Genomic DNA, 57,671 nt, shown 5'->3' on the forward strand with positions numbered 1-57,671 from the left:
GTCCGCTCTCAAGCGCTTGGTACTTCGCCGCGATGACTTCCTCCAGGTCCATGCCTACATTGATGGGCACGATCTCGGGCACCCGCAAACTGAAACTTTATTCCTGCGCGGCTCCTAACCTCCTCGGCGCGGCCAACTGTATCCGCAGCCTTGGAGCCATCGCCCTGGAGCGCTCCCTCCATGACGAGGCGCGCATCCTCTTCGAGAAGGCACTCCCCCTCTTCCAGCAGGTCGGTAGCCTCCTCGGCGAGGCCAACTGCATCCAAAGCCTCGGAGCCATCGCCCTGGAGCGCTCCCTCCATGACGAGGCGCGGCGCCCTCTTCGAGCAATCTCTGCTTCTGTACCAGCGCATTCCGGAGCCTTATTCAATTGGCATGACTAACAGGCGACTCGCCAGACTCTCGTCGGTCCCGGCAGAGCGCAACTCTCACCTCTCCGCTGCGCGTGATGCATGGCAGAGCATCGACCGACCCGACCTGCTCAAGGAACTACACGCGGAGTTTGGTGAAGACTTGTGAGCGTACTGCGTGAACCGGTACGGGGTGAGAGACGCGCTCCCGGAAGTGGGGTGGGGCGCCAGTGTGGCCTGGGCGAGCTGTGGTATCACCCGAGCCCTTGTTTCTACCGCTTGGGAGGCGTCTCCGAGGTGGAGCGACGGTTTCGTGGCATGGCGGGCACGTAGCACCTGCCCCGGAACACCTGCCCACTGGAGAACGAAGCCTCGCACTCGTCGAGATCGAAAGGGACCCAGCAGGCTCCATTGAGAGCGACCTGTCGCTTGTGAGGGCAGCGCCCCTTGGAATCCGGCCGTGTCTGCCCGGGGATGGGCTCGGGGATGGACTCTTCGGTCATGGCAGGGAGAGGCGGCTCGGGCGCATCCAAGGAGGAGGCGGCGGACACGGTGTCTCCGAGCCCTGCGGTGCCTGCGTCTGGCTGCGAGGTCCCGGGCGTGGACGAGAGGAGGGAGAGCTTCTGAGTGAGCTGCTCGACCACGCCCCAGCTTGCCCAGAGGGCCACGGCCAGAGTGGCAGCGGCGGTGACCAGCGCCGGCCACATCCACCGCGCCGTCCTCCGAGGAGGGACACTCTCCACGGGCCGTGTGTTGTCAGAGGGGACCTCGGGCAGCGGAGGCTTCACTTCGGGGCGTGGGACCGGAGGAGGCGGCTCAGAGGCTGGCACGGCCACGACAGGACGAGGGCGCGCCAGCCGCTCCATCTCTTCGGCGAATTGCAGCACGGAGCCGCGCTCTTCCGGGAGCACCGAGAGCAGGCGCTGCACGGGGGGGCGCAGCGACGGCTCCACCCGTGCCAGCGTCTGGGGCAGCTTCACCGCCTCCATGCGCCAGACTCCCTGTGCGTCCTGGAAGGGATCGGAGAACTGCGGATATTCGCCGGTGAGCCAGCGGCACGCGGTGACGCCCAGCGCGTAGAGTTCATCGGCTGGCCCCGCGCGATAGCGTGCCGAGCGAGAGCGAAGGTTCTGCAGTTCGAAGAGTCCGGACTCGGGCGAGCGGTAGGCGGGAGTGCCCGGGAAGGTATCCGGGGGCGTCAACGTCTCGGCCTCCGGGTACAAGCCAGTGCCGAAGTCGATCAGCATGGCGCGTCCGTCCATGCGGCGCACCAGGACATTGTCGCCCTTCACATCGCGGTGCACGGCTCCCTGCGCATGGATGCTCTGGAGGGCTCGCGCCAGGTGAGCCAGCATCTGGCTGGCTTGGGGCACGGAGAACGTCTGCTGGCGAGCCCAGGCATACAGCGGCAGGCCGTCCACCCACTCCATGATGAGGAAGGGGAAGAAATCGCCGCCGGGAGATTGCCACTCACCCGACTCCCAGAAGCGGGGGATGCTGCCGTTGCGCAGGCGGGAGAGCAGCTCGGCCTCGCGAGCGAAGCAGGGATTGCGAGGCACCAAGGCCAGCTTGAGCGCCACGGGAGCGGCGAGTTCGCTGTCAGCGGGGACGGCCCGGTAGACAGTGCCATGGGAGCCCCGGCCCGCCCAACCCACCACGCGCCAGCGGCCCACGAGTGTGCCCACCGGCAGCGCGGCGGGTTGAAGCGAGGACGGAGGAGCACCGGACATGCGCGACAGCCTGCCCCACGGCTCGCAGCAACGAAAGGGGAGGGAGGGTCAGTGCTTGCGCCTGCTCCAGCAGACGGGCCGCACTCGCAACGTGCTGAACCTGAACCAAGGGGCTGAGTTTCGCGAGGTTACGGCGTCGGGTTGCGCGGTGACTGATAGTGCTCGATCTCCGCGACGAAGACGTTGGCCTTGATGTACGCGTCGTCCGGGGGATTCTGCGTCAGCTTCGCCAGCGCGAATTCCAGCTCCTTGCGCGTGAAGACGTTCTTCTTCAAGTCCGCCATGAACCCGTGCGCGGCGAACTGGTCGTCGCCGAGCTTCAAGGTGTTCTCGTTGTGATAGGCGGAGGACAAGGGCGCCTGAAGGTTGGTCCACATGACCCGACTCCCCACCGGGGCTTCCCGCAGGAGCTCGTCAATGCTCTTCGTCTCGGGCTCCTTCTCGGGATGACGCACCATGGGAGCGTCGGGGCGGAAGCGCTCGTAGAACTTCACCCTCCGCACCCCGGTCGAGGCATGGGGCTTCAGCTCGAAGGCCACCTCGTTTTTGTTCAGCTGGTTGAAGCCCTGGGTGCCGAGCGCATGCCTCAGCGCGTAGAGGTTCGCCACCTGGACGAATTGACCGCAATCGACCTTCCATTCGCCGAGGTGGGAGAACATGTCGTCGATGGCTGCGGACGGCTGCTTGTCCGGCTTGAGCACCAGCTTGCGGAGGAACTTCGGGTGGTCCTCCGCCTTCCAGTAGTCTTTGTTGTAGGTCTCCCCTTCCCAGTCCAGAGGTCCGCCCGGTTCGAACTGCCTGGGACTGCCTTCGAGACGTCCGAATCCGGCGCTCTGCAAGAGTTCGACTCCTTTCTTCAAGCGCGCCTGATAGATGTCTCCTTCGATGGAATGACGAACCTGCTCGCGGACGCTTTCCGTGAAGCACTTGAGGGCCGCGGTGTCGTCCTGGTTGTCGGGACATTTGACGTTGGGTTCGGCGGTGAGCGGCGGTGGCCCCTCGGGGGCCGGCTCGGGTTTTGCCGGTGCGGCAGGGGCAGTCGTCTCCGCGGGGGGCTTTGCCTTGGCTTCCAGCAGGCTGGGATTCACCCACCCCCAATAGAATCGATCCGCGGGTTTGCCCTCCTGCTGTGCCCAGACCTGCCGGTATATCTGACCGGAGCGGATCAGGAAGGCGTCCCCTCCCTCCAGCAGACCTCGGAGGGGCACCTTGCCCGCCTCGGAGTGAGGGCTGAACAGGACGTACGGAACCCCCGCGACGGAAGGTTTCACCTTCAGGGCCGGGAGCCCCTGCTTCTCGAGTTCGGCCTTCGTCTTGATGAAGAGGGGACCCAGGGTGTCCGGGTCGACGGGCTCGGTGGCTCCGGATCCCGCGGCGCGCTGGAGTCGAGCAGGCCCTGGTTGGAGCGTATGCACCAGCTCGTGAGCCAACAGCCTCTGCCCGGTCTCCTTCGAAGGTGCGAACTGCCCGCTGCCGAAGACGATGTCCCGCCCCACCGTATAGGCCAACGCGTTCACCGCCCGCGCTGACGCTGCCGCCCGCGCGTCGCTATGCACGCGCACATGGCTGAAGTCCTGGTTGAAACGCTCTTCCATGAATGAGCGGGTGCCGGGATCGAGGGGCTGGCCCGGTGAATTCAGTGCGTCGTGAACGAGGGGGGAGCTCACGACCGGGGCCACACTGCCCTGTGCCTTCCTCTGAACCACTCCCTCTTCGCTCCCGCCTTGCCTCTGCATGACCTTGTCGGCCACGGCGTCTGCCTCACGCTCGGAGGCATCCCCTGGAGAGCTGATGGACGGCAGGTACGGCTCGAAGTAGCGCCGCCTCTCGCCGGCCACCTCGGGCGAGAGCGCCGCTCCAACGGTGCTCGATGTGGCCAGCCGCGACCAGGAAGGGTTCACGGCCGGCGCGGGCCCTGAATGGCGCGGAGCAGACTTCGGAGCTGCGGGATGCATCCTCGAAGGCGGCAGCTTCCGGGCGAAGGCGGACATGGACGAGCGCTCCCAGGAGAATCGCTCCAATTCTACCAGTTCCTCCTCCGAATAGACCCTGCCGCTGCGCATCAGGTCGACGGAGCTGTTACAAGGGCCCTGATGGACTTTGCCGCACTCCCTCTCTCTCCGCCGCTGCTCCAGGTTCTCCAGGAACTGGAGTTCCAGACCGTCACGCCCATCCAGGCCCAGAGCATCCCGGTGCTCTTGCAAGGGCGCGATCTCATCGGCCAGGCCCAGACGGGGAGTGGGAAGACGGCCGCCTTCGCGCTTCCCATCCTGGAGAAGCTCCAGCTCTCGCGGCGGCGCATCCAGGCGCTCGTGCTGTGCCCCACCCGGGAACTCTGCGCCCAGGTGGCCGGAGAGTTCCGCCGGCTGGGCCGCAGGCTGCCCGGACTCCAGGTGCTCGTGCTCGCGGGAGGCCAACCCATCCGGCCCCAGGTGAACGCGCTCGAGAAAGGCGCACACATCGCCGTCGGAACTCCGGGTCGTGTGATGGACTTGCTCGACAGGGAGGTCCTGGAGACGGGTCAGCTCGCCACCGTGGTGCTGGACGAAGCCGATCGGATGCTCGACATGGGCTTCCGGGAGGACATGGAGCGTATCCTCGGAGCCACCCCTCGCACGCGCCAGACGGTGCTCTTCTCGGCCACGTTTCCTCCGACCATCGAGGAGCTGAGCCGTGAGTTCCAGAAGAACCCCACGCGCGTGACAGTCGTCGAGGCGGAGGCGCCGCCCGACATCCAGCAGCTCCGCTACCCCTGCGCGCCCGAGCAGAAGACGGCGCTCCTGCTGCGCATCCTGCGGCAGCACTCGCCGACCTCCGCCATCGTGTTCTGCAACCACAAGGCGACGGTGGTCGAGCTGACTCGATCGCTGGGCGAGGCGGGCGTGAGCGCGGCGGGGCTCCAGGGAGACCTGGAGCAGAGCGAGCGCGATCGGGTCATGGCGAGGTTCCGCAATCAAAGCATCCGGATCCTCATCGCGACGGATGTCGCGGGGCGTGGCATCGACGTCGAGGCCCTGGATGCCGTCATCAACTTCGATATGCCATTTCAGCCCGAGCCCTACGTGCATCGCATCGGCCGCACGGGGCGCGCGGGGAGAACGGGCCTGGCCATCTCCCTCGTCACCCCACGAGATGAGCGCAAGGTCGAGGACATCGAGAAGGCCACTGGCGTGAAGCTGGAGCCCGGCGACGTGGAGGCGCTCCCCCCGGCGGATGCCGCAGGGCGGATGTCGCTCGAGTCGGCCTGGGAGACACTTCTCATCTCCGCTGGCCGCAAGGACAAGATGAGGCCGGGGGACATCCTCGGAGCCTTGACGGGCGAGGCCGGCGGGCTGAATGCCTCGGACGTCGGGAAGATCGAGATCCAGGACCGCCAGGCCTTCGTCGCCGTCTCCAAGCGCGTCGTGCGCGTGGCGCTCCGGGCGCTGCAAGAGGGCCGCATCAAGGGCCGCAGGCACTGGATTGAGTGGGTGAAGTAACTGCGTCCGCGGACCGTTCTTCAACCGCGGCCGAGCCACCGTGAGACCGCCGTGCGAATGTCTCCGTCTCCCGCCCATGCGACGAAACCATCCGGTCGGATGAGCAGCGGCTGCTCGCCGGGCCGCACCTCGAGACGCTCGCCCCACTCGTTCTCGAAGGCGAGGGAGGACGGCAGGAGCAGGACGAAGCGCCCACGTCGGAGATCGATCGGGGTTGGCATCCACTGGCCGACGAGCGGATTCGGATCGTCGCCGTAGTGATTGTCCAGGCCCTGCACCCGGCGGGAGACGAAGCGGCGCGCTTCGGGCACCCTGAGCAACTCGCCGAGGAGCCCCCGCAAGGCCGGCAGGTGCGGACCTGGCGTCATCAGCGCCGACTGCGCCTGTGTGTGTTGCAGCACGCGTGCGCCAGCGGGATGCCGCTCCTCGTGATAGCCGTCGAGCAGCGTGTCCGGGTGATGGCCGCCGAGCACCGCGCTGAGGCGCCACGCGAGGTTCCCCGCGTCACCGAGACCCGTACCGATACCCGGGCCCCCGGCGGGCAGGTGGATGTGAGCGGCGTCGCCCGCGAGCAGCACGCGTCCCTTGCGGTAGGTCGCGGCCTGCCGCGCCGCGTTCGTGAAGCGCGACAGCCAACGCGGCTCACTCACCGGAATGTCGAAGCCAAACGAGCGCCGCAGGGCCGCCTGGAGTTCTTCCAGATGGAACGGGGCTTTGCGATCGAAGCCGGGCGGGTAGGGCTCGCGCGCCACGACGCGGAAGTAGCCGTCGTCGATGGGCACACCGACACCGAAGGGAGCACGCGCTCCGTTCGGGAGCAGCAACCCCTCGCTCGTCAGGGTGGCGCCCGGCATGCGCACGTCGCCCAGGCGCAGCAGCATCGTGGGCTCGGTGCCGGGGAAGTCGATCCCCGCGAGCGTGCGCACCGTGCTCTGGGCCCCGTCGCAGCCCACGAGGTACCGCACCTCGGTCGTGCGGACGTCCCCCTTCGCCCGGAGCGTGACGCGCACGTGATCGTCCCGCTGTTCGAAGTCCTCGAGCGCGACGCCGCGCTGAACCCGCACCCCCAGCGAATCGAGATGGGCCTCGAGAACGGCTTCCACCCTCGCTTGCAGCACGAAGAGGAACGCCGTCGGCTCGTCCAGCGGTAGCCCCGCGAAGTGGAGCCCAACCGGGCCCTCTCGCATGACTTCAGCCTTGAACAACGGGAGCAGGCCGCGCGCTTCGAGCAGCGCCACTCCGCCGCCCTGGACTCCCAACGCCTTGCTCAGCCCCGTGGGGCGCTCGAGCCGATCGATGATGAGGGGCGTGTGGCCCTGGAGCTTCAGTTCCGCGGCGAGGAAGAGGCCCACCGGGCCCGCTCCGACGATCAGCGTGTCGTTCATCCGTGTCGCTCCTTTGTGGCAGTTCCTGTCAATATGGCAGTGACTGCCAATTTGCGCAATCTGCCCTTTGACAGGGGCTGCCGTCGCGAGTGAATCTCGACCCGCGATGACGGGACTGCGGGAGCGGAAGAAGGCGCGCACGCGCCAGGAGATCGTCGAGGCAGCGCTCGAGTTGTTCGAGAAGAAGGGCTTCGACGAGACGACGATCGACGACGTGGCCGCCGCCGCCGAGGTCTCACCGCGCACCATCTTTCGTTACTTCGCCACCAAGGAGGACCTCGTCTTCCTCGGGCAAGAGGAAGAGAACCGCCAGATCGCCCTGCTCTTGAAGGAGGTAGCGAAGAGCGCCGATCCCATCGAGGAGCTCATGCGCGCCACGCGCACCGTCCTGCTCGCGCCCTCCGCTACGCCCGAGCAGTTCGTGCGCTGCCAGCGGCTCATTGAGCGAACTCCGTCGCTGCGCGCCTACCAGGGAAGGCTGTTCCGGAAGATCGAAGAGCTGGTCTCGAGCGCGTTGCTTCCGGCGAGGGGCTCCAAGCACGACGTGCTGCACGCTCGCCTGCTCGCGGCCGTCTATCTGGCTGCGCTCAACGTGGTGATGTCGAGCTGGATCGAGTCGGGAGCGAAGGGTGTACCGACCGCTGAGCTCGATATGGCCGAGGCGCTCTTGCGCCGTGCATTTCCTCGCACTGCCAGCCAGGCCCCGGAGGGACGCCGCCGCTCCTGAATCCCATGGAACCTTCTGACCTCAGTCTGCTCGCGATGGACCGAGCGGTTCAAACCGGGCCATGCCTGTGGTAGCGCTCTCGATGTGGACACATCCGACGTCGTCGGCATCTTTCAGAGCCTCCGAGAGCACGGGATCCGCGCCTGGCTTGATGGCGGCTTCTGCGTCGAAGCGCTTGTCGATCGCCCACTCCGCCCTCATGCCGATGTCGACATTGCGATCTCACGGATGCACCTCCCTCTCTTCCATCGCTGGTGCAGGGACCGCGGCTTTCTCCCGATCGATCGAGCCGGCAGAAGTGAAGACTGCTTTCTGGTGGGCCGTGGTTCCCACCGTATCGACGTGCACGTGTTTGAGTACGACGCGGAGGGCCGGAATGTCTCCGGCATCGCATACCCATGGGGCTCACTGACGGGATCGGTTCAGCTCGGAGGCGAGCTCCTGGATTGCGTTGCTCCCGAGTGGATGCTGAAGTTCAAGACGAGCTATCCCCCCGCCGCCAAGGACCGCCTCGACGTCCAAGCGTTGTGCGCCCATTTCGGTTGGGACGTCCCGCCGACGCACGCTTGAGTGCGGCCGGGGCACTGACGGAGTGCCCTCCGCAATCGATCAAACCGGGAGAGGACTCTTCCCTGGATGCTCCGCTATCCGCCTTCTCCGCGAGCCTGCTGAAGTGCCTGAGCCGCGCGTTTGATGGCGGCCCGGATGCGGAAGTACGTGCCGCACCGGCAGACGTTGTCGCTCATCGCCGCGTCGATCTCCGCATCGGTCGGGTGGGGGTTCTTCCGGAGCAGATCCACCGCGGCCATGATCTGGCCGGGCTGGCAGTACCCGCATTGGGCCGTGTCCTCCGTGATCCACGCCTGCTGCACGGGATGGAGCCCCTGGGCTCCCAATCCCTCGATGGTCGTCACCTGGTGGCCCTCTACACCGCCCACGGGGTGGATACACGGACGGAAGGCCGCGCCATCGAGGTGGCTCGTGCAGGCCCCGCACACGCCGACCCCACAGCCGTATTTCGGGCCGGTGACGCCCAGCACCTCTCGCAGCACCCACAACAGGGGCATGTCTATCGGCGTGTCCACAGACACGGGGCCACCATTGAGCGTGAAGTGAATGACCGGCATCGTCAGGCTCCTGCGTCCAGAATCGGGAACCCGGTGGGCATGGTACCCGTGGCCCGGGCGATCGCATTGGCCAGCGCCGCCGCCGCGCTGGGGTAGCCGAGCTCTCCCACTCCCCCCACGTGATCACCCGAGCGGATGAGGTGGACCTGGATCTCGGCGGGTGTGTGTTTCATCCGCAGCCAGCCGTAGTCCGCGAAGCTGCCCTCGCGCACGGCTCCCGCGTCGATGTGGATACCCGCGCTCAGCGTGGTCGACATCGCGTCGACGGCCGCTCCCTGGAGCTGGGCCTCGATGCTCTTCGGATTGATGGGCAGCCCCACATCGGCGGCAATCACGACGCGTAGCACCCGGGGAGTCCCGCTCGTGACGTCGACCTCGACGAGGTGGGCGATGGCACTGTCCCACTCCTCGAGCACCGCCACCCCCTGAGCCACCCCGGCTGGCAACGGCCGGCCCCATTGCCCCTTGAGCACCACTTCGTTCAACACCGCCTTGAGGCGGCTCGAGGTGAGCCGGGATCGTCTCAGCTCGACCGGGTCTCGCCCCAACGTTCTGGCGAGCTGATCCACGAAGATTTCATTGGCCACGCCCACCTGGCTGGTGAACACGGAGCGGAACGAGCCCGTGGGGATGGGGAGCGAGACCTCGCGCATCTCCTGCGTCACCAGTCCCCAGGCGTAGGGCACGTGCTGTGTGATCGCGAAGAACACCTGGCTGGTCACCTCCGGCAGAGTCCCTCCGACCAGGGCGGTGAGGAGATCTCCGAAGCCGTGAGGGAACTCCACCGTGGGAATGGCGGCGCGGTGGTGCCACCCGAGGATCGATCCGCCCAGACCGAGGTAGGCGAGGATCCGGTGGTGGCTGGCGGGCCGGAAATGGCCGTGGCGCATGTCATCGTTGCGCGTCCACATCAACTTCACGGGTCTCCCGAGCGCCCGCGAGACGAGCGCGGCCTCCACGGCAGCCTCGGAGAAGAACCTCCGGCCGAAGCCGCCTCCCGCTCGCATCGGGTGGACTGTGACGCGCTGGGGATTGAGCGCCCAGCCGAGCGCCTCGGCGACCTGGCGTTGTGCGTACTTGGGATCCTGCGCTCCGGTCCAGAGTTCGGCGCTGTCCGCGTTCACTCGAGCCACGCAGCTCTGTGGCTCCATGGGTGCGTGGGCGAGATAGGGAAAGTCGAAGCGGCCCTCCAGGGTCTGGGTGGTGAACAGCGGCGGGAGCGGCCGAGGGCCGATCGCATCGCGCAGGCTGGCCCGGACCGTGGCGTCGGAGAGCTGGCTTGCGGGCCCCGGATTCCAGGTGACATGCAGGGCATCACGCGCCGCGAACGCCTGAGCGAAGTTCTGGGCCGCGACAGCGACCCCCGAGGGCAGGCCCACCGCTCCCACCACCCCCGGCACCGCGGAGGCGGTTGAAGCATCGAAGGTCTGGACCGTACCGCGCAGCGTGGGCGGCCGGGCCACCAGCACGGACACGGTCCCGGGGATATCCACGTCGAGGGTGTAGCGCGCAGCCCCCGTCACGATGTCGTGGGCGTCGATGCGCCCCGTGGGCTTTCCCACCACCGTGTATGCGCTCGTTGCCTTCGGCAGCGAGGGGACTTCCGGTATCCACACGCTGGCCGCTTCCTGAGCCAGCTCGCCGTACGCGATTCGGCGCCCGTCGGGAGCAATCACCTCTCCGTTGGCGGTGGAGAGCGTGAGCGCGAGCACATGCCAGCGGTGCGCGGCGGCGGTCACCAGCCGAGCCCGGGCATCGGCGGCCGCGGCGCGGAGGGGACCGGCCAGGTAGCGCATCGTCGATGACAATCCGGTGAGCTGGATGAGCCAGCGCGGATCGGCGTCAGCGCTGCGCACTTCCACCGAGCTCAGCGGGGCATCGAGCTCCTCCGCGACGAGCATGGCCACGCCCGTGGTGATGCCTTGCCCCATCTCGGTGCGAGGCAACGTCACGAGGATGCGCCCATCGGTGCGTATGGTGATGTAGAGATCCAGCGGAGTCTCGGCGGGCGTTTCCGCCGCGCTGGCGGGCGGCACATCGAGCCCCAACCTCGCCGCGACCATCAATGTTGGCGAGGCGACCAGCCATGTCAGGAACCGGCGGCGGTCAACTCCCACGGGAACGTCCGCCTCCGGTTTCGGCGTGTCAGCCATCACGCGACTATGGCAACCGCTCCTCGGTGGCTCAATGACTTGGCAGGTGAGGCCGGCTCAACGGCGTCAAGCCGGACTCGCGGGGGGGGGTTGCGCCAGCCATGCGGTGGTCGGCGGGGAACGTCGCTGCTAGAATTCTTGGGGCCACGCAGCCAGGAGCGTCGCATGACCTTGATCGCCCAGTTCAACAACAACGGCACGCGGTTGAACCTGCTGCAGAAGAAGCCGCTGTTCCTCAGCCTGGCCGATCGGCCTGCTCCCAATTGGTACAACCGCACGAAGCCGCTGGTTGGGAACGCCGCGTTCCAGGGCCTCACCCAGCACGACATCGGGGCCATGGTCGCGGGCAACGCCGTCGCGGTTCCCAACAACGCCGTGATCGAGCAGAACAACATCAACATCTATCTGACGATCACCGCCGAGACCATGAACGCCTTTGGCGGTGCTCCGGTCAACGAGCTTCATGCCTACCAGGCCAACCCGGGTGCCGCGATCGGCTGCCAGTACCTGAGCTGGGAGGACTCCTGCATCGTCTCGATGGACCTCAACAACGCGGGGCCCGCCCTCGTCATGTCAGGCCCATTCAACGGCTGCCACTTCTATGTGACTCGGGACACCGTCACCAATCAGGTCCGGGTCCACCATGCGAACGCCAACAAGATTGGCATGGCCACCGACCACAACCGTCCGGATCTGGCGGAAGCGTATCTGGACGCCTTGATGCAGGCGGTTCAAGGACCCAACGAGATCATCACCCACCGGATGCGCAAGGGGGACTACCTGGCCAAGATCTGGAACGTGGGGGTGGGCGCCAAGATCGAGTCAGCGGTCGCGTTGAACTATCGCAACCGCAAGACGGGCCAGGATCGCGGCAACGTGGTGCTCCACGAGACCATGTGCCTGGTCTTCGGGATCCGCACGGCTCCGAACACCTGGGACTTCTTCTTCCACGTCGCGGGCGTTGCCGACTACACCCGCCCCGGGTTGCGCTCGAACCGCGTCGGTTACCTGAAGACGGTCATTCCGTGGCAGCAGCTCTGATGGACGGCTCAAGAGGCCGCAGGGACCTGGACGAGCTCGCCACTGACCGAAGGCGGTGTTTGACAATCCAGAAGCTCCGCCATATCCCTTGCGCGTCTTCGGTGCGCTCCATGACACCATGGGCGCTCAAGGGAACCCGGTGTGAGTCCGGGACTGCCCCGCAGCGGTGAACAGGAACGACCGCCGTCATCGTGAGCACTGGCCCTTGGGCTGGGAAGCGACGGCCAGTAGGTGAGTGAACTCCCCGAGGGCACTCGAGCCTGTGAGTCCGAAAACCTGCCGAGGACCCGCGCGGTGCGCGGACATCACCGGAGCCTCCGAGGGGAGGGGACGGAGACGCCCTTCTCTTGCCCAAAGAAAGGTCGTTTCCGCTCTCATCCCTCGGAAGTGAAGGCCACCCGCCCGGAGTGGGCGCCGGAGCAGAGGACGCGAATGAGAAGCCGGATGTGGAGCGGAAACAACCGAATGAAGTGCATGCCCCTGCTCGCGGCCATGGGGCTCGCGTGGCTGGGTGCAGGGTGCGACGGCGAGGAGTGCACCAACTCCTTCGACTGCCAGACGACCCCCGAGCGGAAAGATCCCGCCAACCCCTACGTTTGCGTGGACAACCAGTGCAAGCCGTTTCTGTCGGTCTATCCTCCTCCTCGCGGGGATGGAGGGACTTCCGATGGAGGGACCGAGGTGCCCACGGATGGTGGGACCGATGGTGGGACCGATGGGGGGACGGATGGGGGCCTGAACACCTGCGACACCGCCTCGTATGATGCGAAGCTCGGCACGCTCCATCTCGAGGCAGGTTTCCAGGCGGCGGAGAGCGCGTCCCTGCCTGCCAACATCCTCGCGGTGACAGCCATCGGCCCTGGCCCTGTCTACACGCTCTACGGTCTGCGCTCGAATGACAGCAGCTTCGTGTCTCTGGGCTCCTGGCCGTCCCTTCAGGTGGGGGGAGAGGCGCTGTTCCCGGTCCTCGCCCCAGACGATCGCTCCAAGAGTGTCTTCCTCGGCAGCTATCTGGTGAATGACGGGACGCGGCTGCTCACCGGCTACACCAGGTCCGGAGCGGGCTTCCCCGGTAACGTCGCGCTCTATGACACCACGGCTCCAGAGAAGTCCGGTTACTACGCGGCGCCCGGCAATTACAGCGCCGCAGCGCTGCCGGGGATCTTCTTCATCAACGGCCTGGGGCTGGGGAGTAGCTCGGGCTCCGCGGGCATCTACGTCCTGGACCTCGAGAGCGATCCGCCCACGGCCAGGCTGTTGGCCACCTTTGATTCGTCCTGGAGTGCCTCCAGCGGTCTGAGCGCCATGACGCACGAGGGCATCGCGGCGCTCGGCTACTTCGATGGAAACACCTTCATCAACCGCCTGCGGGCGGCTCCTCCCGCGCTCTACAAGCCGGCGCTGACGAACGGGGCTACCTTCGAGCTTGCGCAGGCCGCTGAGGTCGACGTGGGCAGTGACCTCTTCGGCGCAAGCGGCTTCGGCGACGGAGTGGCGCTGCTGCGAGGGAACTATGACGCGACCTTCACTCCCGTCTACATCGACATCACCCGGGTGGCGCTGACGATCTCGAGCCAGGACGATCAGGAGGTTGAGGTGGGGACTCCGACACCCGTGCTGAGATTCTCCGACAGTTGCACCGCCGTGGACGTGCTGGCTCCCCTGGGGGGTGATCTGCTGGTGGGCGTGACGGACAAGAACGGTCGGCGGCTCGTCCGGCTCCAGCAGCCATGAGCTCGCGCCGTTCTACCGGTTGGCGGGTCTGCCTGGGACTGGGCTCCCTCCTGGTCGCCATGGCCTGTGGCGAGTCCTCGGCTCCGGGAGTGCCCGAGCCTCCCGGGGACGGTGGCTTCACCCCCTCGGATGCAGGGACCCCTCCCTCGGACGCGGGACCTGACGCCGGGCCGAGGCAGGTGGACCCCTTCGCGGATCGCGTCGTCTCGTTCCAGCCGGGGGAGGCTGCGGGCTTCGGCCAGGATCTCTTCCCAGGGGTGGTGCTCGGGCCTCCTCGGGGAGAGGGCAGCAGCCAGGGTTCGCTGGATGTGCTCTCCCTGGGGCGACAGGGCGTCATTGTCCTGGAATTCACCGATTGGGTGCCAGTGGACGGCCCTGGCGTGGATCTGCTCGTCTTCGAGAACCCCTTCGGGCGTTTCGCGGAGACGGGCGTTGTCGCGGTGAGCGACGACGGGCTCACGTGGCACGAGTTCCCATGCGACGCCACGAACCCGGATGCGGGCTATCCGGGGTGTGCTGGCGTCCACCCCGTGTTCTCCCACCCCGACAACGGCATCAGCCCCACGGATCCCTCGGTGGCGGGAGGAGACGGGTTCGATCTGAGCGAGGTGGGGGTGTCACGAGCCCGCTTCGTGCGCATTCGGGACAGCGGCGCCAACGGCTATGGTGGGATCGCGGGCGGGTTCGACCTGGACGCGGTGAGCGTCGTCCACGGCGAGGAGGTGTCGGGAGGCTCGCCTTGAGCCCGCGTGCGGAGGTCAGACCTCTGCCAACACCGCAGCCAGCTTTCCGAGGAAGCCAGCCCAGCCCTGCTGGTAATCGCTGCGGTCCACGGCGTGCTCGAAGCCTTCGTGCACCACCGTCACGCGCGTGCGTGTGCCGCCGTCGAGCGCCTCGAGGAGCCAGGTCACGCGGGTGGGGGGCTTGCCGGGCTCTCCTCGCCAATCGGGCCAGTCGGTCACCAGGCGCTCGTTCTCGACCAGCTCGATGATCCGCGTCGGGCCCCCCGAAACCTGTCTCCCCTCGACCTCGTATTGCCAGCCGTACGAGTACGTGCCCTTCGCGACGTCGACCTTCGCTGAGGCGTACAGCCAGCGGTTCATCAGCTCCGGCTCGAGCAGCGCGCGAAACACCTTCGCCGGCGCCGCTGCGATCTCGATGGAGCTGCGAACCGTGGGCTCTCGGCTCGAGAAGTCGGGCAGGACCACACCGCCTTGGCGGCCACGCACATGCTCGGACAGGTTGCCGAGCTGCATTCGCCACAGATCATCCAGCGTATGCGCGGTCGAGCGAAAGGGCAGGGCGCCGCTCACCTCGTGGGTCAGCGTGAGCTTCGTTCGCGAGGCGTCGCTGTCCGGCTCGAGCTGATACCGCACCACCGATGGCTGGCCGAGCACGCGCCACCCGTGCTCGAGCACCCGGTTCGGCTCGAAGGCCGTGATTTTCTGGCTGGGGTCGGGCTCGGGGGGAGCACCGAGCGTGGCCTTGCCCCAGAACTGGAACGCTCCCCCGAGCCGGGCCTCGACCTTCGCATGCTCGGCGAACCACACCTCGAGCTGAGCTGAATCGGCGAGCGCCTCGAAGACACGCTGGGGCGTCGCGTTCAGGGTTTTCTCTGTCTGGTGGCGGTGATTCACTTTTTTCTCCGGGGTGGGGGTTCATCGGGAAGCGACTCAACGAAGTCTTTGAGGTCGTGCAGCCGCGCCGGCCAGAAGACGCGATATGCGTCGAGCCAGGCACCGATGATCTGCAAGCGCTGCGGCAACAGGGTGTACACGCGCTCGCGGCCGCGGCGCTCCTCGCGTACCAGTGCTGCTTCACGAAGCACGCGCAAGTGCCGCGACACAGCCGGCCGGCTCATCTCGAAGCCTTCGGCCAGCGCACCCGCGGTGCAGTCGTCTTCCAGCAGGCGCGCCAGCAGGCTGCGCCGGGTCGCGTCGGAGAGGGCGAAGAAGACGGCGTCGAGGTGCGATGCAGAGTCCATACGTAAGCGATGCGTTACATATTCGAGCAGGCAAGACAGTGTCAATAACGCGTAGCCGAGGGGTTACATATTCTTCGAGCCGAGGCGCATCAGAGGGAGAGGGGGCCTGGCTTGAAGCCTCCTCTCGCGGCGGAAAGAGGACAGTCCCGCTTGGCGGTGTCTCGTAGTGAGCGGGGAGGTTCGAGGTAGGCCAGAGGGTGAGCCCTCGGCGGAGCTATAGCGAGCCTGGAGCACGGGACTCGCGGCGAGCCGAGTGGCGACACCGGTGTCCAGAAACCGCGCCGGAAGCGGGGACACTGCATGACGGGTTGGCCAGAGGCATTCTCGCGACGGCTCGTCGGATGGCTCGTGCTCCACCGGCGCGCCGTGCTGGCGACGGCGGCGGTGCTCGCCCTGGTGGGCACCTTCTTCACCGTCCGCCTCTACCAGGATCTGCGCAGCGAGGTGGAGGAGTTGCTGCCCTCGAGCGCCCCGAGCGTGGTGGCGGCTCGGGAGCTCTCGCCCCGCCTGTATGACGTGAATCTCCTCTCCATCGTCCTGGAGGGCCAAGATCCGCGGGCGCTCCAGCGCTTCGCGGATGCGCTCGCGCTCCGCCTGAGTGCGCTCCCTCCCTCGCAGGTCCAATCCGTTCAGTACCGGGTGGATGTAGAGCGCGCGTACCTGCAGCGCTTCGGCCTGTTCTACCTGTCGCTCGCGGATCTGCGCACCCTCGTCGAGCGCGTGAGGGACCGCATCCGCTGGGAGCGGCAGCACGCCAACCCCTTGATGGTCGACCTCCTCGGAGAGCCGGCGCCGCCCCTGGACTTCCGGGACATCGCGTCCCACTACGGCGGAGGGTTCGCCTCCACGGAGCGTTTCCGCGGCGGCTACTTCCAGTCGCCCGACGGCAAGTTGCTCGTGCTGCTCGTCCGACCGCCCGAGTCCAACACCGGCTATGCCTTCAACCACACATTCCTGGAGCGCGTGCGAGCCGAGGTGGCCGCGCTCAATCCGCACGCCTATGACCCTTCCCTGCGGGTGGGTTACAGCGGCGAAGTCACCACCCTGACGGAGGAGCAGGAGGCGCTCCAGCAGGATCTCCTCTCCTCCGGCGCGCTGGTGATCGCGGGTGTCCTGCTGGTGCTGTGGCTGTACTTCCGGCGTTGGCGTGCGCTGGCGGCCATCTGCGGCTCGCTCGCGGTGGGGTGCGCCGTGAGCTTCGGGCTGTCGGAATGGCTCATCGGCCACCTCAACGCCAACACCGCCTTCCTCGGCTCCATCGTGGTGGGCAACGGCATCAACGCGGCCATCATCTTCATGGGACGGTACCTGGAGGAGCGCCGTCACGGCGCACCGGTGGAGCAGGCCCTGCCCACGGCGTGGAGCGGGACCGTCGCCCCCACCTTCGTGGCCTCGTTCGCGGCGGGCCTGTCCTATCTGTCGCTGGCGGCGACGCGCTTCCGAGGCTTCAGCCAGTTCGGCATCATCGGCGGCCTGGGCATGGCGCTCTGCTGGCTTGGGGCCTACCTCCTGCTGCCGCCGCTGCTCGCGACGCTCGAGGCCGGGCGTCCGATGGACTTCTCGCGCGTGACGGGAGCCGTGCCCCTCACCTCCGCGGTGGCTCGATTGCTGGAGCGTCGGCGTCGGCTCATCCAGACGGTGGCGTTGCTGCTGCTAGCGGCCTCGGCGGTGGCCGTGGCGACCTATCGCGGCCAGCTGGTGGAGACCAACTTCAACAAGCTGCGCGCCCGGTACAGCCAGCAGCGTGGCTCGATCTATTGGGGCGACCGGGTGGATGAGGTGTTCCAGACGTACCTCACCCCCATCGTCATCGTGGCGGACACGCCCGAGGAGCTCCAACGGGTCGTGGGCGTGCTGGAGGCCCAGCAGCGCGCGCTGGGAGCCCAGGCCCCTCTGTCCGAGATACGCACCGCGCGCACGGTGCTTCCGGGGGACGCGGAGGCCAAGGTCCCCCTGCTGCGTGAGCTGCGAGGAATGCTGTCGGACTCACTCCTGGAGCGGCTCCCACAGGATGTGCGCCAGCAGGCCGAACAATACCGGCCTCCCAAGGATCTTCGTCCCCCGCGTTGGGAGGATCTCCCGCTCACCCTCCGGCAGCCGCTTACCGAGCGTGACGGCACGGTGGGACGCATCGCCGTCGTCTACCCCCGACGCGTGGGCACCTTCGATGCGAAATACGCGCGTGAGCTCACGGACACCATCCGTGGTTCCATCCAACAAGCGGGCGACCACGCGATGGCGATAGGCCGGCCGTTGCTCATCACGGACATCACCGTCGCCATCCTGGAGGACGGCCCGCGCGCCACGCTGCTGGCGCTGATTGGCGTGTCGGTGCTCGTGCTGGCGGTGCTGCGGCAGTGGCGCCCCGCGGTGACGGTGCTGGCCGGGTTGCTGCTGGGCGCGGCATGGCTAGTGGGTATCGCCGCCGCGCAGCGGCTGCGGCTGAACTTCCTCAACTTCGTCGTGCTGCCCATCACCTTCGGTATCGGCGTGGACTATGCGGCGAACCTCGTGCTGCGCTACCGCGCGGCGGGCCCCGGCTCACTCGCGCGGGTGATTGGCGACACAGGAGGAGCTGTGGCCCTGTGCTCCTCCACCACCATCATCGGCTACGCCTCGCTCATGCTCTCCGACAACCAGGCGCTGGCGGGCTTCGGCATGCTGGCGGCGGTGGGGGAGGTGGCCTGCCTGACGGCGGCTCTGATCGCGCTCCCAGCGCTGCTGCTTCCGGCTCAGGTGCCACGAGGAACTCCCGGCCGCGTGGAGGGGCAGGAGCCCCCACGGTTGAAGGCGGGGCGGCCCCGCCCGACGTCGGGGCCTGACGAACTGGTATGACAAGTGGACCGGAATGAAAGAGCCCCTGCGCGATGCGGCGCAGGGGCTCCGGTGAAACAGAAACTGTCTTATGGCTCTAGCGGAAATCCCACTTCTGGTTCGCGCCGCCCGTGCACGTCCAGAGGACCAGCTTGGCTCCGCTGGCCGAGTTCCAACCGCTGATGTCCACGCACTTGTTGGCCATGTAGCTCACCAGGTCGCCCGCCTCGCTCAGCACGAAGTCCTGCGCGGTGTTGGTGCTGCAGTTGGCAATCTGGATCGCCGTGCCGTCAGCCGACGAGGCCCAGGCCACATCCACGCACTTGTCGCCGACGCGCAGCTTGCGGCCGTCGAAGGTGAACTTCTGGGCGTTGGTGCCATTGCAGTCCCACGTCTGGAGCTGCACGCCGTCCGAGAAGTTGGAGTTCGGCACGTCGATGCACTTGCCATTCATCCGAGAGACGAACGACTTGGCGCCGCTGGTGCCGCCGTTCGTCTTCAACGTGAGGCCATACCGGCTCAGGATGGGGTTGATCGGCTGGAAGAAGGTCTGCGGAGCGCTGGTCTCGCAGCCCCCAGCGATGCCGGACGTCACACCTTGGGCCTGGTTGCCCGAGATGACCGAGCCACCTGAGTCACCGGGGTTCGCGCACGCGTTGGTCCGGTTGAGACCGTAGACCGGGCCATCGGAGTAGTTGACCGTGATGTTCTTGGCCTCGAGGGTTCCACAGCGCCAGCCCGTCGTCGAGCCGGACCGACAGATGGAGGCACCCACGCCCGCCTCGGCGGAGCCCGAGACGATGACGTTGCCGTTGTTGTAGTTGTAGACCCACGGCTGCGGGACCCAATCGCCGTTGGTGGCGACCCAGGCGTAGTCGTTGGTGGGGAAGACGGACGCCTGGACGGTGCCCATCGTTACGTTGTTGCTCCCACGGGTGACGGAGCCCGCGCCGCCGCAGTGGCCCGCGGTGACGAAGCCGCCGTTGACCGAGAAGCCGATCGAGCAGCGCACGTTGTTGAGGTAATAGGCGTCACCTCCGCGCACGTCGTACACCAGGCGGGGGGCCTCGGTGGAGGGGACGACGCGGATGGTGCCGTCCGTGGCTCCCTTGCTACGGGAGACGAACGAGAGGGCCCGAGCCTTGGCCGCGCCCAGCTCCTCGGCATGGACGACGACGGTGTTGGTGGGCTCGTCCACGTACCAGTAATGGACGGACGCGGGGGCGCTCTTGACGTTGGCATTCAGCTCGTCCATCACGCGGTCCAGTTGGGCCTTGCTCCGCGCGACGAGCTTCGGTACTGCGCCAGCGCGGCGGACGCGCTCGGCGTTGGCCTCGTCCGTGACACCGACGAAGAGCTGTGTGCCGTCCGCGCTCAGCCAGGAGCCACCGAAGGTGTCGCCCAGCTCCGTGCGGAGCGTCTTCTCGATCTCGGGAGCCTTGGCCTCGAAGGCCAGACGGTTGCGCAGCTGATCCTCGCTGAGTCCCAGGTCCCGCCGCATCGCGGACAGGAGCTCTGGGGAGACTTCCGGAGCGGGGCGGGCCTCCACGGAAGGTGCGGCCTGAGCGGTGGCCGGCAGGCCGTGAACGGTGGCCAGTCCTGCGAACAGCGCTGTCACAGTAGAGAGTGCGTTGTGCTTTCGAGTCATGGGCTTCTTTGTGTGTGGGTGAAGAGGTCTGAAGAGACCTTGCCCGAAGCCAATGCATCCCGCTTGCCAACAAACCCCAAAGAGTCCGTTTGCCGGAAACCCGTGTAATTCCAGCGAATCCTACTTGTCCCGACAAGGCGCCGAGGGCCGCTGCGCCCTCCGGGCCTGGTGACAGCAGTCACCATCGGTGGTGACTGCTGTTCGTGCCCTGCTGGCCTACCTGCCACGGTCGCGCGGCTCGCGAATCACGCCAAGTAAAGCCTGACACGGTTCTGCTCGCGAAGCTCTTGTGGAACAGCGGCTTGGCTGGGTGTGCCCTCTCCAAAGCCAACCTCGCGAGGGATGAAACCAAACAGGTAATACATGAAAATAATATTGTCTGGTTTTGAAACTTCACTTACTGTCCTTGAAGCCTCGCCACGGAGCGTGGGCCCGGCAAAGCCAGGCCCCTCACGTTCATCCCTGACCTTCGCATCTTGCCCCGGCGAGACGTGGCCGTTCTGTCTTCAAATCACCCACCCGCGCTCCCGCCTGGGCATCCCCGGGAGCGAGAAAGCCATATGCCTCAATCGCTATTCATCGGGCAGCGCATCTCTTTCACCTCCCACCATGGCACGCTCCTCGGCGCCAGGCCGGATGGAAGCCTCTATGCCATCAACGAGTCCGTGGGGACGGCCACCACGTGGTCCGTGCAGGATGCGGGGAACGGTCTCGTCTACCTCGTGAGCGCCAACAACACGCAGCTGGGCTCACGGCAGGACGGGTCGGTCTACACCCATTCCAACAGAGCGGAATGGGAGCGGTGGAGGCTCGAGCCGCAGGCCAATGGGCGGGTGCTGATTACCTCGGCTCAGTTCGGACTGCACCTGGGGGTCGCGCCCGAGGGACGGTTCTATACGCACTCCAACACCGCGGAGTGGGAGCAGTGGATCGCGCGGGACGCGCTCGTGGGCTCGTCCATCGTGCTCTTCAACACCACGCATCAGAGGAGACTGGTCGCCGCGCCGGATGGCAACGTCTCGAGCAATACCGCTCACGAGTACTCGGAGCGCTGGGCCGTGGAGGATGCCGGGAACGGCCGGGTCTACCTCGTGGACGTCAACCGGAAGCAGTTGGGCTCGAGGGCTGATGGCACGGTCTATACCCATACCAACAGACTGGAATGGGAGCGTTGGAAGATCGAGCCCCGGGCCAACGGCGTGTTCCTGATCACCTCGGCGGAGTTCGGCCTGCACCTGGGCGTCAATGGCAATGGAGGGCTCTATACGCACGCCAACTCCGCGGAGTGGGAGCAGTGGGTCCTCGAGGGCGGCCCGCGCACTCCCGGCATCTCCAGCATCACGGCCGACAACATCACGGCGCTTCTCCAGCGGTACGCGCCGATCGTCTACTTCCACCCCGACGAGCAATTCTTCATGTGCTCCGTCGACTGGTTCCTCCGCCAGGCCAGCCTGTACGATCGTACGACCCGAAGCACGACACCCGCGGGCAGCCTGCCGGCGGTGCTCCCCACCGTGAATGGAGGAGAGGATCGGTACTACCTCACCACGCCTTCATCGGCCCGCGCCGGGAACCTGGAGAGCGCCGAGGCGCTGGTGAACGCCAAGTATCACCGTGATGCGGGGTTTCTGGATCTGCAGTTCTGGTTCTTCTACGCCTACAACGGCGCCGGGACTGCCAAGGTCGAACTCCTCGTCGGAGCCGTGAACAGCGATGTCTCCCTGACTCCCATGGGAGAGCACGAGGGAGACTGGGAGCACATCACCTTGCGCTTCCGAGCGGACTCCCTGGCGCTCGACAGCGTCTACATGTCACAGCACTCTGGAGGCGAGTGGTTCAGGAACCCGTCACAGGAACTCGAGTGGCAGAACGGGCGGCCGGTGGTCTATTCATCCCGCAACGGCCACGCCAGCTATGCGCACGCGGGGACGAATCTGTCCAATGGCTTCTCCTGGAAGCCGGAGGGCGTGACGGTCGCGGAGGTCGGCCTTCGCAACGACACGGCGAGGGGCCGCTCCGTCGACCTGCTCGGGCGCTGCCGCGTCGTGTCCGCGGACTTCCTCGCAAGCAACCCCTTCAGCAAGCCGCAGTGGCTGAATTACACGGGGCGGTGGGGCAAGGTCGTGGACTATGTCGACGCGGCGCTCTCGGGCGTGGGCGGGCTGGTCAAAGAAGCGGTCAAGGCGATGATCTCCAAGCTTCCGGAGGAAGTCTCCGGGGAGAGCGGCCCCACGGGCCCGTCGCGCAAGGGCAACTGGAACCCGAGCTGGTCAGGTGACGACGAGTCGATCAGCCCACCCTGGCTGCCTGGCAATGGGATCGTGGCGTTCCACCAGGGCTACCACAACAACGGGGAGCTCTGGAGGACCTTCACGGACGGCCGCCAGTGGTCGACGGATGGGCATGTTCCCCTCGGAATGTCCTCCAGCCCCTCCGCGGTGATGTACCGGGGCAAGCTGTATGTCTTCCACCAGGGCTACGATGACTGCGGCCAGCTCTGGTACAGGACCTTCGATGGCCAGTCCTGGTCGGGTGACACCCAGCTACCGTACGGCCTGTCCGAGAGCCCGTCGGCGGTGGTGTACAACGACAAGATCTACCTCTTCTACCAGGGCATGAATGACTGCGGAGTGCTCTGGTACGCCATCTTCGATGGCAACTCGTGGTCGAAGGACTCCGGGCTTCCGGTGGGGCTGTCCGCCAGCCCTGCGGCGGTGGTGTTCAACGGCAAGCTGTATGTCTTCCACCAGGGCGGAGGTGACTCAGGCGAGTTCTGGTGCATCACCTTCAATGGCAGCACGTGGTCGGCTGACACGCGGCTGCCGTACGGCCTGTCGGACAGCCCTGCGGCGGTGGTTTACAACGGCAAGCTCTATCTCTTCTACGAGGGGCGCGGGGATTGTGGCGTCCTCTGGCACGCCGTCTCCTCCGATGGCAGCTCGTGGCCGCAGGACGCGGGGCTTCCGATTGGAGTGACAGGCGGCCCGTCGGCGGTGGTGTTCGAAAACAAGCTCCACCTCTTCCACCAGGGCAAGGGTGACAACGGCCAGCTCTGGCGGGCCGTCTTCGATGGCCAGACGTGGGCGCCGGACGTGCAGATTTCAGGCGTGGGGATGTCGTCGAGCCCCAGTGCGGTCGTCTGGAGCAAGTAGCAGCACTACGCCCTGTCGGCGAGAAGGACCACCCACTCGCCCTTGGAGCGGCCTACCGCATTCGCCATGATTTCGCGGCGAAGGATGTTCCGCGTTGCATGGGGGCGTGGCCGATGGCCACGCCCATTGGCCTCCGCGATGCGATAGGACTCCTCGAGGATTCCCAGGCCCGCTCCTCCTCCCGCCGAGGAGAAGCTCCTGACGCGATCGAAGCCGGCGCGCTGGCCCAGGTGCACCAGCGCGGGGCCCGTGAACACATAGAGGTGCCGCGGAATCTCGAGTCCCCGCCAGTCCGGGCCCATGACATCGTGGCCGTAGGCCTCCAGGTTCGGTGTCACGGCCACGAGGCGGCCGCCTGGAGCCAGGATGCGCCGGCACTCGGCGATGATCTCGACCGGATTGTGAACGTGCTCGAGGACGTTGTTCATCACGACCGCATCGAACGCGCCCGTCGGAAACGCCTGCTCCGTGAGCTCGCCGAGCCGAACCTCGATCCCGGGAGTCCTGCGGGCCGCGGTGATGGCACCGGGGTCGATGTCGATGCCCACGGCTTCCCATCCATGCCTGGCCGCTGCACGCAGGAAGGTTCCACTTCCGCAGCCCACCTCGAGCAGCCGTCCAGGCTTGCGCCCCTGCAGGAAGAGAAGGTTGGACTTGAAGGTGTCCGCCTTCCAGAAGAAGACCCGTGCGAGCACGGATTTGGCCACGGCCTTCCAGCCGCGGGTGGAATACGGATCATTCCCGTCGTCGGGCTGGGAGTCGTGGGTGTAGTAGGCCTCGTAGAACCGGTGCACGCTTGTTGGCAGTGGCATCGGATCCAGCCACCCCATGCCGCACCGGGCATTGGTGCAGCGCTTGAAGTTCCAGTTCCCCGGCGCGCCGAAGAGGCAGTCCCGAAGCCCCTGATGGAGGATCGCCCCCTCTCCGCCGCACGTCATGCAGATCGCCTGAGGCCTGCAGGCAATCCCCGCATTGTTGACTATTCCCAGGTCCAGCGCGCCATATCCGCGGTCATGGAAGGAGTTCGGGCTGATGCCCTCGAGGGGGAAGTCGGTGTTCATCGGGTCTCGCGCCAGGGATCGGGTGGTCGCGGAACGTAGGGAACGCGGGGGGGACCGGCCACTGCCTCAAGGTCTCTGAGCCCATCGCCAGTTGAACACCTGCTCCAACACCTGGGGAATCTTGCTATGACGGCGCGCGGTACCGCGGAGCGGCCGGCCCGCCATTTCAGGAAGTCCCATGCAGAAGACCTGGATTCTCGCAGCAGTGATCTTCACCGCGTCGACGGCAACTGCTTCCCCTGAGACGCACGATGGCATCTACCTTCGCTTGCAGACAGGCCTTGGCTACACCAGCGCCTCCAACGACGCCTTCACCCTGAAGGGCGGATCGGGTGGGCTGAATGTGGAGCTGGGCTTTGCGCTCTTTCGCAACTTCATCATCGCCGGCAAGCTCTTCGGCACGACGACGCCGAGCCCCGACCTCAAGATTGGCGGCGTCACCTTCGAGAACGATGACGAGGATCTGCGCAGCAACTTCGGCGCAGCCGGTGTTGGCCTCACGTACTACATCATGCCCGCCAACGTGTACCTGTCAGGTGCGCTCACGGTGACGAAGCTCGGACTTGTCCGCAATGACGAAAACCTGGGAGAGACCAAGACCGGCCAGGGCCTCCACTTCGGCATCGGCAAGGAGTGGTGGCTGGCGGACGAGTGGGGGCTTGGCCTCGGTGCCGAGCTTGCGCTCGCGCGCGTGCCTGACGAGAGTGACACGACCTGGAAAGCGGTCAGCGCTCTGGTTCTGCTCTCGGTGACGTACAACTGACCGCGTGAGCGCGTATGGATCCATACGTATGGATCCATACGCGCAATTCAGTGAGGCCGTCATTTTCTCCTGGCCATCGAGGACCCCATGTACGCCGATCTGATCCTGCACAATGGTCGTCTGCACACCGTCGACCGGGAGAACCCCACCGCCAGCGCCGCCGCCATCAAGGACGGTCGGTTCATAGCCGTCGGCGGTGACGCCGAGGTCATGGCCCTGCGCGGTAGCGCCACCCAGGTCATCGACCTGCAGCGGCGCACGGTCATCCCGGGCCTCAACGACTCGCACCTGCATCTGATTCGCGGCGGTCTCAACTACAACCTGGAGCTGCGCTGGGAAGGTGTGCCCTCGCTGGCCGACGCCCTGCGCATGCTCAAGGAGCAGGCTGCCCGCACCCCGGCGCCACAGTGGGTGCGGGTGGTCGGCGGCTGGACCGAATTCCAGTTCGCCGAGAAGCGCATGCCGACCCTCGACGAGCTCAACCAGGCCGCGCCGGAAACCCCGGTGTTCGTCCTTCACCTGTACGACCGTGCGCTGCTCAACCGTGCCGCGCTCCAGGCCGTCGGCTACGGCCGCGACACGCCCAACCCGCCCGGCGGAGAGATCGTCCGCGACGCCAAGGGGAACCCGACCGGCATGCTGGTGGCACGGCCCAACGCGATGATCCTCTACTCCACGCTGGCCAAGGGGCCGAAGCTGCCGCCGGAGTACCAGGTGAATTCGACCCGTCAGTTCATGCGCGAGTTGAACCGCCTCGGCCTGACCAGCGCGATCGACGCTGGCGGTGGTTTCCAGAACTACCCGGACGACTACCAGGTGATCGAGCAGCTGGCCCGGGAGAACCAGCTGACCGTGCGCATCGCCTACAACCTCTTCACCCAGAAGCCCAAGAGCGAGTTGGCCGACTTCCAGCGCTGGACGGGGTCGGTCCAGTATGGCCAGGGCAACGACTTCTTCCGCCACAATGGCGCTGGCGAGATGCTGGTGTTCTCCGCCGCCGATTTCGAGGACTTCCTCGAGCCGCGCCCGGACCTGCCGGGGGCCATGGAGCAGGAACTCGAGCCGGTGGTGCGCCACCTGGTGGAGAACCGCTGGCCGTTCCGCCTGCATGCCACCTACGACGAGTCCATCTCGCGCATGCTCGACGTGTTCGAGAAGGTCAACCGCGACATTCCGTTCAATGGCCTGCCCTGGTTCTTCGACCATGCCGAGACCATCTCGCCGAAGAACATCGAGCGGGTGCGGGCACTCGGCGGTGGCATCGCCATCCAGGACCGTATGGCCTTCCAGGGCGAGTACTTCGTCGACCGCTACGGGGCCAAGGCCGCCGAGCAGACCCCGCCGATCCAGCGCATGCTCGACGCGGGTGTGCCGGTGGGTGCCGGCACCGACGCCACGCGGGTGTCCAGCTACAACCCCTGGACCTCGCTGTACTGGTTGGTCACCGGAAAGACCGTCGGCGGCCTGTCGCTGTACCCGCGAGGACTGTCTCGGGAGACCGCGCTGCAGTTGTTCACGCAGGGCAGCGCCTGGTTCTCCAACGAGCAGGGCAAGAAGGGCCAGATCAAGGTGGGCCAGTTCGCCGATCTCGCGGCGCTGTCGGCGGACTACTTCAGCGTCGAGGCGGAAGCGATCAAGTGGATCGAGTCGGTGCTCACCGTGGTCGGCGGCAAGGTCGTCCATGCCGTCGCTGAGTTCGACAAGCTGTCGCCGCCGCGCCTGCCGGTGATGCCGGACTGGTCGCCGGTGGTCAAGGTCTCCGGCCATTGGAAGCCGGCCGCACCGGTGGCCGCCCAGATGCACCAGTGCGCTGGAGCCTGCACGGTACACGCGCACAGCCACGAGAAGGCTCGCCGGTCGTCGGTGCCGGTCAGTGACTACCAGGGCTTCTGGGGCATCTTCGGCTGCTCCTGCTTCGCCTTCTAGAAGCGCCGCTACGGAGCAGAGGGAGGGGCCAGGTCGGGCCGGTGAGCGCGTTGGACTGACGCCACCGGCTCATCCTCCGTGGGTTGCTACCGCCAGGGCCTCCGGGATTTTTTCCCGCATCAACTCCACGAACCTGCGCAGCCTCGCCGGATGGAAGCGCGCATACGGATAGAGCAGGTACATCGGCAAGGGCGAGGCTCGCCAGCGCGGCACCAGGTGCAGGAGTCGGCCACGCACGATGTCTTCATGGAGCACCCAGGACGAGCCCACGCAGACGCCAAGGCCCTTCACCGCCGCACTGCGGAGGGCATAGAGGCTGTCCGTGCTCATGCGCGGCTGGAAGCTGATGGGCTGGACCTCACCGGTGGCCACGTGGGTCAGTGCGATCTCGTTACGGTAGAAAGTGCGCAGCGACAGCCAGGGCAGCCGTGCAAGCTCGTCAGGGTGGGTCGGTACGGGCACTCCCGCCAGCACTGAGGGCGCGGCCGCGACGATGCGCGGCACTTCGGCCACGCGGATGGCCACCACGCTGGGGTCATGCACCTCGCCGACGTGGATTGCACAATCGATCCCGTGCGCGATGAAATCCACCGCCCGGTCGTGCAGCAGCCATTCGACCGATACCCGCGCGTAGCGATTCAGATACTCCGTCAACGGCTCCACCAGTAACTGTTGTCCGAACGCATGGGGCACCACGACGCGCAGCGTGCCCTCCGGCTCGTCGCTCGCGCCACGCAGGTCGGCCTCGAACATTTCCCAGTTGGCCAGCAGCTCCTTCGCCCGTTCGTAGCAGCGTGCGCCGTCTTCGGTGAGCTTCATGGCATGGGTGGAGCGCTGGAGTAGCCGCAGCCCCAGCGAGCGCTCCAGCGCTTGGAGCCGACGGCTCACCGTCGGCTGCGTGGTGCCTAGCTGCGCGGCGGCGGAGGACAAGCTCCCGGCGTCGACGATGCGGATGAAGGTCTGCATCAACTCGAGCCGGTCGGCAGTGGCTGGCGCGGTGGGTTGGGGAATCCGCTTCTGCGCAGCACGCGGCTGGGTCGACTTTGAAGGGTGGGGCATGAGGGGGCGCTTCCCGGTGCTTGATACGCGGAGCGTATAACTGCTGTGCGGAGCACGCTACTACCGGCACCTACCCCTCTGGCGCACACTCCCCTCGACTCGCATCGCCAAGGGAGAACAATATGTCCTTCATTCGTGCCGTACATGGAACCGCCGGAACCGGCACCATGGCTACGGGGGGCTCCGTCGCTCCGGCCAGCCCGCCTCAGCCCACGATGGCCAGCCACTGTGGCAGCGAGCCCTTGTCGGGTGGCCTGCGCCTGTTGCTGGCTGCGGGCGCTGGGCTCTCGGTGGCGTCGATCTACTACAGTCAACCGATGCTGGCGGTGATGGGCTCCACCATTGGCGCCTCGGATACCGCGGTGGGGCTGGTGCCCACGCTCACTCAGTTGGGATACGCGCTGGGCATCCTGCTGCTGATCCCCCTCGGTGATCGCTTCGACCGGCGCACCATCATCCTCACCAAGGCCTCCCTGCTGAGTGTGGCGCTGCTGTTGGGGGGCATCGCGCCGGACGTCGGCGTGTTGCTGGCGGTGAGCTTCGCCGTCGGCCTGACGGCAACCATGGCGCAGGACATTGTCCCGGCCGCCGCGACCCTGGCCCCCGAGCGTGAGCGCGGCAAGGTGGTCGGTACGGTGATGACTGGTCTGTTGCTCGGCATCCTGCTGTCCCGGGTCATCAGTGGAGTGGTCGCTGAGCACTTCGGCTGGCGCGCCATGTACGTGATCGCCTCCGCCAGCGTGATCCTGATCGGCGCGGCGGCCTGGCGCGGACTGCCCAACTTCCGTCCCACCAGCACGCTCTCATACGGTGCTCTGCTCGGTTCGCTCGCCAGCCTGTGGCGCAAGCACGGAGCCCTGCGCCGGGCCGCGCTGGCTCAGGGCCTGCTCTCGATCGGCTTCAGTGCATTCTGGTCCACCCTGGCCGTGATGCTGCATGGTGCGCCGTTTCACCTGGGCAGCGCGGCGGCTGGTGCCTTCGGCCTGGCTGGTGCGGCTGGTGCGTTGGGCGCGCCAGTGGCGGGCCGTGTCGCGGATTGCTTCGGCCCCGAGTTGGTCACGCGCCTGGGCGCTGGACTGACCGCTCTCTCGTTCGCCACGATGCTCACGTCTCCGTGGCTCGAGCCGAACGCTCGGCTGTGGCTGCTTGCCGGCAGCGCGATCGGTTTCGACCTCGGCGCCCAGATCATGCTCGTGGCACATCAGACGATCGTCTTCGGCATCGACCCTGCCGCACGCAGCCGGCTCAACGCGGTGCTGTTCGTCTGCATGTTCATCGGCATGTCCCTTGGTGCGGCGAGCGGCAGTCTCGTGCTGGCCCACTGGGGATGGGTGGCGGTGACGCTGCTGGCGACCGCCTCGGCGCTGGCTGCCTTGCTGGTCCGCCTGCTTCCGGGAACCCGCACGGTCCGTTGAGTCACTTCGGTACGGCTTCACCCGGGCGTTCGCGCTCGCTCGAGGAGGGCATGCATACCGCTGGACAGGGCACGCAGGCGGAGCAGTGCGCGCTCGTGCTCCCCATCGCCGATGGCTTTCCAGATCTCCATCTGCGTGTCGGCCAGACCTTCGATCGTGAGCGGGTAGGTCGCGGCTTCGGGGACGGATCCCTTCTCGTTGATCAGGTAGCGGCCATTCAGGGCGAATAGCACCTGGGCGAGGCAACTCAGTGCCCGGTAGGCACACCCCGCGATGTGCGTGCGCTCGCCGCGCCGGGCCGCGATCTCGGCGTTGTCGATGGCGAAGTCCACCTCCCAACCGAAGCGGGCGACCAGCGCATCCTTCAGCACTTCCGGATATGGCTGTGTCTCGCCCTTCAGTGCGGCAATGACACCGGACGGGTCGAAGAGCGGGCGGCACGTGTCGACCTCACCCATCCAGATGGTCGAGCAGAAGCCGTGGGGGTGGCCCACCTGATGGTTCATCGAAAAGAGGCCCTTCCGCGCGTCGGCGATGACAGCTCGCACACGGCTGAGGTCGCGGTAGAGGAAGTCGACCTCGACGCCACCGATGCTGAGCCAGCCACCGCCGATGATCCACGGGCCCCATTCACCGATCCGGGTCACCGTCGATGACGGATCGTCGACTAATGGGACGATGGCCGAGCGCAGTGCCTCGACGTCGAGCGGAGCCTCCGGCTCATAGTAGAGGCCGATGTCGTAGTCGGAGGCGGGGCCCGCCGTTCCTCTTGCGCGCGAGCCGCCGAGGACGATGGCCGACAGGCCCCCGACGGGCTTGAGCGCCTCAACGATACAGACAAGGACGGAATCCTCCATTCCATCACCATGACATCTAGTGTGTGTGGTAGATGGCGCTGTCCTTCGTCTCGCGCACGAACAGCAGCCCGATGACGAGCGTTATGGCGGCGACAATGATGGGGTACCAGAGCCCCGAGTAGATGTCGCCCGTGGCCGCCACGATGGCGAACGCGGTGGTGGGCAGGAACCCGCCGAACCATCCGTTGCCGATGTGGTACGGGAGCGACATCGACGTGTAGCGGATGCGCGTGGGGAACATCTCCACGAGCATCGCCGCGATCGGCCCGTAGACCATGGTCACGTAGAGCACCAGCACCATGAGCAGGAGCACGACCGGCACATGGTTCACACGGGTGGGGTCCGCCTTGAGCGGGTAGCCCGCCGACTGGATGGCCGCGTTCAGCTCGCGATCGAAGCGCGCGGCCTCGGCCTTCGCATCTCCCCCTGTGCCCGAGCCGTGGGAAGCCGACGGCCCGTGTCCGAGCGACACCTCCGTCTTGCCCGAGCCCGCGGGGTCCGCCGCGTACGCGGCGATGACCGTCTCCCCCACGCGCACTGTGGCCGACTGCCCCGCGGAGAGCGCCACGTTGGAGTAGGGAATGCCGCGCTTGACCAGGGCTGACTTCGCGATGTCACACGAACTGGTGAAGCTCGAGGTGCCCACCGGGTTGAACTGGAAACGGCACTCGTTCGGGTCGGCGCTCACCACCACCGGCGCGCGTGCGATGGCCTCCTCGAGCGCAGGGTTGGCGAAGTGGGTGATGGCCCGGAAGAGGGGGAAGTAGGTGACGATGGCCAGGGCCAGCCCCGCCATGATGATGGGCTTGCGGCCGATACGGTCCGACAGCACCCCGAAGATGACGAAGAAGGGGGTGGCGAGCGCCAACGCCGCGGCAATCATCAGGTTCGCCGCCTGCGCGTCTATCTTGAGCGTTTGGGTGAGGAAGAACAGCGCGTAGAACTGCCCCGTGTACCAGACCACGGCCTGACCCGCGACGACGCCAAAGAGCGCGAGCAGGACGATCTTCAGGTTGCGCCACTCGGCGAAGGCCTCACGCAGCGGCGCCTTGGACGTCTTGCCCTCGGCCTTCATCTTTTGGAAGGCCGGAGACTCGCTGAGCATGAGCCGGATCCAGATGGAGACGGCCAGCAGGAGCACCGAGATGAGGAACGGGATGCGCCAGCCCCACGACTCGAAGGACTCGACGCTCATCGACACACGGCAGCCGAGGATGACCAGCAGCGAGAGGAACAGGCCCAGGGTCGCCGTGGTCTGGATCCACGCCGTGTAGCGGCCGCGCTTGCCATTGGGCGCGTGCTCGGCCACGTAGGTCGCGGCGCCGCCGTACTCTCCTCCCAGCGCCAGGCCCTGCAGCAGCCGCAGTACGATGAGGATGACGGGCGCGATGATGCCCAGCGTCGCGTATCCCGGCAGCACGCCGACGATGAACGTCGAGATGCCCATGATGAGGATGGTGACGAGGAAGGTGTACTTGCGGCCCACCAGATCCCCGAGCCGCCCGAACACCAGCGCACCAAAGGGCCGCACCGCGAAGCCCGCCGCGAACGCGAGCAGGGCGAAGATGAAGGCCGCGGTGGGGTTGACGCCCGAGAAGAACTGCTTGGCGATGATCGCGCTGAGCGAGCCGTACAGATAGAAGTCGTACCACTCGAACACCGTGCCCAGCGACGAGGCGAAGATGACACGCCTCTCCTCGGAGGTCATGGGCCTGACGGTGGCGGCATCCGGAGGGCTGCTGGGGAGCGAGGCTTGAGCGTCGGGAGGGGCCATGGTGTTGCAATAGATACCACGCGAGGCTCGTGGACCCGATGGTCCCGTCCGATCGTCATTCTCTTGACACCACCCTCATGTTGACACTGTGAACATGGGCCGTAGTCTTGTGCCTTCAACGTGTGGCGGAGGGAGCGCGATGAAGGACGCCGAATTCGACGTGGTCGTCTATGGAGCGAGCGGATTCACGGGCCGGCTCGTTGCTGAGCACCTGGTCCAGCGGACTGTTGCCCCGAAGCTGCGCTGGGCCATGGCCGGGCGCGATCTGGAGAAGCTCGCGACCGTGCGTGACGAGATCCGCGCGCCCGCGGATACGCCGCTGATTGCCGCCGCGGCAGACGACGCCGGGGCGCTGCGCGGCATGGTGGCGAGAACGAAGGTTGTGATTACCACCGTCGGGCCCTATCAACTGTATGGGGATCAACTGGTAGCGGCCTGTGCGGCGGTGGGCACCGACTACCTGGACCTCTGCGGCGAGCCCGCGTGGATGCGGCGGATGATCGACAGGCACGAGGCCGAGGCCAAGGCGAGCGGCGCCCGGATCCTCTTCTCATGTGGTTTCGATTCCATTCCGTTCGAGCTGGGTGTGCTCTTCCTCCAGGACGCGACGAAATCGAAGTTCGGCGTCCCGGCCTCGAGGATCAAGGGGCGGGTGCGCGCGTTCCGCGGGTTGGTCTCCGGAGGCTCGCTGGCGAGCATGAAGGCCACGTTGGAGGCGGCTCGGGACGAGCAGACGGTCGCTCTGCTCAAGGATCCCTTCGCCCTGACTCCTGGCTTCCGCGGCCCCCCGCAGCCCGAAGGCGGTCTGCAGGCCAGGTACGACGAGGATCTCGGCAGTTGGAACGCGCCCTGGGTGATGGAGGTGATCAACACCCGGAATGTGCACCGCTCGAACCATCTCCAGGGGCATCCCTACGGGCAGGACTTTCTCTACGACGAGCGCGTGCTGACGGGCCCCGGTGCCGAGGGTGAAGCGCGCGCCAAGGCCATGGCGGCAGCCAGCTCGCCCTTGGCGGATCCGAAAGCGCCGAAGCCAGGCGAAGGGCCCAGTCGGGAGGAGCGCGAGGCCGGTTTCTACGAGCTGATCTTCGTGGGTGTCACGAAGGATGGGCGCAAGCTGAGCGCCCTCGTTCGAGGAGACCGGGATCCCGGTTACGGCTCCACCTCCAAGATCATCGTGGAGACGGCCGCCCATTTCCTGCAGCACGGTGGGGCGGTTCGCGGCGGGATCTGGACACCCGGAGCTGCGCTGGGGCGGGGCCTCATCGAGCCGCTGACCCGATACGCCGGGCTCGGCTTTCAGCTGCTCGAGGAATAGCCTGACGCGGCGGTGCTCCGCCCCGCGCTCTGTCGATGACTCAGCTGGGGAACTGCTGGGTCAGCAGCTCGTAGTAGAGGGGGGCGTGGTGCTGCCACCAGCCATCATTGGGATTCTGGGGATTGGTTCCAGGCTTCCCCTGCAGGGTGATGGGAGTGCCGCACGCGGTGAAGTTGAACGTGGGCAGGAGCTTCAGGGTCGTACCGGCATCCGCGGCCGTGCGCGTCTGGACGTACTTCTGCTGCTTCAGCATGGCCCCGAGCTTCTGGAGCGTGGGCTCGTGCCGCACCCGTGCGGCCTGCTGCTGCTGCTGTTGGGCCTTCCGAAGGTGTTCCGTGGCGGCGAGGATCTCCGGGGAAGTCGCGGCCGCCGCCAGGCCACCGGTGCTCACCAGGTTGGGCTTGTTGATGTCGTCGAGCAGCTCGAAGGTGAAGGGCACCTGGGGCACCCAGTCCTGATCGTTGTTGACCGTGAAGCCCATGCCGGTGTTCGAGACGATGGCGTTGTAGTCATCGCCATAGTGATCATTGCCCGGCTTGGGTTGCGCGAAGACGTACGACTTGTAGTTGTACGTGAAGCCGAACTTACCCAGCAGTGAGGAGTACTGGAGGAACGAGCGGACCAGTGTGGCCATGGCCGCGCCCTGGCTGTGCCCTGTGATGAAGACGTCACTGCCGCTCGGGACGTGGGTCACCAGATTGACGAGGATGCCGACGGTGGGATCGAGCAGCGTGAGGAAGGTGCCCATCGCAAAGCCCACGTGGACAGCTGCCTGCGTGTCCGCGGCGAAGCTGTAGGACAGCTCATAGCCGAGCGCCGAAACGGTCCCACTGGCAGGGATCATGACGGCCAGAGCGTCCTCCAGCTCGCTGCCGGTGAGCGCGACGGTGCCTCGGATGACGACGGCGTATTGCTTGCTTCCCGAGGTGTTGTTCTTCCAGAGCTGCCACCGGTTGTCGAACGGTCCGAATTGCTGGGAGTCGAAGACGACCGACCAGTTCGAAGGGATGGGAGGCGGCGGAAGTCCCGGCGTGGTGCCTTCGATCTGCGCGCAGAAAGCGAGGAGAGGCTGTGCTTCCAAGACATTGAAGCCTGGCGTGAAGGCCATGGAGTTCTCCTGATGAGAGGGGACAGCGGTGGGAGCATATGCGGAGAACTCCAGCATGTGGTGCGAGAGCTTCGTTCGCGCCAGACTTCATGCGGCGGGAAGTGGGGCGGAAGGTGCGTTCGCGACGCGCTGCAGGTGGCGCGAGAAGGCCTTCATCACGAGCAGGTGTACCTTGGCCTGGGTCAGTGTGTAGAGCAGCCACGGCAGGCGCGGCTCGAAATCATGAATGGCCGCCAGAATGTGGCGCCCACCGAGGACGACGCGGAACTCCAGCCGCCCTCGTACCGGCTCGTTGGGACGTACGCGCGCCAGCAGGCCACCGGTGATGTAGTAGAGCGCCCGGTCCGGAGTGCTGAGCGGAGCGCTGTAGTCCAACACCAGCAGGGGCTTGCGCAGGCCCGCGAAGAAGAAGCTGAGTGTGTGGTTGTCGTCCCGGTGCACGCTGATCAGCGGCCACATGAAGCGCGGCAGCCAGGCCCGGTATTCGTTGGCCACCCAGGTGGCGTCCTTGCCTGCCGGCAGATGCAGGCGCTGCACCGAGCGCACCGTGCGCCGGGAACGAGTCCGCTTCGCGCGAGAGGTGCGCGGCTCGGAGTGAGGCGAGCGGGCGAGCGAGTCCTTCAATGCCTCGAGAAAGGGCGTCAGTCGCCGCCCTGGGACCACGAGCCGCCTCTCATCGGAGGCCACCATGGGGTGAGCGAGGCTCTCCACCAGTGGCTTCACCAGCTTCCCCGGCACACCGCTGATCATCGTCACCCAGGCGGCTGACAGCCGGGGAGTGAGCAGCGGCACGTCGATCATGATGCGCCGCAACCCCAGGGCCGAGGCTGTCTGACGCATCATCTCGCGGTAGGTGAGGACCTCCGGCCCACCAATGTCGTAGGTGTGGCCATAGAGTTCCCGGTTCCCGAGGCAATACTCGAGCAGCGCCAGCACGTCCTCCAGGGCGATGGGCTGGGTCTGCGTTCCCGTCCACGTGGGAGTGAGCATGACGGGGAGCTTCTTCACCAGCTGCAAGAGGATGGGCAGCGACGAGCCCTGGGGTCCCACCACCAGCGCCGCACGCAGCGCTGTCACCGGAACGCCATGAGATGCCAGCGTCTGCTCCACTTCGAGCCGGCTCTTCAGGTGCCTGGAGAGCTTCGAAGCATTGGGAACCAGTCCCCCCACGTAGACAATCTGCTCGGCTCCCACGGCCTTGGCGGCGCGGCCCACGTTGTCGGCCAGGAGCAGATCCAGATCCTCGAAGCGCGCCTGGGTGAGCCGCGCCGACGGCTTCATGCTGTGAACCAGGTAGATGACGTGGCGAGCGCCGACGAGTGCCTCCCGGGTCTGCAGGAACGAGAACAGGTCCGCCTGGCGCCACTCGACGCCATTCTCGTCCACGCCGGGGGCATGCGAGCGCGAGAGGCCCACCACCCGCATGCGAGGCGCCAACTGCCGGAGCAGCGCGGATCCAATGAAGCCGCTCGCACCGGTGACAACGGTGAGAGGAGGCGCAGGTTCGAGCTGGGAGTCCACCTCCTGCACTCTAACCGTGCGATGCTCAGCGCATGGAGACCTTTGGAGGCATCGAGGCGGGAGGCACCTGGTTTGTGTGCGTGGTGGGCGATTCGGAGCGCTCCATTCTCGCGGAGGCTCGGTTCCCCACCACCACCCCGGAGGAGACGCTCGGGCGCGTCGTCGCCTTCTTCCGCGAGCAGAACCGGGTGCTGCCTCGGCCCATCTCTGCGCTCGGAGTGGCTTGCTTCGGCCCCCTTGAGCTGGCTCCTGGTTCTCCCCGGTTCGGCTGCATCACTACCACGCCCAAGCCAGGGTGGGCCCACACTCCCATCGTGCGAACGCTCCAGGAGGCCCTGGATGTACCCGTGACCCTGGACACCGACGTCAACGCGGCCGCCATTGCAGAGGGAACCTGGGGCGCGGCAGCCGGGCTGGACAACTTCATCTATCTGACCATCGGTACCGGGATTGGCGGTGGAGGCGTGTTCAACGGTCAGCCGCTCCATGGACTGGTCCACCCCGAGATGGGTCACATCCGGGTGCCTCATGACTGGCAGCGCGATCCCTATCCCGGAGCTTGTCCCTACCATGGGGACTGCTTCGAGGGACTGGCCGCGGGTCCCGCCCTGCGGGGGCGTTGGGGAATCGCCGGTGAGTCCTTGCCGTCGGACCACCCGGCCTGGGCACTGGAAGCCCACTACATCGCCCAGGGCCTGCATGGCCTCATCTGCACCCTCTCGCCGACCCGGCTCATCCTGGGAGGCGGAGTGATGCAGCAGGCACAGCTCTTCCCGTTGATCCGAGCGGAGACAGTCCGGTTGCTCAATGGCTACGTCTCGTCTCCGAGCATTCTGGAAGGGATCGACCAGTACATCGTCCCGCCAGGCCTCGGCCACCGGTCTGGGGTGATGGGGGCGCTGGCTCTCGCGCGGCGAAGGAGCTGAGCGCCCTGGGGAAGGCGAGGCGGGGAGCGGGCTCGGGACGGCCCACTCCCCACCTGTCCCGCGACGAACCGCCTCAGTTGTTCTGCAGCGGGTTGACGCGGATGAGCGACTTGGGCGGCACGGCCGTCGTCCCGGTCGTCCCCGAGGCGTTCTTGAACGTCACCGTCACGGTGGTGTCCGTGGGGTTCCATAGCAGGGCCTGGTACGCCGTCCCCTTCTTGTACACGGTGGCGCTCGCCCCGCCGGTGGCCCAGACATCCCGGGTGCGCTGTCCCAGGCTGGCCATGTTGTGGATGAACCAGTACGTGTTGAACACCTCGTTCTGCTGCAGGTTGGTCGCGTTCCACTTGCTCAGCACGGCCGGCGCGTTGCTCAAGGACTGGATGGGCCAGACGACGTGCTGCCACGTCGTCTCCGCGCCGCCGTTGTCCGTCACGAAGCCGTTGTAGAGCGCTCCCACCTTGGCCGTGTCGAAGCCGTAGCTCGACAGATACTCGGAGGTGGGCAGCCAGTGGATGCCGTAGATGTGGACTGGCGCGGCGCTGAAGAAGGTGCCGTAGAAGTTGGACGAGCCGTACACCTGGCCCACCGACTTGTGCGTCCACTGGCTCAGCCAGTTGTCCCCATCGTAGTTGAACCAGTACTGCTCCACGGCCTTCAGCTCCGTCGTGAAGCCGTAGATGCCCGCGTTGCGGTACGTGGTGTTGCCAGTCACGACGCCCCACAGGTACTCGCCCACCCAGCCGAAGAGGGACTCACCGGCCGCCTCCTGGTTGTTGCCGCTGTCGTTGTCCGCGTACCCACCCGCCCAGGAGTGGCCCTCGTACGGATCGAAGTTGCGGAAGAACGGGTAGAGCGGGTCCGTCCTCGACGGGTTGGCATAGTCCCGGATCAGGTGCTCCACCATGGGGCCGTACTGGGTGCGGAAGTTCGAATCGTAGGCCGCCAACACCGCCGAGGCGAAGACGTAGTACCCGTAGGTGAAGTGGTGGTCGGTGATGCCCGTGTTCGCTCCGAACTCACTGCTCTTGTAGTACGTCGTGCCCCAGTCCGAGTTGTAATAGAGGAAGTAGTCCGGCTCGCCCGAGGTATAGGTGTACCAGTTGGTGAGCATCGTCTTGATGCGAGACAGGAACAGGTCGCGGTAGCTCGTCGCGCCCACCTTGTCCGCGGCGATGACTCCCATGGCCAGCGGGTGCAGCTGCTTGCCCTGCCAGTACGCATCGGCCGCCATGGGAGTGGTCGACGTCTCGCGCTCGAGCGTCTGCAGGTACTGGTTCATCAGCGTGCGCGAGTACTCTGAGTTCGTCGGCTCGGGGAACTGCGGCACGATTCCCTGGAAGCGGTTCACCGTGGTGAACGTGTTGCCTTCGTGGACCTTCAGCTTGCCGCGCACGGAGCCGTAGGTGAGCGCGGTGAGGGACGAGGTGGAGCTCTTCCACTGGTGCGGCAGCAGGGCCTGCAGCGTCTCGTTGGAGAAGCCCGTGCGCTTCAGCGTCGTCGTCACGTTGAAGTTGGTGGTGAGCTGGGCGGTGGACTCGTCGAAGGTGTAGCTGACCTGGGTGCCCGTCACGAAGGCGTAGGCGTGCTGGTAGAAGTAGTTCAGGTCCGCTGGCGCGGTCAGCGCAGCCACCGACAGGTAGTTCTGGGAGCTGCCGAGCTGGATCTTGATCTTCGGGCCCACCCGCCGGAACACGCTGCCGGGAGGCGCGAAGATGCCGTAGTAGCGCGTCTGGGCCGTGGCGGCGGGGCTGCCGTCGACGTTCGCGATCTTCACCCCGATGTGGTCCGCCGTCAGCGACGCCCCGTCCGCCGTGAGGACTGAAGTGTTCGAGTCATCGAAGAGCTGGGTGATGAGGGGAGAGTAGATCTCCACCGAGGCGGGATTGGCGAACTGGGCGAAGAGGTACGGCGAGCCCTTGACGAACGTCACCTTCATCTTGTCCGTGGAGTCGTCGCTGAGGACCGAGTCCACCGACCAGTCTCCGTAGGCCGTCACCCGGTTGGCCATCTTGGAGGTGTTGATGTCATTGGACATCAGATAGAGGTCCGGAGTGCCGCTCGCGTTCATCGCCGAGCCATCCCCGTTGATCCATCCCGCTCCCGGAGTCAGCACGCCGAGTCCCTGGCTGAAGTACTTGGACTTCAAGGGCAGGGTGATGATCCCATCCCCGAGCGGCTTGATGAGCAGGGACTGCCACCAGTCATTGGAGGGCAGGGGCGTGGCCAGCGTGCTGGCCTTGTAGGCCGGGTAGGCTGGCTGCGGCATCGTGATGTCATTGGTCAGGTAGCTGCCCTGGCCCGCCGCCACCGTGGTCGGAGTCGGCAGGGCCGGAATCGTATAGGTCGGCTTGGGCTCGCCGGTGACGTAGTCGTAGACCTCGAACTCGTACAGCGAGTAGCCAAAGCCGGTGGCTCGGGCCAGGCCCTTCACCCGCACGTAGCGCCCGGAGCCGTACAGGGGGATCTCCTGCTTGCCGCTCTTGCCGTGCAGCTCCCGGTAGAGGGTCGTCCAGGTGGCGTTGTCATTGGACACCTGGACGTCGAAGACGCGCCCCGCCGCCGTCTCCCAGTTCAGGACGACCCGGCCAATCGTGCGCGTGCCGCCCAGGTCCACGGTGAACCACTCGTTGTCCGTGGCGTTGGAGCTCCACCGGGTGCCGGCGTTCCCATCCACGGCGTTGGCCGGAGGCGTTGGGCCCGTGGAGGTCGTCTGCTGGTAGGAAGAGGCGGTGGCCGTCTTGTTCAACGCCACGTTGGGCCCGTACTGGACAGGCGGCGTGTTCACTCCACCCGTGCCGTACACCTCCAGTTCCAGGATGGAATACCCATAGGCGGCGAGGGCGCGCTGAGTCCCCAGGATGCGGACGTACCGGCCACTGCCACTCACCGTCAGCGTGTCCAGTCCTCCATCCCCCGCGGTCGTCGAGTAGAGGTCCGTCCAGGTCAGCTCGTCACTGGAGACCTGGACCTTGTACGCCTTGGCGTAGGCGCCCTCCCATTGGATCTTCACCTGGGAGATCTGCGCCGAGGCACCCAGGTCCACGTAGAGCCACTGAGGATCCACGCCCCACTGGCTGGCCCAGCGGCTCCCCGTGGTGCCGTCCACCGCCAGGTTCGCCGTGTTGTTGCCCTCCGCCGAGGACGCATAGGCCGTGCGGTTGGCGGACAGGTTCACAACGGTAGGCGGAGGCGTCGTCCCACCGGTCGAGCCGTACACCTCGAACTCCCAGAGGGAGTACCCATAGGCGGTGAGGGCGCGCTGAGTCCCCAGGACGCGGACATAGCGGCCGCTGCCGCTCACTGTCACGTCGTCGGTGCCTCCGTCGCCCGTGGTCGTCGAGTACACGTCCGTCCAGGTGGAGTTGTCGTTGGAGACCTGGAGCTTGTAGGCCTTGGCGTAGGCGCCCTCCCATTGGAGCCGGATCCGATCGATGGTCGCGGTAGCTCCCAGGTCCACGGAGAGCCACTGGGGATCCACGTTCCACGTGCTCGCCCACCGGGTGCCCGTGGCGTTGCCGTCCACCGCCAGGTTCGCCGTATTGGCGCCTTCCACTGAGGAGGCGGACGCGGGCTTCTGTGATGACAGCAACGTGGAGGCCGCGTGCGAGGCCGTTCCGCTGAGTGCTGCTGCAAGCGCCACCATCGCCGTCAGGCTGCTGGCGGGGAGGGCACTGCTTCCAAGTAGCCTCTTCCTCTCGGTTTTCATGATGCTCCTCGTGTCCAGGCGGTGAGACGCGAGGAATATACATGAAAGCGCTTTCAACAGATAGTTCAGGGTTTACAAAGAAAGCAGAGTGTCATGTGGATTTACGACTTGTTGCGTCAATTTCGTGTTTCAACACCTGAAGGCTTCTCGCAGGTTCGTGTAGAGCCGCCGGAACAAGGTGAGCTTTGGCTGGAGCTGCTCGGCGAGCCGCGCATCCGGCTCCACGACATGCTCGGTCCGTGGCGGAGTACAGAGCGCTTCGGGAGGCTCTCCCGTCACCGAGAGGCGGGCCAACCGTGCGGCGCCGAACGCGGGTCCCATGTCGGCGCCCGCCGGGTACAGCAGGGGACGGCCCAGGACACTCGCGAGAATGCGGCCCCACAAGAGGCTGCGGGAGCCTCCGCCGATGACCTGGATCGAGTTGAGCTTTGCCCCTGCCTCCTCGAGGACGGCCTGGCCATCCGCGAAGGCGAACGCGACTCCTTCGAGTACGGCACGCGCCAGCGCCGCTCGCTGGGTGCTGTGGGTGAGCCCGAAGAAGACGCCCTTGGCGTGGGGATCGTTGTGGGGCGTGCGCTCCCCCGAGAGATAGGGCAGGAACACCAACCCGTCCGTCTCTGGAGGAGCCTGTTCGAGCTCCTGCAGGAGGGTTGCCTCATCTGCCGCTCCCGTGAGCCGGGTGACCCAGCTCAGGCAACTGGAAGCGCTCAGGATGACGGACATCTGGTGCCAGCGGCCTGGGAGTGCGTGGCAGAAGGCGTGGACCCCTCGGTTGGGATTGGGGGAGAACGCCGCGTTGCTGACGAAGAGCACTCCGGAGCTGCCCAAGGAGAGGAAGGCGGTCCCCGGCGCTACGACTCCAACGCCAATCGCGCCCGCAGCGTTGTCGCCCCCTCCACCGGCGACCACGATCTTTCCCTCCATGCCCCAGGCCGAGGCGATGTCGGGCGAGAGCAGGCCCGTGGGCTCCGTGCCCTCAAACAGCCGGGGCATGTGTCCCGACTGGAGTCCGGTGGCCGCCAGGAGTTCGTCCGACCAGGCCCGTCGGGCCACATCCAACCAGAGCGTTCCGGCCGAGTCCGACATGTCTGACGCGTACTCGCCTGTCATGCGAAGCCGGAGGTAGTCCTTCGGCAAGAGCACCTTCGCCACCGCTCGGAAGATCTCCGGTTCGTGCTGGGCGACCCACAGCAACTTGGGAGCAGTGAAGCCAGGCATGGCGGCATTGCCGGTGATGGCGCGACTGGTGGGAACCCGGCGCTCGAGTTCCGCGCACTCGGCGCCGCTTCGCCCATCGTTCCAGAGGATCGCGGGACGGAGGACTCGATTCGCGCGGTCGAGCAGCGTCGCACCATGCATCTGTCCCGAGAGACCGATGGCGCGGACACCCCGGATCGCGTCAGGCTGGGCACGACGCACTGAGGCCACCGCCTGGTTCGTCGCCGCCCACCATGCTTCCGGATCCTGCTCGGACCACAGCGGGTGGGGACGTTGGACTGTCAGTGGCCCCGTCGCCTGCGCAACCACGCGTTCTTCGGAGTCGACGAGGATCGCCTTGACCCCCGAAGTGCCGAGATCGATGCCAAGGTACATGGGTCGTCCATATCAGACTCAGTGAAAGTCTACAGCCCGCACCAAACCCAACCGGTGAGAAGAACTCCGAGCCCGTGGGGGCAACCCACCACATCGGTCAACCGACGTACGCACCGAAACCTTCGAAATAACGTTCGGATAATCCTTTCAAATGCTCTGGCAGGGCAGGCACCTCGGCACTCGGACGCGAGCGCGCGCTGGATGCAGTGAGAGTCGCCTCCCGCCAGATCCCACCAAAGGAGCTAGTTCCATGAACGCCACCAAGTCGCTGGGTCTGTCCAACAACGTGCACTGCTGGGGAGGAGCCGGGCAGAAGCAGGGGCTGAACGCCGCCGAGAAGCAGTTGGTGAAGGCCGCCGTGCAGACGGTCACAGCCGCCACCAAGCTGGTCACTGCGGAGCTCAACCTGTTGGCGAAGACCACGGGCGCGCAGTCGGGTGCCCACTGCGGCTGCGATGACGTCTCCAGCCCGAGCACGCCCTCGGCTCCCTCCCCCGGCGACTCCAGCCACCCCGCTGGCAGCCTGAAGACGGACGACAAGGGCGTGGTCACCACCCCGGGCGGCTACAAGATCGAGGCGACCGAGCAGTTCAACTGGAAGATCACCGGTCCGGACGGCAAGGAGACCAAGATCTGGGGCGACCCGCACGTGTCCGAGGGCGACGGCGGCGAGTGGCAGTTCAAGCGCGACAGCACCTTCGTGCTCGGCGACGGCACGCGCATCAACGTCAGCTGCAAGCCGTACGGCAACGGCGCGACGGTGACGGGCAACCTGGACATCATCTCGGGCAATGACCGCGTGCAGATCACCGACATCGACCAGGGCAAGGGCAAGACGGGGAAGGTGACGCAGGACGGCTTCCAGCACGTCAACGACTTCGGCGGCAAGGACGTGTTCGTGATGGGCAAGGAGACGGATGACTGGTCCTTCACCGGCAAAGAGGTTGTCGGCAGCGAGAACCAGGGCGAGACGTTCAAGCTGGGCAACGAGCTGGCTGCGGGCGGCTCCAAGCCGACCGAGAAGCCCACCACCAAGCCGACCGACACGCTCAAGCAGTTCGCCGAGCTGTTCCGCTCGCTGTCCTCGGTGTTCGACGTGCTCAAGGGCCTGGGCTCATTGCTCAACAATCGCAGCAGCCAGAACACCGGCATCGTGCCCCAGCAGCAGAAGAGCTCCGAGCCAGTGGAGGACCGCCGCCGCAACGTGCTGCAGCGCTCCTTCGAGCAGATCGGCCGCATGCTGGACACGGTGGCGCGCTTCCAGAAGCTGAGCCACGCCATCGAGGCCAGCCGCAACCAGCGCTTCGTGGCCTGAGAGGCGTAGCGCATCGAATCGCATGAGGTTGGGAGGTGGGCGACTTGGAGAGCCCACCTCCCTCTCACCGTCTCTGCTGGAGGCAGCCGTGAGCACCCAACTGCAGGCCAAGGTTTCCGTGTCGAAGAAGGACGTTCCCCCCGAGCTGGCGCAGAAGCTGTTCCTGGGAGAAATCACCCCCGGGCAGTTCCTGGGCATGTCCACCGAGCGGCTGTACAAGCTGGCGGGGATGGGCCACGAGATGTTCAAGTCGGGCCAGCTCCAAGGCGCGCGAGACGTGTTCGAGGGGCTGGTGGCTGCTTCGCCCTACGACAGCGTCTTCCACTGTCACCTGGCGGCAACCTACGCGCGGCTGGAGCGTTTCGAGGAGGCGAAGGCTTCCTATACGCGCTCGCTCGAGCTCAACATCGCCAACGTGGATGCGCTGGTGGGACGCAGCGAGCTGTACCTGCGGGAGCGGCAGCTGGCTGAGGCGCTCCAGGACATCCAGCAGGCCCTGAAGCTGGATCCCCAGGCTACCCGAGACACCACGAAGCGGGCCCGTGCCACGTTGCAGATGCTCCAGAAGATGGCCGAGGGCGGCAAGGCGGCGTAGTCCCGGCGAATGGTGCGAGGCCATCGGCCCGGGTTTTGCGAAGGAGCCCCCGTGAGGGAGAAACGGAATGGGCATTCGCAGAGGCGTGGCGGGGGCAGGACTCGCGATCATTTCATGGCTGGCGGTGGGTTGTGATGACCGGAGCAGGACAGTCGACCCGCCGGTGAATGAGGGAACAGGTCCCACGGATGGAAACGAAGTTCCCTCGGAGACCCCTCCTGTTCCCCCAGAGGATGCGGGTACTTCACCTGGCTCCCCATCGGACGGGGGAGTAGGGACTCCCGATGCTGGCACGCCGGACGCGGGGACACCGGACGCGGGCATGCCGCCGGATCCGGGGCCATGGCCCGTGGAAGCGATGATCAACTACACGCAGTCCTTCGGGGTCGGCACACCGCAGAGCGTGGGGCTCGATGAAGGGCTGAACATGTGGTTGCTCGATGGCAACCGCATCGGCGTGCTGCGTCCGGGGGATACGGCTCCGACGTGGACCACGGGCGTGGGTCAGGCGCGCCAACCGTTCGGGAGGGATTCGCTGGCCATCGGCTCGACGGTCATCTGCGGCGGTGAAGCCGGGCGTGCGTACGTGGGGTATCGCGCCGCGGAGATGCAGCGGGCGGAGGGGATTACGCAGCGCACGTACATCCCTGGTCCCGGCGAGGCGAACTACTCGCCCGAGCGCTACGCCGAGTATCAGAAGGGAGATCTCGACGCGGTCCGCCTCCAACCGGATGGCACCGTCACGCTCGAGGAGCACATCTGGCGCACCACGGGCGCATCGAACGCGGGCAAGCAGATAGGCATCCACAACACGAACGACTTCCACTACGAGGAGGATCGCAGCATCCTCAACTGCGCGCGGGTGACGCGCGGCGCGAATCGCGGGGACCTCTACGTCACGACGAACCACGGTGTGACGCGCATCCAGGGGCTCACGTACAACAGCCACCGTCACCCGGGGTGGTACCTCATCACCGAGAATCCGGACGGGACGAGGGACGAGTCGCTCCAGTGCCCACCGATGTATGGGCTGGGCATCGCGCCGAACGGAGATGTGCTCGTGGCGAACGAGCAGATGCTCGGAGTGCTCATCCCGAGTGGGAACCTCGCGGAGTGGGACCGGGAGTACACGTGGACGGGCCCGACGCCCTGGCGGTTCAAGAGCTTCAACGAGGTGCTCAACAGTCAGGCGTCGGATGACTACTGGCGTGCGTTCGAGCAGAGCACGACGGGCCGCTACTACCTGGGGAGCGCGGAGTTCGGCGTGTGGGGGATGACGCCGAAGTCCCGCTCCTCAGGTAGTTGGTCGAAGCTGGCGGGACTGCCGACGGATCGGATCCTCGCGCTCAAGGCGACGGACGATGGTGCGCTCTACATCGGCACGAATGGCGCGGGTCTGTGGCGGCTGGAGTCGGACGGTCGGACGCTGAGCCAGGTGACGCAGGTGCCCGGGCAGCGCGTCCTGCAACTCGTCTACGAGCCCACCGTGACACCGAGCATGTTGCTTGTGCTCACCGAGCAGGGGCTGACCGTGCTCCGAGGGCCGTAGCAGGACTCCGTCACTGAGCTGCGCGGGCCAGGAGATGGCACAGGGCGGCGGGCTCGATTCCCGCCGCCTCCATCCCGAGAAGCCCAGCAATCTTAACGGGTTGCTGGGTTTTTATGACCTTGAGAGCAACGCCCCGCATCGCTAGGTGTGCCGTAGGTCGTGCCAGACGATGAAATCCTCCGGGCGGCTGACTCCAGCCCTACGCAGCGCCCGCAGGAGCGGGAACTTGGTCATCCCAGCGGTGAGCGGGCGACCGTCCGGCAGGCAGAACACGTAAACGCCGCACAGGTGGCGGTGTCCCTTGAGTGCCTCCACGGAGTCCGATCAGCTCCCCAAGCCGCAGCCCCGTCCTGAGCGCCACGAGGATCAACGTCCGCCACTCAGGCTCAGCGGCGTTGATCAGGCGCTCGGCTTCCTCGAAGGAGAGGAAGTCAAAGGCGGGCTTGTCCTCTTGAACAGTTTGACGCGCGGGACGTGTTGGAGCACGCCCTGTTCCTGGGCCAGTGACAGCAACTTGTGCAGCACGGTCAGGACGCTGTTGATGGACTTGCGTGAGAGCAACTTCACCCCACCGGGGCCCTTGCGCTTGAGGAGGGTCGCCCGTGTGGGGGCTTCCTTCCGTGCTCGCGCACCCGAGAACTTCTTACGCATGAACGCTGTTGCGCATGTGCCTGATTCTCGGCAGCGGCCCCCATGAACTGATGGGGTTTGCCGAGGTGGAGCCGGGGCAGAGCGCCCCCGGGGCAAACACGGTGCCCCCCGGCCTGAGTGACACGCCCAAGTGCTCCGCAATCGCTCTCACCCCTCCTGCTCCCTTCACGTCCGCCAACACCCTGAAGCCTGCCTCTGGAGGAGGATATTTTGCCTATCCTCTCCTTCCGTACTCTGCTCTTCCCTGGACCTCTGCCAGTGACTTCTTCCAGGGAAGATCATGAAACGTGCCTGCCTCTCGTGGAGCCTGCTCGCTGTTGCTGTCTGCTCTCTCGCCTGTGAAGGCACGCGCGAAGAGCCGGTGACGGAAAGGCAGACGGCAGCCGGGTCCCGTCTCGTGGATGAGGGACACACTCCTTCCTTCATGGCGCTCGACGGAGGGGGTGTCCAGCTGAGCACGAACCTCATCCGGGGGACGGTCCGGTTGACCAATCAGAACCCCCTGATTGCCACCCTCCTGGCGGGGGATCCGTGGCACTCCGGTTCTGTCTCCCTTCAGAGCACTCGCCCGACAGGCTATGTCGCGTCCAGCTCCGACGTCACCTTCACCAGCCCCGGCGAGTTCTCCTTCGAGATGCTCGTGGAGGCAGGGGCGGGAGGGGATGACGGAGTGGCCTACGACATCAAGGCCTATCGAGGGAGCACGAGCTTCCAGAGCAACCTGTTTCCGATCTACCGGGACGCGGTGGTCAAGCGGCCGGAGCTCCAACCCCAGCCTACCGAAGTCACGATGGAGAGATGCATTGGTGTCGTTCAGTTCCAGGCCGGAACGGATGCGACCTGCACCACTCCGGCGAGGCTGACGGGCTTGTCCACAAGTGGCGCCTTCGACGTCTACACCAGCCAGGACCGCTATATCGGCTACGTCCCCGCAGGCTTCCACGAGACTGTCACCGTCAACTATGGCGTCGCGACGAGCTCGGGCACGGTCTCGGGCTCCCAGCAAGTCTCGGTGAGCGCGGGCTGCGATGAGATCGTCTCGGTGTGTCTGCCCACCCCGCAGCCGCCGCCCCCCTCGGGGTATGGCGCTGTCGCGGGTCCTTGGGAGATCCTGGGAGAGCCGGCCTCCTTGTCTGGAAGGGTCTGGGCCTTCGGTGGGCCTGAGGGGAGAACCTGGTCCAGCCTGACCCGCGCTCCTTCTTCTCCAGAGAACAGCCCGAGCACATGGTGGAAGGTCTCGAACCTCCCTGCGAGCAGAACAGGAGGATATCAATTCGAATACAGCTTGAACATCGCGGCCAACCTTCGCTCGGGTCGGGAGCTCACCGATCTGACATCTCCCTATCTCTGGGGTAAGGCCGTGATTGTGTCTGATCAGACCACGGTCGTCACCCAGGAGATCAATGGAGGGGTCCGGCATCCCTTTGTCATGCGGCCGTCCTACTTCCACGGCAAGGTCCGCCTCGCTGATCCGTATGTCGCCCTCCATCCCGGCGCACAGAGCTCTCTGGCGTCCCTGCTCTTCGCCTCTGATCAGGACGCGAATGCCGACGGAGCTCCCGATCTCGCCATTGCCAATGGGACCTGCATCAGCGCCGCGTCGGAGCGTGACTACGGGAAGAGCGCTGTCGGGCTCCTGAAGAGATACGCTCCGGAGCTCGGAGAGCTCTCGACGGACTATGAGCTGGTGCTCGCTAGTCCCTATGACGTTCCCCGGGGCTGGATCCAGGACTTTCTTCAACTGCGGCTGTGGTCCGAGCCCCTGGTCGCCAGTGCCTTCAAGACGCGCCCGGGGATGTATGACCCGGCTCGCTTCGTGAGTGGAACCCTGCAGCTGAGCCAGGCTCAGAACATCAAGCTCCTGGGGCCCTTGGAGCGCTACCGGGTGGATCATCAATATTGCTTCAACGAGCTCGAGATCAAATACTGGACGTCGCTCGGGCGCTTCTACAACCCGCGCACGACGGTGCAGGGTAACTTCACGGGCACGGACTGGCTGGGTCACTCGGCCAGCTACAAGGCGGCCGGTGAGTTCCAGGGGATGCCCGCCGTCCTGGGCTATCCTTCCCAGCCCTCCTATGCGCAGCCCAGCGGCACCACGCGAATGAGCCTGCCGCAGGGGACGTTCACGCTGTCCCCGAGCGCGACCATGGTGAACGACTCGGGCCAGGAGAACACCGCAAGCTTTGCGCCCATCTCGTTGACCCTGGGGTGCGGTCAGCGGCTCAAGGTCGTCCCCCCGCTCACGGTGTCGATCAACCCCATCGCCGGATGCGCGCCCTCCGCCGCCGCGAGCGTCACGGGCACCGTGAAAAGCACAGGGGCTGGAGTGGATCGGGTCTGGTACACCCTGAACGATGGCGAAGAAGTCACGCTCTGCACCCAGTGCGGAATCGACCCCTCCTTCTCCTTCTCCTTCCCGCTTCAGGCCTGCGTGAATGACATCAAGGTCTTCGCCTTCAGCGCGGGGATGCCTGAGCCGTCCATCGGATATCAGCAGACCGTCTGGGACGATCCCGTGGATGGTCCCAGCTGCGCGGATTCCTCCTGCGCCAACCGGCCGCCGGTGGCTCGCTGCAAGGACGTGACGCTGCCGCTGGCGCTGTGCAGTGCCGAGGGGACGCCCGTCAATGATGGCTCGTACGAGCCTGACACAGGGGACACGCTCTCGTGTGTTCAGACTCCAGGAGGCTCCTACGGAGAGGGGCCGCACCAGGTGACGCTGACGTGCACGGATCGCGCGGGACTCTCCTCGTCCTGTGCGGCGACCGTCACCTGCTCCTCCGCTCCCTCCTGCCTCGAAGTCCGTCTGAGCGATTACAACCTCTTCCTGCTCGGTGACTACACTGGCGGACATGACGTGGCAGGCAAGGTGGCCGCTGGCGGCAACATCACCCTGACTGACTTCGCGGTGGGCTCGGGGCTTTCCGTGGATGACGCTGCTCGGGTCCTGGTGGCTGGCGGTGACCTGAAGCTCTCTCGAGGGGCTGTCTTTGGCGATGCATGGCACGGCGGCAGCTATAGCGCTGACCCGTCCGTGATCTTCCCCCGTGGCGCTGCCTCCCAAGGAATGCCCATCGACTTTCCGGCCCGAGGTGCCGCGCTGCGAGCCCTGTCCGCTCGACTGGACGGGCTGACGGCCAATGGGACGACCGTGTTCGAGCCCTGGGGCGGCATCATGCTGAGCGGCACGTCCTCCAAGGCGAACGTCTTCGACGTGGCCGCCAGTCGCTTCTCCGGCGCCAAGCTGCTGTCCATCAATGCTCCGGCGGGCTCTCTCGTGGTGCTCAACATCCACGGCAGCGAGGCCCTGTTCACCGGCTTTGGCCACTCATTCGGTGGAGGCATCGACCAGCACGGGATTCTCTATAACTTCGTGGATGCCACGGCTATTCACGCGCACGGCTATGGGTTCTGGGGAACGGTGCTTGCTCCCTATGCCCACCTCGACTTCAGCGATGGGAGCTGGGATGGCGGTATCTATGCTCGGTCCCTGTCTGGCAATGCCGAGGGCCATCTCAACATGCTGAGCGACTACGACATCTGCCCGTAGCCTGCCTCCACAGCCAGGGCTCGTGAACATCTCCTGCGCAAAGCTGTGACGCTGCAACCCAGCCCCATCCAGTCCAGCCTTGCGCCCCTTCGTCGGCTCCTACACCCTCCCCGCCTCAGGCGGCGCGCTCACTCTCCCCACACACGGCTCCACATGCCTGACGGGATGGAGCTTCAGGCCTGGCCTGTGACGCTGGGGCCACTGGGGAGGCGAGGTTCTGGCTCGCCGCGCGCGCGCGCTGCGGAGGCTCTGCGCACGCCCCGGCGCGCGGAGCGGAGCCAGGCGTCCAAGGACCAGAGCCCCGGCCCTGCCATCGTCAGGAACATCGAGGTCATCAACTGCGCGTAGTCCGAGCGTGTCTCGTGCATGACCGCCCAGAAGCCCGTCTGAGGAGGGGAGGGCGGTAGGGGCAAGGGCGAGTTCCCCAGGTACAGAGACACCTTCGTGGTGAGGATGGCCACCAGCATCTCCGCGATGAACGCCAGCGCCACTGGCCGTGTCAAGAGCCCGAGGATCAGGAGCGCGCCGCCGATGATCTCGAAGCCTCCAACGAAGGTGGCCGTGGCCTCGGGGAAGGGGAAGCCCAGCTTGGTGAAGCGCCCTACGCCTTGGTTGGTGTAGACGAACTTGAGGATGCCCTCGGAGAGGAAGACGCCTCCCACCATGAGCCGGATGAGGAGGATGGCGCGGTGACCCCCGAGGGGGGGACGAAACAACCAGTTCTTGATGCGGTGGACGGTGTTCATCATGTGTGTGTGACCTCCGCCGCCCTAACGTGGCACCCCTCCGGACCGTTCCATTCTTTTTCTCGTGATGGGAGTGGAACGATTCGCCAGGGCTCGCCGTTGAGCCGAGGAAGGCACTCAATGGTATGCAGCCGTGATGCACGCTTCGGACGGAACCGGGCGCAAGAGGGTCGCCGAGCAGGCGTTGGCGCACGCCGACGCGCTGTACCAGTTCGCTCGCTACCTCACGGGCAACGACGCCGACGCCTCCGATCTCGTCCAGGAGGGCTTTGCCCGCGCGCTCGCCGGCTCCGGGCGCTTCACTCCTGGCACTCAGTTCAAGGCGTGGATGTTCACCATCCTGCGGCACGCGTTCATTGATCTCTGGAGGAGGCAGCGCCATGAGGCGCGAGGCGCTGAGCTGCCAGAGGGACTCCCCGCGGAGCCCCCTCAGCCGGCGCCGCTCCGGGGTGACCCGGGACTTGAGCCCCTGCGCCACATCGTGGGGAGCGAGATCGAGGCGGCCCTGATGGCGCTCGGAGAGGAGGCTCGCTCGGTCATCCTGCTGGATCTGGAGGGCTTCACCGAGACGGAGATCGCCGAGATCATGACGTGCGCCGTAGGGACGGTGAAGTCGAGGCTCTCCCGAGCGCGGGCGGCCTTGCGCGAGCAACTACGAGACTACGAGAGGTAGCCCATGGAATGCACCCAGGCGCGCGAGTCCCTCATGGATCTTCACCGCGGCAGGCTCGAGCCCGCCCAGCGGGCACAGCTCGAGGCCCATCTGGCCGAGTGCGCGGCCTGTCGCCAGGCCTCGGCGGAGGAGCAGGCCCTCTCGGAGCTGCTCACCTCCCGCTTGCCCAAACACCCGATGCCCTCTGCGCTGAGGGAGCGGCTGGGCGCCCTGGCCGCCGGTGAGGCAGAGCGCTCCCCGGCGCGAGACGAGCCCCGGCGGCGCCCTGCGCGCAGGCGAGGCCCCCTCGGTCTGGCGGCCCTCGCCGGGCTCGCTGCGGGCATGCTGCTGATGTTTGGGCTCACGAGCTGGCGCGGGAGCGGGCCGGGCTCTTCGCCGGGCGATGAGCTCCAGCGTGAGGCCGTCAATGACCACCTGCGGTTGCTCTTCAGCGAGCACCCGGTCGAGATCGCCAGTGGGGGCATGCACCAGGTGAAGCCGTGGTTCGAGGGCCGCCTGGACTTCGCCCCCGTGCTTGGGTTCATGGGGGACGAGGAGTTCCCGCTCGAGGGTGGAGCAGTGGGCTACTTCATTGACCGCAAGGCGGCGGTCTTTGTCTTCAAGCGTCGGCTCCACAAGATCAGCCTGTTCGTGTTCCAGGACTCGGGGCTGTCCTGGCCTCGGCAGGCGGAGGCGGCTTCGGGCCTCGGGCAGAGCCAGGTGGTGACGATCCGAGGGTTCAACGTATTGATGTGGAGGCGCTCCGGTCTGGGCTACGCCCTGGTCTCGGATCTGGCCTCGGACGAGCTGGCGGAGCTGGGGCGTCGGCTGGCCGCGACGACCCCGTGAGGGAGAGGATGACCCACTCGCGGCGCGCGGTGTGGAGATCAAACCGTGCGCCCTCGCGGGTCACGCCCTCCAAGAGCCCCAGCGCGGCCTCGAGCTGCGGCTGCAAGGCCAGCGCGCGTGGCGTGGGGGAGAGCCCGCGCCGGGTGCGCACCACCAAGGGATCGCCCAGCACTCGCCGTGGCCGCGCCAGCGCGTTGGACACTGCGGACTGGGTGACGTGCAGCCGGGCCGCGGCTCGGGTGGCGCTGCGCTCGGCGAGCACCGCGTGCAGCACCACGAAGAGGTTCAAATCGATGGCCGAGAGATTCATAGGCGTGATGATAGCCATGATGAACCATGATTCGCTCAAATGATGGTCCGGCCGCATGGTTCCCTTGGTGAACAGCGAGGAGGCCGTGATGCCGACGAAGAAGATCTTGGTGACGGGAGCGACAGGAACGTAGGTCGTGAAGTGGGGGAGGGCCTTCATGCCCTGGGTGCGCAGGTGCGCGCTCTCTCCCGCGAGCCCGCGAGGCTGAGCGTGCCTGCGGGCGTGGAGGTGACGGCCGGCGATCTCAACGCGCCGGAGACGCTAGGCCCAGCGCTTGAGGGCGTGGGGGCGATGTTCCTCGATGCGCAGGGTGGGGCACTGCCTGCGCTGATGGTGGCGATGCGGTTAGCCGGTAACAGCGCGACCTGCTTGGGGTTTTGCTTCCGCCTTGATGCGGGTTCGAATGCCGCCTCCTCTCCCCTGGAGTGGAACTCCCGCTGCGGCTCACTCTGGGGAAGGGACCTCCTCCGGGGTGGGTGCCTCGGAGGGTGGCTGTACTTCCTCCTCCTGCTCGGGCCCAGGGAAGGTCGAGGCGCCTCCATTGCCGATTCCGCTGGTGTGGAGGGTGAACTCCATGTGCTTGGACAGGCCCAGGTAGAGGGGATGCCGGTAGTCGACGTGGATGAGGACCTTCTGGACTTGGGCGACCTGTTGGCCACCGACCTGGATTCCGCCCAGGGCGCCGGCCTCCGCCGCGCTTACCTCGATGCGCAGGTTCTCCGGCTGGAGATTGATCCCTCGCTGCCTGGCCACCTGCATCAGGTAGCCGGCGATCGTTCCGGCCTTGAGCGAAGTGCCGTGCCGGGAGAGGTTGGGCGCGGCGACCACGTCTTCGCGAAGACCCGCCTCATCCATCGTGGCGCTGATCCAGGGCACGGTCGCCACCACTGCGCCGATCAACACCGCCAGCCATATCAGAGCCTTCATCAGACCTCCCTTGGGGAGCCTGTTCTACCCTAACGCACTCCAGTACCTCCTGTTTTCAAGCACATACATGGAGTGTCAGTCCCGCTCTGTATACCGATGAATCCTCACTCGCATGGAGCGACGGGGGGGATTCGCAGCGGGAGGTCAGCCCATGGGTTACACCGTTGTTGTTCATAATAATCATCTCACCTTCAACGGCATACAGTACTTTCGGGGAGGCTCCGAGTCCGTCTACATCGGCGCCTACGGAGAGAAGAAGACGCCTCTGTTCGGGCAGAACTACCTCCAGGTCCAGAGCGACCTCCCCGCTGCGAAGCTCGTGGTCAACTCCGTCACGACCGCGGACATTGACTTCAGCAAGTCGAGCGCTGGGGATGTCAAGCTGGGGCTCACGGTCGCGGGCGGTTACTCCGGCACGGGCGATGTCGCATTCAACGACTTGAAAACAGGCAAGCTCAAGCTCGTGAAGTTCGAGATGCGTCTGGGTGATCTGGCCACCGCTGTCAACGCCCTGCCGGATGTGCTCGCCAACCTGAAGCGCTATGGCAATGACGCTCGCGTGGCCCATCAGATCTTCGTCGCCATGGAGGCCACCATGGCGCATACCTTCACCACCTCCGGGCATCTCACCTTCAACAAGACCGGGGGTAAGCTCCAGGTCTCCGCCAGCGGAGGAGGGACCACTTCGGGAACCACCTCCGTGACGCTCTCTCCTGGCACCACCTACGCCTACCTGCTCGCCAAAGTGGATTGGAACAAGGGCAAGTCGAAGGTGGATCAGTTCAACGACGACCAGTTCGGCCTGGCCTGATCCCCGGGGTTGAAGGGAGCGGGTGAGAGCAGGGAGACAGATAGAAGGAGACGGCATGAAAACATCCTGTACTGCATTGCTCCTGGTCTTCCTGTTCGCGTTGTCCGCTCAGGCCCGCAGCCCCACGGTCACCGAGGAGAAGGGCAACCTCGTGTGGGTGGAATCCAACGGGGCGAAGCGTCAGCTCACCTCCTTGGGACAGGACTCGCAGCCGGCGCTGTCTCCGGATGGCAAGTCGCTCGTCTTTGTTCGCAAGGGCGCGGGCCGCAAGCTGGAGTCCGCCTCGGGCGAGGTCGATGCCAATGAGATCTGGTGGATGGACACGGCAGGCGGCAAGCCACGGCGGCTCGTGCAGTCAGCCGCGAGCGACGATCCGAAGAAGTTCCTGGGAGCGCTTCAGGCGCCGCAGTTCGCGCCCGATGGGAAGACGGTCTTCTTCCTGAGTGCTGCCTGGACCACCTCGAACGCGGTGCACAAGGTGGACGTCGCCACCGGCAAGGTCCAGTTCATCGCCGCGGGCAACACACTGGAGGTCGTTCCTCGGGGCGATCATCGGGGCCGCCTGATCGTCCAGGTTCACAAGTACTTCCTGGGGGGAGGCTCCTATGACTGGTACTGGCTGCTGGAACCGGATGGCCGAGAGGTAGGGGCCATTGGCGAGGACGACAGTGGCTTCCGGGCGCTCTACCTCTCGGAAGAGGCGTCGGCCCCCTGAGAGGGAGAGAGTGGCTCACGCCGCGACGGCTTCGGTGATGCTCATGGCGGTCGGGGTGGGGATGACTCGGGAGAGCCTCAGCCCTGCCTGGGCCAGGAGCTTGTGGAACTCCGCTTCGGTGCGCTCACGTCCCGGCAGCGAAGCCAGCATCATCACGTCGAGCACCTTGCCTCCATGAGGTGCATCGCCTGGAGGGATGACCGTGTCCACGATGAGGACGCGGCCCGTCTCAGCCATGGCGTTCCGGCAGTTGCGCAGGATGTTGACGCAGACCTCATCACTCCAGTCGTGGAGGATGCGTTTCAAGACATACGCATCTGCGCCCACGGGCACGGATTGGAAGAAGTCCCCTGTCACGTGTTCGCAGCGAGCCGAGAGTCCTGCGCTTGTGATTCGTGATTCCGCGAGCACGTGTGCATGATCGAAGAGCACTCCGCGGAGCTTCGGGGTGGACTGGAGTGCCTGGATGAGGAACCCGCCATGCCCTCCTCCCACGTCCACGAGCGTCTGGAATGGGGTGAAGTCGTAGCTGCGCGCGATGGGGCCGTTCTCCAGTTCGGAGAGGCTGGACATGCCGCGATGGAAGGTGGCGCCGGCCGAGGCGTTGCTGGCGAGGTAGTCGAAGAACGGCTTGCCGAAGATGCGGTCGAACGGAGTCCTTCCTGTCCGGACCGTCTCCGCGAGCTCGCCCGTCGGGGCCCAGAAGATTTTCTGGGTGAGCATCAACACGGCATCGCGCAGGGAGCCTGGTACCTGGGAGCGCAGCAATTCCGAGGAGGGCGTGAGGCTGAAGCGTCCTTCGGAGTCCTCGGTGAAGACTCCCGCACTGGCGAGCAGGCGAAGCACACGGAAGAGCGCATCGGCATCGGCCCCGAGTTCCTCCGCGAGGAGGGCAGGGCTCTTCGGTCCCTGCACCAGGCGATCGGCGACGCCGAGTTCGGTCGCCGCGGCAAGCGCGCCCGAGAGGATGAAGCCGAAGCCGAGATCCACGAGGAGCTGCGCGGGGTGGGGCGAAGAGGCGGTCATCTGAGAAACCTCTGGGGGAATGGGGAGGGCCGAGTCTTACCTCATCATCACTCCTTCGGTTCGTGGACGATCGCCCAACCGAACTCGGGAGCCAGTGCCCCTGCGGTATCCTGGCTCACCCCGACGAGACCGGCGACGAAGCGCAGGGGGTGCTTCGATCCATCGCGGAGGTCTGTGAGCAGCACAGGGGCGCTCGCCGTGCCGCTGGGCAATTGGTAAATCGATGGACCCTGGCTGTTGTTCCAGGTGAGCCAGTCGCGTTCCTCAGCAGCCTTGAGGCCTGCCTGCCAGTCGGCGAGGTAGGAATTCCTGACAGGCCTCCGGGTGGCTTTGCGAGAGGCTTCAGCTCTGAAGCGCTTTTCCTCTTCGTTGCTGAGCGTGCGGATTTCCGCGTAGGCGTCGTCTGGCTCCTCATCGCGGACGATTTGGATGAGATAAGGAAACAGGAGCTGAATCCAGCCGGTGAGCTCATTGCCTCCGGAACTGCTCTCGTGGCGGAAGAAGGACTGCCAGAAGGCGCGCTCGGGCTCGCCTTCGACACTGCGCACGATCTGGTCGAGCACAGGCAACAGCGAAGGGGTCCACCACTCCAGGCCCAGCTCCGAGAGCATCGATGCTCTCCTGCGCACCGAGCGCCAGTCGTCGGGTGTGCCCGTGAGGGTGATGCTCGGAATGCCGCACCCGATGGACATCTCGTACTCGAAGTACGGCTGGAATGCGTCCATCAAGGCGACCTCGAAGGAGGCCCGCTCGGTGGGACCGGTGGTGGAGAAGTCGGCCACCACGAGATCGCGCAGCTTTCCCAAGCGGACGGCGATCTGGTCGGAGAATGCAGCGAACACCTCGGGCCAGGGATTCTGCTGGCCCAGCACGAAGTCGCCGCGGGTGACGAGGAGCTTCTCCTTGCCCTGATGGCGCACGAAGCGCTCACGCAGGGATTCGGCGTTCAGCGAGATGTGGTGAGCAAGGCCCTGAACGAGGCAGAACCAGACGGCGTCAGGAGAGAGCACCAACGGACGGTGGTCGTAGAAGGCTCTGTAGGCCGCGTCGGCGAGCGGGTGCACGTCGCGGCAGAGCACCAGTTCGCGGCCGGGCGAGAGCTGCTCCACGGGAGCATGGAGGAGGGACTTGAGCGCCTTCTCGCGGTCGATGACCGGGAGTGGCCTCTCGGCGAGTTCGACTTCACTGACGGGGATCGTTTTCATGGCATCACGGAGCCGTACGTGCTCGCTGCGGCCGAGGTTGCCCCTTCGTCTCATGATTCCGGCCAGGAGCGCAATCCTCTCGCCGACGGATGGTCGATGACTTGCGGAGGTACGGCGCAATCCTCCATATCTGCGCCCCCCCTTTCTCGTGGAGGTCGCGCGGATGCCTCAAACGGAGATTCTCTTTTGCCGCCCCAGGACGCCCCAGGACGCCGAGGACAGGATGGATCTCGAGGCCGAAGCCTCCGAAGAGCTGGGCATTTCTCAGCACGCCATCGTCCTCGAGGACGTCGTCGATGGAGAGTTCGAGCGGGCGCTCGAGCAGCTTCCCCGCCGAGGCCGTCAGCTCCTGTACCGCGGGTGGATGCTCACAGAGGACGAGTACGCCGCACTGCACGAGGCATTGTTGGAGC

General features: G+C 66.1%; 44 protein-coding genes, 2 pseudogenes and 1 riboswitch (1 of these 47 running past the window's edge). Of the genes and pseudogenes, 24 read left to right on the top strand and 22 right to left on the bottom strand.

The features are described from left to right. Positions 1-383, top strand: a 383-nt coding sequence (locus KY501_RS41490; protein WP_224369511.1) for a tetratricopeptide repeat protein, incomplete at its 5' end; no start/stop codon positions are given. A gap of 239 nt (positions 384-622) precedes the next feature. Here KY501_RS41490 and KY501_RS41495 read toward each other — a convergent pair. Beyond that, positions 623-2,080 (bottom strand): serine/threonine-protein kinase, encoded by a 1,458-nt coding sequence (locus KY501_RS41495; protein ID WP_224369512.1) that lies wholly within the window; start codon positions 2,078-2,080, stop codon positions 623-625. A 128-nt stretch (positions 2,081-2,208) separates the two neighbouring features. Further along, positions 2,209-4,071, bottom strand: coding sequence for an eCIS core domain-containing protein (locus KY501_RS41500; RefSeq protein WP_224369514.1), 1,863 nt, complete (start codon positions 4,069-4,071; stop codon positions 2,209-2,211). Between the two features lie 102 nt (positions 4,072-4,173). Between KY501_RS41500 and dbpA the strand changes: the two genes are divergently transcribed. After that, positions 4,174-5,559 carry an ATP-dependent RNA helicase DbpA gene (dbpA, locus tag KY501_RS41505; RefSeq protein WP_224369516.1) on the top strand — a complete coding sequence of 462 codons (1,386 nt, stop codon included), beginning with the start codon at positions 4,174-4,176 and terminating at the stop codon, positions 5,557-5,559. A 20-nt stretch (positions 5,560-5,579) separates the two neighbouring features. On the opposite strand, the gene KY501_RS41510 is transcribed toward dbpA, so the two are convergent. Continuing rightward, on the bottom strand, positions 5,580-6,944 hold the full coding sequence (locus tag KY501_RS41510; RefSeq protein ID WP_224369518.1) for an FAD-dependent monooxygenase: 1,365 nt from the start codon (positions 6,942-6,944) through the stop codon (positions 5,580-5,582). A gap of 106 nt (positions 6,945-7,050) precedes the next feature. On the opposite strand from KY501_RS41510, the gene KY501_RS41515 reads away from it, so the two are divergent. Both KY501_RS41515 and KY501_RS41520 read left to right on the top strand, forming a co-directional pair. After that, complete coding sequence (locus KY501_RS41515; protein ID WP_224369520.1) at positions 7,051-7,671, top strand: TetR/AcrR family transcriptional regulator; 621 nt, start codon at positions 7,051-7,053, stop codon at positions 7,669-7,671. A gap of 84 nt (positions 7,672-7,755) precedes the next feature. Next, positions 7,756-8,241 carry a nucleotidyltransferase domain-containing protein gene (locus KY501_RS41520; protein WP_224369522.1) on the top strand — a complete coding sequence of 162 codons (486 nt, stop codon included), beginning with the start codon at positions 7,756-7,758 and terminating at the stop codon, positions 8,239-8,241. A gap of 74 nt (positions 8,242-8,315) precedes the next feature. Here KY501_RS41520 and KY501_RS41525 read toward each other — a convergent pair whose 3' ends face one another. Then, complete coding sequence (locus KY501_RS41525; RefSeq protein ID WP_224369524.1) at positions 8,316-8,798, bottom strand: (2Fe-2S)-binding protein; 483 nt, start codon at positions 8,796-8,798, stop codon at positions 8,316-8,318. A 2-nt stretch (positions 8,799-8,800) separates the two neighbouring features. Next, on the bottom strand, positions 8,801-10,951 hold the full coding sequence (locus KY501_RS41530; protein ID WP_255637271.1) for a xanthine dehydrogenase family protein molybdopterin-binding subunit: 2,151 nt from the start codon (positions 10,949-10,951) through the stop codon (positions 8,801-8,803). A gap of 165 nt (positions 10,952-11,116) precedes the next feature. On the opposite strand from KY501_RS41530, the gene KY501_RS41535 reads away from it, so the two are divergent. The 3 genes from KY501_RS41535 to KY501_RS41545 all read left to right on the top strand — a co-directional run bounded on the left by KY501_RS41535 (position 11,117) and on the right by KY501_RS41545 (position 14,469). Continuing rightward, entirely contained in the window at positions 11,117-11,992 is an 876-nt protein-coding gene (locus tag KY501_RS41535) for a hypothetical protein (RefSeq protein ID WP_224369526.1), read from the top strand. A gap of 82 nt (positions 11,993-12,074) precedes the next feature. After that, positions 12,075-12,290, top strand: a riboswitch (cobalamin riboswitch). Positions 12,291-12,457: 167 nt separating this feature from the next. Further along, positions 12,458-13,726 carry a hypothetical protein gene (locus KY501_RS41540; protein WP_224369527.1) on the top strand — a complete coding sequence of 423 codons (1,269 nt, stop codon included), beginning with the start codon at positions 12,458-12,460 and terminating at the stop codon, positions 13,724-13,726. After that, on the top strand, positions 13,723-14,469 hold the full coding sequence (locus tag KY501_RS41545) for a cell surface protein (protein ID WP_224369528.1): 747 nt from the start codon (positions 13,723-13,725) through the stop codon (positions 14,467-14,469). Before KY501_RS41540 ends, KY501_RS41545 begins: the two co-directional genes overlap by 4 nt. 15 nt (positions 14,470-14,484) lie before the next feature. Here KY501_RS41545 and KY501_RS41550 read toward each other — a convergent pair whose 3' ends face one another. Both KY501_RS41550 and KY501_RS41555 read right to left on the bottom strand, forming a co-directional pair. Continuing rightward, positions 14,485-15,363, bottom strand: coding sequence for an SRPBCC family protein (locus tag KY501_RS41550; protein WP_224369529.1), 879 nt, complete (start codon positions 15,361-15,363; stop codon positions 14,485-14,487). Then, positions 15,360-15,710 carry an ArsR/SmtB family transcription factor gene (locus KY501_RS41555; protein ID WP_224369531.1) on the bottom strand — a complete coding sequence of 117 codons (351 nt, stop codon included), beginning with the start codon at positions 15,708-15,710 and terminating at the stop codon, positions 15,360-15,362. The genes KY501_RS41550 and KY501_RS41555 overlap by 4 nt, the downstream gene beginning before the upstream one ends. 300 nt (positions 15,711-16,010) lie before the next feature. Between KY501_RS41555 and KY501_RS41560 the strand changes: the two genes are divergently transcribed. Beyond that, positions 16,011-18,545 carry an efflux RND transporter permease subunit gene (locus tag KY501_RS41560; RefSeq protein WP_224369533.1) on the top strand — a complete coding sequence of 845 codons (2,535 nt, stop codon included), beginning with the start codon at positions 16,011-16,013 and terminating at the stop codon, positions 18,543-18,545. A 76-nt stretch (positions 18,546-18,621) separates the two neighbouring features. Here KY501_RS41560 and KY501_RS41565 read toward each other — a convergent pair whose 3' ends face one another. Beyond that, positions 18,622-20,172 (bottom strand): ricin-type beta-trefoil lectin domain protein, encoded by a 1,551-nt coding sequence (locus KY501_RS41565; RefSeq protein WP_224369535.1) that lies wholly within the window; start codon positions 20,170-20,172, stop codon positions 18,622-18,624. A gap of 560 nt (positions 20,173-20,732) precedes the next feature. Between KY501_RS41565 and KY501_RS41570 the strand changes: the two genes are divergently transcribed. Further along, entirely contained in the window at positions 20,733-23,324 is a 2,592-nt protein-coding gene (locus KY501_RS41570; RefSeq protein ID WP_224369537.1) for a Vps62-related protein, read from the top strand. A gap of 5 nt (positions 23,325-23,329) precedes the next feature. Here the strand turns inward: KY501_RS41570 and KY501_RS41575 are convergent, their stop codons facing one another. Then, positions 23,330-24,385: a class I SAM-dependent methyltransferase gene (locus tag KY501_RS41575; RefSeq protein WP_224369539.1), complete on the bottom strand. Its 1,056-nt coding sequence runs from the start codon at positions 24,383-24,385 to the stop codon at positions 23,330-23,332. Positions 24,386-24,563: 178 nt separating this feature from the next. Here KY501_RS41575 and KY501_RS41580 point away from each other — a divergent pair, with 178 nt between their 5' ends. Further along, positions 24,564-25,148, top strand: a complete 585-nt coding sequence (locus tag KY501_RS41580) for an outer membrane beta-barrel protein (protein WP_224369540.1) — start codon at positions 24,564-24,566, stop codon at positions 25,146-25,148. A gap of 87 nt (positions 25,149-25,235) precedes the next feature. After that, positions 25,236-27,074 (top strand): amidohydrolase, encoded by a 1,839-nt coding sequence (locus KY501_RS41585; RefSeq protein ID WP_224369541.1) that lies wholly within the window; start codon positions 25,236-25,238, stop codon positions 27,072-27,074. Positions 27,075-27,143: 69 nt separating this feature from the next. On the opposite strand, the gene KY501_RS41590 is transcribed toward KY501_RS41585, so the two are convergent. Next, on the bottom strand, positions 27,144-28,040 hold the full coding sequence (locus KY501_RS41590) for a LysR family transcriptional regulator (RefSeq protein ID WP_255637272.1): 897 nt from the start codon (positions 28,038-28,040) through the stop codon (positions 27,144-27,146). 335 nt (positions 28,041-28,375) lie between these two features. On the opposite strand from KY501_RS41590, the gene KY501_RS41595 reads away from it, so the two are divergent. Next, positions 28,376-29,548, top strand: coding sequence for an MFS transporter (locus KY501_RS41595; protein ID WP_304608701.1), 1,173 nt, complete (start codon positions 28,376-28,378; stop codon positions 29,546-29,548). A gap of 17 nt (positions 29,549-29,565) precedes the next feature. On the opposite strand, the gene KY501_RS41600 is transcribed toward KY501_RS41595, so the two are convergent. Then, positions 29,566-30,405, bottom strand: coding sequence for a nucleotidyltransferase domain-containing protein (locus KY501_RS41600; protein WP_224369544.1), 840 nt, complete (start codon positions 30,403-30,405; stop codon positions 29,566-29,568). Positions 30,406-30,421: 16 nt separating this feature from the next. Continuing rightward, positions 30,422-32,179 (bottom strand): MFS transporter, encoded by a 1,758-nt coding sequence (locus KY501_RS41605; RefSeq protein ID WP_224369545.1) that lies wholly within the window; start codon positions 32,177-32,179, stop codon positions 30,422-30,424. Between the two features lie 139 nt (positions 32,180-32,318). Here KY501_RS41605 and KY501_RS41610 point away from each other — a divergent pair, with 139 nt between their 5' ends. Next, positions 32,319-33,497, top strand: a complete 1,179-nt coding sequence (locus KY501_RS41610) for a saccharopine dehydrogenase family protein (RefSeq protein WP_224369546.1) — start codon at positions 32,319-32,321, stop codon at positions 33,495-33,497. 40 nt (positions 33,498-33,537) lie between these two features. Here the strand turns inward: KY501_RS41610 and KY501_RS41615 are convergent, their stop codons facing one another. Both KY501_RS41615 and KY501_RS41620 read right to left on the bottom strand, forming a co-directional pair. Then, positions 33,538-34,605 carry a lipase family protein gene (locus tag KY501_RS41615; protein ID WP_224369547.1) on the bottom strand — a complete coding sequence of 356 codons (1,068 nt, stop codon included), beginning with the start codon at positions 34,603-34,605 and terminating at the stop codon, positions 33,538-33,540. Positions 34,606-34,692: 87 nt separating this feature from the next. Continuing rightward, positions 34,693-36,126, bottom strand: a complete 1,434-nt coding sequence (locus tag KY501_RS41620) for an NAD-dependent epimerase/dehydratase family protein (protein ID WP_224369549.1) — start codon at positions 36,124-36,126, stop codon at positions 34,693-34,695. Between the two features lie 32 nt (positions 36,127-36,158). On the opposite strand from KY501_RS41620, the gene KY501_RS41625 reads away from it, so the two are divergent. Further along, positions 36,159-37,052 carry an ROK family protein gene (locus tag KY501_RS41625; RefSeq protein ID WP_224369551.1) on the top strand — a complete coding sequence of 298 codons (894 nt, stop codon included), beginning with the start codon at positions 36,159-36,161 and terminating at the stop codon, positions 37,050-37,052. A gap of 73 nt (positions 37,053-37,125) precedes the next feature. On the opposite strand, the gene KY501_RS41630 is transcribed toward KY501_RS41625, so the two are convergent. Together KY501_RS41630 and xylB are read right to left on the bottom strand one after the other, a co-directional pair. Then, positions 37,126-40,761, bottom strand: a complete 3,636-nt coding sequence (locus tag KY501_RS41630) for a discoidin domain-containing protein (RefSeq protein ID WP_224369553.1) — start codon at positions 40,759-40,761, stop codon at positions 37,126-37,128. A gap of 129 nt (positions 40,762-40,890) precedes the next feature. After that, a complete protein-coding gene (gene xylB / locus KY501_RS41635) occupies positions 40,891-42,354 on the bottom strand; it encodes a xylulokinase (RefSeq protein ID WP_255637273.1) in 1,464 nt (487 codons plus the stop codon). 250 nt (positions 42,355-42,604) lie between these two features. Here xylB and KY501_RS41640 point away from each other — a divergent pair, with 250 nt between their 5' ends. The 3 genes from KY501_RS41640 to KY501_RS41650 all read left to right on the top strand — a co-directional run bounded on the left by KY501_RS41640 (position 42,605) and on the right by KY501_RS41650 (position 45,813). Beyond that, the gene (locus KY501_RS41640) at positions 42,605-43,669 is read left to right on the top strand and encodes a DUF1521 domain-containing protein (protein WP_224369555.1); all 1,065 of its coding nucleotides are present in this window, start codon (positions 42,605-42,607) and stop codon (positions 43,667-43,669) included. 88 nt (positions 43,670-43,757) lie between these two features. Continuing rightward, a complete protein-coding gene (locus KY501_RS41645) occupies positions 43,758-44,264 on the top strand; it encodes a tetratricopeptide repeat protein (RefSeq protein ID WP_224369557.1) in 507 nt (168 codons plus the stop codon). A 67-nt stretch (positions 44,265-44,331) separates the two neighbouring features. Then, positions 44,332-45,813: a hypothetical protein gene (locus KY501_RS41650; protein WP_224369559.1), complete on the top strand. Its 1,482-nt coding sequence runs from the start codon at positions 44,332-44,334 to the stop codon at positions 45,811-45,813. A 109-nt stretch (positions 45,814-45,922) separates the two neighbouring features. Here the strand turns inward: KY501_RS41650 and KY501_RS41655 are convergent. Then, a pseudogene (locus KY501_RS41655) lies at positions 45,923-46,470 on the bottom strand (tyrosine-type recombinase/integrase); the annotation flags it as partial. Positions 46,471-46,744: 274 nt separating this feature from the next. Here KY501_RS41655 and KY501_RS41660 point away from each other — a divergent pair. Then, positions 46,745-50,017 carry a choice-of-anchor A family protein gene (locus KY501_RS41660; RefSeq protein ID WP_224369561.1) on the top strand — a complete coding sequence of 1,091 codons (3,273 nt, stop codon included), beginning with the start codon at positions 46,745-46,747 and terminating at the stop codon, positions 50,015-50,017. 173 nt (positions 50,018-50,190) lie between these two features. Here KY501_RS41660 and KY501_RS41665 read toward each other — a convergent pair whose 3' ends face one another. Then, positions 50,191-50,766 (bottom strand): DoxX family protein, encoded by a 576-nt coding sequence (locus KY501_RS41665; RefSeq protein WP_224369563.1) that lies wholly within the window; start codon positions 50,764-50,766, stop codon positions 50,191-50,193. Positions 50,767-50,899: 133 nt separating this feature from the next. On the opposite strand from KY501_RS41665, the gene KY501_RS41670 reads away from it, so the two are divergent. Then, positions 50,900-51,436, top strand: coding sequence for a sigma-70 family RNA polymerase sigma factor (locus KY501_RS41670; protein WP_224369565.1), 537 nt, complete (start codon positions 50,900-50,902; stop codon positions 51,434-51,436). A 3-nt stretch (positions 51,437-51,439) separates the two neighbouring features. Beyond that, positions 51,440-52,264 carry an anti-sigma factor family protein gene (locus KY501_RS41675; RefSeq protein WP_224369567.1) on the top strand — a complete coding sequence of 275 codons (825 nt, stop codon included), beginning with the start codon at positions 51,440-51,442 and terminating at the stop codon, positions 52,262-52,264. On the opposite strand, the gene KY501_RS41680 is transcribed toward KY501_RS41675, so the two are convergent. Beyond that, positions 52,155-52,733: a LysR family transcriptional regulator gene (locus tag KY501_RS41680; protein WP_224369569.1), complete on the bottom strand. Its 579-nt coding sequence runs from the start codon at positions 52,731-52,733 to the stop codon at positions 52,155-52,157. The genes KY501_RS41675 and KY501_RS41680 overlap by 110 nt on opposite strands. A gap of 15 nt (positions 52,734-52,748) precedes the next feature. Between KY501_RS41680 and KY501_RS54440 the strand changes: the two are divergent. Then, positions 52,749-52,832: pseudogene (locus tag KY501_RS54440) on the top strand (hypothetical protein); the annotation flags it as partial. 186 nt (positions 52,833-53,018) lie between these two features. Here KY501_RS54440 and KY501_RS41690 read toward each other — a convergent pair. Continuing rightward, on the bottom strand, positions 53,019-53,501 hold the full coding sequence (locus KY501_RS41690; protein WP_224369709.1) for a hypothetical protein: 483 nt from the start codon (positions 53,499-53,501) through the stop codon (positions 53,019-53,021). A 151-nt stretch (positions 53,502-53,652) separates the two neighbouring features. On the opposite strand from KY501_RS41690, the gene KY501_RS41695 reads away from it, so the two are divergent. Both KY501_RS41695 and KY501_RS41700 read left to right on the top strand, forming a co-directional pair. Beyond that, complete coding sequence (locus KY501_RS41695; protein ID WP_224369572.1) at positions 53,653-54,312, top strand: hypothetical protein; 660 nt, start codon at positions 53,653-53,655, stop codon at positions 54,310-54,312. Between the two features lie 55 nt (positions 54,313-54,367). Next, positions 54,368-55,027 (top strand): TolB family protein, encoded by a 660-nt coding sequence (locus KY501_RS41700; RefSeq protein ID WP_224369574.1) that lies wholly within the window; start codon positions 54,368-54,370, stop codon positions 55,025-55,027. Between the two features lie 15 nt (positions 55,028-55,042). Here the strand turns inward: KY501_RS41700 and KY501_RS41705 are convergent, their stop codons facing one another. Together KY501_RS41705 and KY501_RS41710 are read right to left on the bottom strand one after the other, a co-directional pair. Further along, positions 55,043-56,053, bottom strand: a complete 1,011-nt coding sequence (locus KY501_RS41705) for a methyltransferase (RefSeq protein ID WP_224369576.1) — start codon at positions 56,051-56,053, stop codon at positions 55,043-55,045. 47 nt (positions 56,054-56,100) lie between these two features. Continuing rightward, complete coding sequence (locus tag KY501_RS41710; protein ID WP_224369578.1) at positions 56,101-57,258, bottom strand: DUF4419 domain-containing protein; 1,158 nt, start codon at positions 57,256-57,258, stop codon at positions 56,101-56,103. A gap of 163 nt (positions 57,259-57,421) precedes the next feature. On the opposite strand from KY501_RS41710, the gene KY501_RS41715 reads away from it, so the two are divergent. Further along, positions 57,422-57,671, top strand: the 5' portion of a protein-coding gene (locus KY501_RS41715; protein ID WP_224369580.1) for an ATP-grasp domain-containing protein. It continues 638 nt past the right edge of the window; the window shows 250 of its 888 coding nt (coding positions 1-250); it begins with the start codon at positions 57,422-57,424; the stop codon falls past the right edge of the window.

This window comes from Hyalangium versicolor, assembly GCF_020103695.1.
Classification (GTDB): domain Bacteria; phylum Myxococcota; class Myxococcia; order Myxococcales; family Myxococcaceae; genus Hyalangium; species Hyalangium versicolor.

Excerpts from the sequence above, each read along its gene's own strand:
- KY501_RS41495 (WP_224369512.1), bottom strand. The coding sequence starts at position 2,080 with ATGTCCGGTGCTCCTCCGTCCTCGCTTCAACCCGCCGCGCTGCCGGTG.
- KY501_RS41500 (WP_224369514.1), bottom strand. The coding sequence starts at position 4,071 with ATGTCCGCCTTCGCCCGGAAGCTGCCGCCTTCGAGGATGCATCCCGCA.
- dbpA (WP_224369516.1), top strand. The coding sequence starts at position 4,174 with ATGGACTTTGCCGCACTCCCTCTCTCTCCGCCGCTGCTCCAGGTTCTC.
- KY501_RS41510 (WP_224369518.1), bottom strand. The coding sequence starts at position 6,944 with ATGAACGACACGCTGATCGTCGGAGCGGGCCCGGTGGGCCTCTTCCTC.
- KY501_RS41515 (WP_224369520.1), top strand. The coding sequence starts at position 7,051 with ATGACGGGACTGCGGGAGCGGAAGAAGGCGCGCACGCGCCAGGAGATC.
- KY501_RS41525 (WP_224369524.1), bottom strand. The coding sequence starts at position 8,798 with ATGCCGGTCATTCACTTCACGCTCAATGGTGGCCCCGTGTCTGTGGAC.
- KY501_RS41530 (WP_255637271.1), bottom strand. The coding sequence starts at position 10,951 with ATGGCTGACACGCCGAAACCGGAGGCGGACGTTCCCGTGGGAGTTGAC.
- KY501_RS41535 (WP_224369526.1), top strand. The coding sequence starts at position 11,117 with ATGACCTTGATCGCCCAGTTCAACAACAACGGCACGCGGTTGAACCTG.
- KY501_RS41540 (WP_224369527.1), top strand. The coding sequence starts at position 12,458 with ATGAAGTGCATGCCCCTGCTCGCGGCCATGGGGCTCGCGTGGCTGGGT.
- KY501_RS41545 (WP_224369528.1), top strand. The coding sequence starts at position 13,723 with ATGAGCTCGCGCCGTTCTACCGGTTGGCGGGTCTGCCTGGGACTGGGC.
- KY501_RS41555 (WP_224369531.1), bottom strand. The coding sequence starts at position 15,710 with ATGGACTCTGCATCGCACCTCGACGCCGTCTTCTTCGCCCTCTCCGAC.
- KY501_RS41560 (WP_224369533.1), top strand. The coding sequence starts at position 16,011 with ATGACGGGTTGGCCAGAGGCATTCTCGCGACGGCTCGTCGGATGGCTC.
- KY501_RS41565 (WP_224369535.1), bottom strand. The coding sequence starts at position 20,172 with ATGACTCGAAAGCACAACGCACTCTCTACTGTGACAGCGCTGTTCGCA.
- KY501_RS41570 (WP_224369537.1), top strand. The coding sequence starts at position 20,733 with ATGCCTCAATCGCTATTCATCGGGCAGCGCATCTCTTTCACCTCCCAC.
- KY501_RS41575 (WP_224369539.1), bottom strand. The coding sequence starts at position 24,385 with ATGAACACCGACTTCCCCCTCGAGGGCATCAGCCCGAACTCCTTCCAT.
- KY501_RS41580 (WP_224369540.1), top strand. The coding sequence starts at position 24,564 with ATGCAGAAGACCTGGATTCTCGCAGCAGTGATCTTCACCGCGTCGACG.
- KY501_RS41585 (WP_224369541.1), top strand. The coding sequence starts at position 25,236 with ATGTACGCCGATCTGATCCTGCACAATGGTCGTCTGCACACCGTCGAC.
- KY501_RS41590 (WP_255637272.1), bottom strand. The coding sequence starts at position 28,040 with ATGCAGACCTTCATCCGCATCGTCGACGCCGGGAGCTTGTCCTCCGCC.
- KY501_RS41600 (WP_224369544.1), bottom strand. The coding sequence starts at position 30,405 with ATGGAGGATTCCGTCCTTGTCTGTATCGTTGAGGCGCTCAAGCCCGTC.
- KY501_RS41605 (WP_224369545.1), bottom strand. The coding sequence starts at position 32,179 with ATGGCCCCTCCCGACGCTCAAGCCTCGCTCCCCAGCAGCCCTCCGGAT.
- KY501_RS41610 (WP_224369546.1), top strand. The coding sequence starts at position 32,319 with ATGAAGGACGCCGAATTCGACGTGGTCGTCTATGGAGCGAGCGGATTC.
- KY501_RS41615 (WP_224369547.1), bottom strand. The coding sequence starts at position 34,605 with ATGGCCTTCACGCCAGGCTTCAATGTCTTGGAAGCACAGCCTCTCCTC.
- KY501_RS41625 (WP_224369551.1), top strand. The coding sequence starts at position 36,159 with ATGGAGACCTTTGGAGGCATCGAGGCGGGAGGCACCTGGTTTGTGTGC.
- KY501_RS41630 (WP_224369553.1), bottom strand. The coding sequence starts at position 40,761 with ATGAAAACCGAGAGGAAGAGGCTACTTGGAAGCAGTGCCCTCCCCGCC.
- xylB (WP_255637273.1), bottom strand. The coding sequence starts at position 42,354 with ATGTACCTTGGCATCGATCTCGGCACTTCGGGGGTCAAGGCGATCCTC.
- KY501_RS41640 (WP_224369555.1), top strand. The coding sequence starts at position 42,605 with ATGAACGCCACCAAGTCGCTGGGTCTGTCCAACAACGTGCACTGCTGG.
- KY501_RS41650 (WP_224369559.1), top strand. The coding sequence starts at position 44,332 with ATGGGCATTCGCAGAGGCGTGGCGGGGGCAGGACTCGCGATCATTTCA.
- KY501_RS41660 (WP_224369561.1), top strand. The coding sequence starts at position 46,745 with ATGAAACGTGCCTGCCTCTCGTGGAGCCTGCTCGCTGTTGCTGTCTGC.
- KY501_RS41665 (WP_224369563.1), bottom strand. The coding sequence starts at position 50,766 with ATGATGAACACCGTCCACCGCATCAAGAACTGGTTGTTTCGTCCCCCC.
- KY501_RS41670 (WP_224369565.1), top strand. The coding sequence starts at position 50,900 with ATGCACGCTTCGGACGGAACCGGGCGCAAGAGGGTCGCCGAGCAGGCG.
- KY501_RS41675 (WP_224369567.1), top strand. The coding sequence starts at position 51,440 with ATGGAATGCACCCAGGCGCGCGAGTCCCTCATGGATCTTCACCGCGGC.
- KY501_RS41680 (WP_224369569.1), bottom strand. The coding sequence starts at position 52,733 with ATGAAGGCCCTCCCCCACTTCACGACCTACGTTCCTGTCGCTCCCGTC.
- KY501_RS41690 (WP_224369709.1), bottom strand. The coding sequence starts at position 53,501 with ATGAAGGCTCTGATATGGCTGGCGGTGTTGATCGGCGCAGTGGTGGCG.
- KY501_RS41695 (WP_224369572.1), top strand. The coding sequence starts at position 53,653 with ATGGGTTACACCGTTGTTGTTCATAATAATCATCTCACCTTCAACGGC.
- KY501_RS41700 (WP_224369574.1), top strand. The coding sequence starts at position 54,368 with ATGAAAACATCCTGTACTGCATTGCTCCTGGTCTTCCTGTTCGCGTTG.
- KY501_RS41705 (WP_224369576.1), bottom strand. The coding sequence starts at position 56,053 with ATGACCGCCTCTTCGCCCCACCCCGCGCAGCTCCTCGTGGATCTCGGC.
- KY501_RS41710 (WP_224369578.1), bottom strand. The coding sequence starts at position 57,258 with ATGAAAACGATCCCCGTCAGTGAAGTCGAACTCGCCGAGAGGCCACTC.